The sequence below is a fragment of the Mycolicibacterium hippocampi genome, from assembly GCF_010723735.1.
Lineage (GTDB): Bacteria > Actinomycetota > Actinomycetes > Mycobacteriales > Mycobacteriaceae > Mycobacterium > Mycobacterium hippocampi.
On record NZ_BLLB01000002.1, the window covers coordinates 1,931,257 to 1,988,927 of the forward strand.

Annotated in this window: 57 protein-coding genes (1 of these 57 running past the window's edge); 33 read left to right on the forward strand and 24 right to left on the reverse strand. The window is 68.1% G+C overall.

Translation table 11 applies throughout. The features are described from left to right. The 3 genes in view from G6N53_RS10425 to G6N53_RS10435 are tightly spaced (at most 8 nt apart) and all read right to left on the reverse strand, a layout consistent with a single transcriptional unit that may run on beyond the window. Positions 1-824, reverse strand: the 5' portion of a protein-coding gene (locus G6N53_RS10425; RefSeq protein WP_163888395.1) for a class I SAM-dependent methyltransferase. 91 nt of this gene lie to the left of the window's left edge; 824 of the gene's 915 nt are visible here — the first part of the coding sequence; it begins with the start codon at positions 822-824; its stop codon lies beyond the left edge, outside the window. 8 nt (positions 825-832) lie between these two features. Continuing rightward, a complete protein-coding gene (locus G6N53_RS10430; protein ID WP_163888396.1) occupies positions 833-1,732 on the reverse strand; it encodes a class I SAM-dependent methyltransferase in 900 nt (299 codons plus the stop codon). A gap of 8 nt (positions 1,733-1,740) precedes the next feature. Continuing rightward, positions 1,741-2,658 (reverse strand): SAM-dependent methyltransferase, encoded by a 918-nt coding sequence (locus tag G6N53_RS10435; protein ID WP_163888397.1) that lies wholly within the window; start codon positions 2,656-2,658, stop codon positions 1,741-1,743. Between the two features lie 232 nt (positions 2,659-2,890). Here G6N53_RS10435 and secY point away from each other — a divergent pair, with 232 nt between their 5' ends. Genes secY through G6N53_RS10455 form a run of 4 tightly spaced genes read left to right on the forward strand, consistent with a single transcriptional unit; the run spans position 2,891 to position 6,107 of the window. Continuing rightward, positions 2,891-4,228 (forward strand): preprotein translocase subunit SecY, encoded by a 1,338-nt coding sequence (secY, locus tag G6N53_RS10440; protein ID WP_163895723.1) that lies wholly within the window; start codon positions 2,891-2,893, stop codon positions 4,226-4,228. 15 nt (positions 4,229-4,243) lie between these two features. Next, positions 4,244-4,789 (forward strand): adenylate kinase, encoded by a 546-nt coding sequence (locus tag G6N53_RS10445; protein ID WP_163888398.1) that lies wholly within the window; start codon positions 4,244-4,246, stop codon positions 4,787-4,789. A 5-nt stretch (positions 4,790-4,794) separates the two neighbouring features. After that, complete coding sequence (gene map, locus G6N53_RS10450; protein WP_163888399.1) at positions 4,795-5,595, forward strand: type I methionyl aminopeptidase; 801 nt, start codon at positions 4,795-4,797, stop codon at positions 5,593-5,595. Between the two features lie 2 nt (positions 5,596-5,597). Then, positions 5,598-6,107 (forward strand): MarR family transcriptional regulator, encoded by a 510-nt coding sequence (locus G6N53_RS10455; RefSeq protein ID WP_163895725.1) that lies wholly within the window; start codon positions 5,598-5,600, stop codon positions 6,105-6,107. Here the strand turns inward: G6N53_RS10455 and G6N53_RS10460 are convergent, their stop codons facing one another. Both G6N53_RS10460 and G6N53_RS10465 read right to left on the reverse strand, forming a co-directional pair. Next, entirely contained in the window at positions 6,108-7,319 is a 1,212-nt protein-coding gene (locus tag G6N53_RS10460) for a GAF domain-containing sensor histidine kinase (protein WP_163888400.1), read from the reverse strand. Then, positions 7,316-7,972, reverse strand: coding sequence for a response regulator (locus G6N53_RS10465; RefSeq protein ID WP_163888401.1), 657 nt, complete (start codon positions 7,970-7,972; stop codon positions 7,316-7,318). Before G6N53_RS10465 ends, G6N53_RS10460 begins: the two co-directional genes overlap by 4 nt. Positions 7,973-8,076: 104 nt before the next feature. Between G6N53_RS10465 and G6N53_RS10470 the strand changes: the two genes are divergently transcribed. After that, positions 8,077-8,838: an HAD family hydrolase gene (locus G6N53_RS10470; protein WP_163888402.1), complete on the forward strand. Its 762-nt coding sequence runs from the start codon at positions 8,077-8,079 to the stop codon at positions 8,836-8,838. On the opposite strand, the gene mmsB is transcribed toward G6N53_RS10470, so the two are convergent. The 4 genes from mmsB to G6N53_RS10490 all read right to left on the reverse strand — a co-directional run bounded on the left by mmsB (position 8,827) and on the right by G6N53_RS10490 (position 13,311). Then, complete coding sequence (gene mmsB, locus G6N53_RS10475; RefSeq protein ID WP_163888403.1) at positions 8,827-9,711, reverse strand: 3-hydroxyisobutyrate dehydrogenase; 885 nt, start codon at positions 9,709-9,711, stop codon at positions 8,827-8,829. The genes G6N53_RS10470 and mmsB overlap by 12 nt on opposite strands. A 22-nt stretch (positions 9,712-9,733) precedes the next feature. Then, positions 9,734-10,897: an acyl-CoA dehydrogenase family protein gene (locus G6N53_RS10480; protein ID WP_163888404.1), complete on the reverse strand. Its 1,164-nt coding sequence runs from the start codon at positions 10,895-10,897 to the stop codon at positions 9,734-9,736. A 14-nt stretch (positions 10,898-10,911) separates the two neighbouring features. Then, the gene (locus G6N53_RS10485; protein WP_163888405.1) at positions 10,912-12,447 is read right to left on the reverse strand and encodes a CoA-acylating methylmalonate-semialdehyde dehydrogenase; all 1,536 of its coding nucleotides are present in this window, start codon (positions 12,445-12,447) and stop codon (positions 10,912-10,914) included. A 90-nt stretch (positions 12,448-12,537) separates the two neighbouring features. Next, positions 12,538-13,311: an IclR family transcriptional regulator gene (locus G6N53_RS10490; RefSeq protein ID WP_163888406.1), complete on the reverse strand. Its 774-nt coding sequence runs from the start codon at positions 13,309-13,311 to the stop codon at positions 12,538-12,540. A gap of 154 nt (positions 13,312-13,465) precedes the next feature. Here G6N53_RS10490 and G6N53_RS10495 point away from each other — a divergent pair, with 154 nt between their 5' ends. The 9 genes from G6N53_RS10495 (at position 13,466) to G6N53_RS10535 (ending at position 23,990) form a co-directional block, all read left to right on the forward strand. Then, positions 13,466-14,428, forward strand: coding sequence for a hypothetical protein (locus G6N53_RS10495; RefSeq protein WP_163888407.1), 963 nt, complete (start codon positions 13,466-13,468; stop codon positions 14,426-14,428). A gap of 6 nt (positions 14,429-14,434) precedes the next feature. Further along, entirely contained in the window at positions 14,435-15,367 is a 933-nt protein-coding gene (locus G6N53_RS10500; protein ID WP_163888408.1) for an acetaldehyde dehydrogenase (acetylating), read from the forward strand. Then, entirely contained in the window at positions 15,364-16,368 is a 1,005-nt protein-coding gene (dmpG, locus tag G6N53_RS10505; protein WP_163888409.1) for a 4-hydroxy-2-oxovalerate aldolase, read from the forward strand. The genes G6N53_RS10500 and dmpG overlap by 4 nt, the downstream gene beginning before the upstream one ends. A 95-nt stretch (positions 16,369-16,463) precedes the next feature. After that, a complete protein-coding gene (locus tag G6N53_RS10510) occupies positions 16,464-18,014 on the forward strand; it encodes an APC family permease (protein ID WP_163888410.1) in 1,551 nt (516 codons plus the stop codon). Positions 18,015-18,165: 151 nt separating this feature from the next. Further along, positions 18,166-18,681, forward strand: a complete 516-nt coding sequence (locus tag G6N53_RS10515; RefSeq protein WP_163888411.1) for a TetR/AcrR family transcriptional regulator — start codon at positions 18,166-18,168, stop codon at positions 18,679-18,681. Positions 18,682-18,713: 32 nt separating this feature from the next. Further along, on the forward strand, positions 18,714-20,150 hold the full coding sequence (locus G6N53_RS10520) for an aminobutyraldehyde dehydrogenase (RefSeq protein WP_163888412.1): 1,437 nt from the start codon (positions 18,714-18,716) through the stop codon (positions 20,148-20,150). Position 20,151: 1 nt separating this feature from the next. Then, complete coding sequence (locus tag G6N53_RS10525; protein ID WP_163888413.1) at positions 20,152-20,478, forward strand: RedY/HapK family protein; 327 nt, start codon at positions 20,152-20,154, stop codon at positions 20,476-20,478. Then, positions 20,479-22,221 (forward strand): phytoene desaturase family protein, encoded by a 1,743-nt coding sequence (locus G6N53_RS10530; RefSeq protein WP_163888414.1) that lies wholly within the window; start codon positions 20,479-20,481, stop codon positions 22,219-22,221. It abuts the gene before it with no gap. Beyond that, the gene (locus tag G6N53_RS10535) at positions 22,218-23,990 is read left to right on the forward strand and encodes a dihydroxy-acid dehydratase (RefSeq protein ID WP_237166479.1); all 1,773 of its coding nucleotides are present in this window, start codon (positions 22,218-22,220) and stop codon (positions 23,988-23,990) included. Before G6N53_RS10530 ends, G6N53_RS10535 begins: the two co-directional genes overlap by 4 nt. 12 nt (positions 23,991-24,002) lie before the next feature. Here G6N53_RS10535 and rfbC read toward each other — a convergent pair whose 3' ends face one another. Then, on the reverse strand, positions 24,003-24,578 hold the full coding sequence (gene rfbC / locus G6N53_RS10540) for a dTDP-4-dehydrorhamnose 3,5-epimerase (protein ID WP_163888415.1): 576 nt from the start codon (positions 24,576-24,578) through the stop codon (positions 24,003-24,005). After that, positions 24,575-25,570 carry a dTDP-glucose 4,6-dehydratase gene (gene rfbB / locus G6N53_RS10545; protein ID WP_163888416.1) on the reverse strand — a complete coding sequence of 332 codons (996 nt, stop codon included), beginning with the start codon at positions 25,568-25,570 and terminating at the stop codon, positions 24,575-24,577. The genes rfbC and rfbB overlap by 4 nt, the downstream gene beginning before the upstream one ends. Before the next feature lie 72 nt (positions 25,571-25,642). On the opposite strand from rfbB, the gene G6N53_RS10550 reads away from it, so the two are divergent. After that, positions 25,643-26,347 (forward strand): SDR family oxidoreductase, encoded by a 705-nt coding sequence (locus G6N53_RS10550; RefSeq protein ID WP_163888417.1) that lies wholly within the window; start codon positions 25,643-25,645, stop codon positions 26,345-26,347. A 28-nt stretch (positions 26,348-26,375) separates the two neighbouring features. Here the strand turns inward: G6N53_RS10550 and G6N53_RS10555 are convergent, their stop codons facing one another. From G6N53_RS10555 to G6N53_RS10565, 3 genes are all read right to left on the reverse strand, one after another. Continuing rightward, on the reverse strand, positions 26,376-27,233 hold the full coding sequence (locus tag G6N53_RS10555; protein ID WP_163888418.1) for an LLM class F420-dependent oxidoreductase: 858 nt from the start codon (positions 27,231-27,233) through the stop codon (positions 26,376-26,378). 60 nt (positions 27,234-27,293) lie between these two features. Then, entirely contained in the window at positions 27,294-28,769 is a 1,476-nt protein-coding gene (locus tag G6N53_RS10560) for an ATP-binding protein (protein ID WP_163888419.1), read from the reverse strand. A gap of 94 nt (positions 28,770-28,863) precedes the next feature. Next, positions 28,864-30,528, reverse strand: a complete 1,665-nt coding sequence (locus G6N53_RS10565) for an NAD(P)/FAD-dependent oxidoreductase (RefSeq protein WP_163888420.1) — start codon at positions 30,526-30,528, stop codon at positions 28,864-28,866. A gap of 151 nt (positions 30,529-30,679) precedes the next feature. On the opposite strand from G6N53_RS10565, the gene G6N53_RS10570 reads away from it, so the two are divergent. Together G6N53_RS10570 and G6N53_RS10575 are read left to right on the forward strand one after the other, a co-directional pair. Further along, positions 30,680-31,903: an alpha/beta hydrolase family protein gene (locus tag G6N53_RS10570; protein WP_237166480.1), complete on the forward strand. Its 1,224-nt coding sequence runs from the start codon at positions 30,680-30,682 to the stop codon at positions 31,901-31,903. A gap of 46 nt (positions 31,904-31,949) precedes the next feature. Beyond that, positions 31,950-33,563, forward strand: a complete 1,614-nt coding sequence (locus G6N53_RS10575) for an HAD hydrolase family protein (RefSeq protein ID WP_163888421.1) — start codon at positions 31,950-31,952, stop codon at positions 33,561-33,563. 21 nt (positions 33,564-33,584) lie between these two features. Here the strand turns inward: G6N53_RS10575 and G6N53_RS10580 are convergent, their stop codons facing one another. Genes G6N53_RS10580 through G6N53_RS10590 form a run of 3 tightly spaced genes read right to left on the reverse strand, consistent with a single transcriptional unit; the run spans position 33,585 to position 36,453 of the window. Next, a complete protein-coding gene (locus G6N53_RS10580) occupies positions 33,585-34,463 on the reverse strand; it encodes a universal stress protein (RefSeq protein WP_163888422.1) in 879 nt (292 codons plus the stop codon). Further along, positions 34,460-35,908, reverse strand: a complete 1,449-nt coding sequence (locus tag G6N53_RS10585; RefSeq protein ID WP_163888423.1) for a flotillin family protein — start codon at positions 35,906-35,908, stop codon at positions 34,460-34,462. The genes G6N53_RS10580 and G6N53_RS10585 overlap by 4 nt, the downstream gene beginning before the upstream one ends. 2 nt (positions 35,909-35,910) lie before the next feature. Next, positions 35,911-36,453, reverse strand: a complete 543-nt coding sequence (locus tag G6N53_RS10590) for an NfeD family membrane protein (protein WP_163888424.1) — start codon at positions 36,451-36,453, stop codon at positions 35,911-35,913. A gap of 223 nt (positions 36,454-36,676) precedes the next feature. Between G6N53_RS10590 and infA the strand changes: the two genes are divergently transcribed. The 8 genes from infA (at position 36,677) to truA (ending at position 41,333) form a co-directional block, all read left to right on the forward strand. Beyond that, complete coding sequence (infA, locus tag G6N53_RS10595) at positions 36,677-36,898, forward strand: translation initiation factor IF-1 (RefSeq protein ID WP_003418601.1); 222 nt, start codon at positions 36,677-36,679, stop codon at positions 36,896-36,898. A gap of 37 nt (positions 36,899-36,935) precedes the next feature. Then, positions 36,936-37,049 carry a 50S ribosomal protein L36 gene (rpmJ, locus tag G6N53_RS10600; protein WP_003879483.1) on the forward strand — a complete coding sequence of 38 codons (114 nt, stop codon included), beginning with the start codon at positions 36,936-36,938 and terminating at the stop codon, positions 37,047-37,049. 155 nt (positions 37,050-37,204) lie between these two features. Further along, positions 37,205-37,579 carry a 30S ribosomal protein S13 gene (gene rpsM / locus G6N53_RS10605; RefSeq protein ID WP_159230635.1) on the forward strand — a complete coding sequence of 125 codons (375 nt, stop codon included), beginning with the start codon at positions 37,205-37,207 and terminating at the stop codon, positions 37,577-37,579. Between the two features lie 6 nt (positions 37,580-37,585). Continuing rightward, complete coding sequence (rpsK, locus tag G6N53_RS10610; RefSeq protein WP_159230636.1) at positions 37,586-38,002, forward strand: 30S ribosomal protein S11; 417 nt, start codon at positions 37,586-37,588, stop codon at positions 38,000-38,002. 19 nt (positions 38,003-38,021) lie between these two features. Beyond that, positions 38,022-38,627, forward strand: coding sequence for a 30S ribosomal protein S4 (gene rpsD / locus G6N53_RS10615; RefSeq protein WP_163888425.1), 606 nt, complete (start codon positions 38,022-38,024; stop codon positions 38,625-38,627). 77 nt (positions 38,628-38,704) lie between these two features. Further along, a complete protein-coding gene (locus tag G6N53_RS10620) occupies positions 38,705-39,757 on the forward strand; it encodes a DNA-directed RNA polymerase subunit alpha (RefSeq protein ID WP_163888426.1) in 1,053 nt (350 codons plus the stop codon). 78 nt (positions 39,758-39,835) lie between these two features. Beyond that, the gene (gene rplQ, locus G6N53_RS10625) at positions 39,836-40,411 is read left to right on the forward strand and encodes a 50S ribosomal protein L17 (RefSeq protein ID WP_163888427.1); all 576 of its coding nucleotides are present in this window, start codon (positions 39,836-39,838) and stop codon (positions 40,409-40,411) included. Between the two features lie 10 nt (positions 40,412-40,421). After that, complete coding sequence (gene truA / locus G6N53_RS10630; protein ID WP_371870884.1) at positions 40,422-41,333, forward strand: tRNA pseudouridine(38-40) synthase TruA; 912 nt, start codon at positions 40,422-40,424, stop codon at positions 41,331-41,333. Here truA and G6N53_RS10635 read toward each other — a convergent pair. The 4 genes from G6N53_RS10635 to G6N53_RS10650 form a co-directional block, all read right to left on the reverse strand. Beyond that, entirely contained in the window at positions 41,330-41,998 is a 669-nt protein-coding gene (locus G6N53_RS10635; protein ID WP_371870813.1) for a cutinase family protein, read from the reverse strand. The two genes, truA and G6N53_RS10635, sit on opposite strands and share 4 nt — an antisense overlap. Before the next feature lie 74 nt (positions 41,999-42,072). Further along, positions 42,073-42,678: a cutinase family protein gene (locus G6N53_RS10640; RefSeq protein ID WP_163895735.1), complete on the reverse strand. Its 606-nt coding sequence runs from the start codon at positions 42,676-42,678 to the stop codon at positions 42,073-42,075. An 85-nt stretch (positions 42,679-42,763) separates the two neighbouring features. Further along, a complete protein-coding gene (locus G6N53_RS10645; RefSeq protein WP_163888428.1) occupies positions 42,764-43,426 on the reverse strand; it encodes a cutinase family protein in 663 nt (220 codons plus the stop codon). Next, positions 43,410-44,441, reverse strand: a complete 1,032-nt coding sequence (locus tag G6N53_RS10650; RefSeq protein WP_163888429.1) for an EamA family transporter — start codon at positions 44,439-44,441, stop codon at positions 43,410-43,412. The genes G6N53_RS10645 and G6N53_RS10650 overlap by 17 nt, the downstream gene beginning before the upstream one ends. A gap of 86 nt (positions 44,442-44,527) precedes the next feature. Here G6N53_RS10650 and G6N53_RS10655 point away from each other — a divergent pair, with 86 nt between their 5' ends. After that, on the forward strand, positions 44,528-45,079 hold the full coding sequence (locus G6N53_RS10655) for a CGNR zinc finger domain-containing protein (RefSeq protein WP_163895737.1): 552 nt from the start codon (positions 44,528-44,530) through the stop codon (positions 45,077-45,079). A gap of 103 nt (positions 45,080-45,182) precedes the next feature. Continuing rightward, positions 45,183-46,541 carry a type VII secretion protein EccB gene (gene eccB, locus G6N53_RS10660; protein WP_237166481.1) on the forward strand — a complete coding sequence of 453 codons (1,359 nt, stop codon included), beginning with the start codon at positions 45,183-45,185 and terminating at the stop codon, positions 46,539-46,541. On the opposite strand, the gene mycP is transcribed toward eccB, so the two are convergent. Both mycP and eccD read right to left on the reverse strand, forming a co-directional pair. Next, the gene (mycP, locus tag G6N53_RS10665) at positions 46,494-47,855 is read right to left on the reverse strand and encodes a type VII secretion-associated serine protease mycosin (RefSeq protein ID WP_163888431.1); all 1,362 of its coding nucleotides are present in this window, start codon (positions 47,853-47,855) and stop codon (positions 46,494-46,496) included. The two genes, eccB and mycP, sit on opposite strands and share 48 nt — an antisense overlap. Continuing rightward, on the reverse strand, positions 47,852-49,003 hold the full coding sequence (gene eccD / locus G6N53_RS10670; protein WP_264064881.1) for a type VII secretion integral membrane protein EccD: 1,152 nt from the start codon (positions 49,001-49,003) through the stop codon (positions 47,852-47,854). Before eccD ends, mycP begins: the two co-directional genes overlap by 4 nt. A gap of 122 nt (positions 49,004-49,125) precedes the next feature. On the opposite strand from eccD, the gene eccCa reads away from it, so the two are divergent. The 6 genes from eccCa to G6N53_RS10700 all read left to right on the forward strand — a co-directional run bounded on the left by eccCa (position 49,126) and on the right by G6N53_RS10700 (position 57,077). Further along, positions 49,126-52,761, forward strand: coding sequence for a type VII secretion protein EccCa (eccCa, locus tag G6N53_RS10675; RefSeq protein ID WP_237166482.1), 3,636 nt, complete (start codon positions 49,126-49,128; stop codon positions 52,759-52,761). Further along, the gene (locus tag G6N53_RS10680; protein ID WP_163888434.1) at positions 52,758-53,903 is read left to right on the forward strand and encodes a type VII secretion-associated protein; all 1,146 of its coding nucleotides are present in this window, start codon (positions 52,758-52,760) and stop codon (positions 53,901-53,903) included. Before eccCa ends, G6N53_RS10680 begins: the two co-directional genes overlap by 4 nt. A 72-nt stretch (positions 53,904-53,975) precedes the next feature. Further along, positions 53,976-54,317 carry a WXG100 family type VII secretion target gene (locus G6N53_RS10685; protein ID WP_163888435.1) on the forward strand — a complete coding sequence of 114 codons (342 nt, stop codon included), beginning with the start codon at positions 53,976-53,978 and terminating at the stop codon, positions 54,315-54,317. A 10-nt stretch (positions 54,318-54,327) separates the two neighbouring features. After that, entirely contained in the window at positions 54,328-54,624 is a 297-nt protein-coding gene (locus G6N53_RS10690) for a WXG100 family type VII secretion target (RefSeq protein WP_163888436.1), read from the forward strand. Positions 54,625-54,750: 126 nt separating this feature from the next. Next, positions 54,751-56,070 (forward strand): helix-turn-helix domain-containing protein, encoded by a 1,320-nt coding sequence (locus G6N53_RS10695; RefSeq protein WP_163888437.1) that lies wholly within the window; start codon positions 54,751-54,753, stop codon positions 56,068-56,070. 89 nt (positions 56,071-56,159) lie between these two features. Further along, positions 56,160-57,077: an alpha/beta hydrolase gene (locus G6N53_RS10700; protein ID WP_163888438.1), complete on the forward strand. Its 918-nt coding sequence runs from the start codon at positions 56,160-56,162 to the stop codon at positions 57,075-57,077. On the opposite strand, the gene G6N53_RS10705 is transcribed toward G6N53_RS10700, so the two are convergent. Further along, complete coding sequence (locus G6N53_RS10705; RefSeq protein WP_205390353.1) at positions 57,049-57,591, reverse strand: TetR/AcrR family transcriptional regulator; 543 nt, start codon at positions 57,589-57,591, stop codon at positions 57,049-57,051. The genes G6N53_RS10700 and G6N53_RS10705 overlap by 29 nt on opposite strands. Between the last annotated feature and the right edge of the window lie 80 nt (positions 57,592-57,671).

Genomic DNA, 57,671 nt, shown 5'->3' on the forward strand with positions numbered 1-57,671 from the left:
AACTCGTCGCGTGGTGAACCCGCCACCTGCCAACCGTTTTGGCGCAGGTACTCCATCACGTGGCTGCGCCTGCCGGCGTACACCAGTGACGCCATGTCGATCTCGAGGCCGTGTTCGGCCAGCGGCGCCGTCATCTCGCGAGCCTTCTCGGCGTCGAAGTCCAGGATGCCCGGCGCGTACTCGGTGCCGACCGTGCTGCCCGGTGCGGACAGGCCGGTGATGAGGTCGAACAGCCGGTCCTGGGCCTCGGGTGGCAGGTAGATGAGCAACCCCTCGGCGAGCCAGGCGGTCGGCTGTGACGCGTCGAATCCCGCATCCTGCAATGCTGTCGGCCAGTCTTCACGCAGATCGATCGACACCGTCCGCCGGGTCGCGGTCGGTTCGGCGCCGAGGTCGGCCAAGGTCTGCGACTTGAAGGCGATCACGTCGGGCTGGTCGATCTCGTAGACCACGGTGCCGTCAGGCCATGGCAGCCGGTAGGCCCGGGCGTCGAGTCCGGATGCCAGGATGACCACCTGCCGCACTCCGTCGGCGGTTGCCGCCGTCAGGTGGTCGTCGAAGAACCTGGTGCGCACCGCCATCGCGTCGATCATCGACTGCATGCGTTCGGGGGAGCTGCCCGGAATCTGCGACAGGTCCAGCTGGCCGTCGAGCATGCTGGTGAAGAAGTCCAGGCCCACCGCCCGGACCAGGGGAGCGGCGAACGGGTCATCGATCAGCCCCCGCGGATCGGCGGACGCGATCGCCCGGCCGGCGGCGACCATCGTCGCCGTGGCGCCGACGCTGGATGCGAGGTCCCACGAGTCGTCACCGGTGCGTGCCATGGAGTCTCCTAACCCAACTCGGCCGACAGATAACCGGAATCGCCGACCATGGCCATGACGTGGTCGGCCGGCGGCTCGAAGCCGTTGGCGCGGTAGGCATCGGTGTTCGGGGTGACCGTCACCTGCCACCCCTGGGCGCGCAACCGGTCGGCCGCGGAGGTGCGGGGACCGGTGTAGAAGAGCTCGGTCAGGTCGATGTCGCTGCCGTGCCTGCGCCCGCGTTCGGTCATCGCCTTGGCCCAGTCGCCGGTCAGCGCCTTGGCATCCATGTGCTCGGTGGCCAGCCGGCTGCCGGCTGCGCTGAGAGCGGTGATGCCGTCCAGCAGCCGGTCCTGGGCGTGCGGAGGCAGGTAGATCAGTAGTCCCTCCGCTATCCACGCGGTCCGGACGGTCGGATCGAACCCGCCGTCCGACAGTGCTTTCGGCCAGTCCTCGCGCAGGTCGACACCGACGGCCCTGCGGTCGGCCGCAGGGTTGGCACCGACTTCGGCAAGCACCCGGGTCTTGAACTCGATGACCCGGGGCTGGTCGATCTCGAAGACCACGGCGCCGTCGGGCCAGGACAACCGGTATGCCCGGGTGTCGAGTCCGGAGGCCAGGATCACCGCCTGGCTGATGCCCGCGCCGGCCGCGGCGGTGAAGAAGTCGTCGAAGAACCTGGTGCGCACCGCGATGTGCTCGCGCATCTGGCTCGCTCCGAAGAGCGGATCGTCACCGAAGTCGACCTCGCCGTTGGCCACCCGGATGAAGTGGGGCAGTCCCACCGCCTCGACCAGTGCGGCGGCGTACGGGTCGTCGATCAGGGGGTCGGGCCCGCGGGCGGCGAACGCCCGCGAGGCGGCCACCGAGGTGGCGGTGGCGCCGACGCTGGAGGCCAGGTCCCAGGTGTCACTCTCGCTGCGTGCCATCGATCGTCCTACCTGACGGCGGTGACGTAGCGGACCTCGGCGAAGCCCTCGTCGTCATCGAGGGGGGCCATCCCGTATTTGACGAGCAGGTCGTTGGTGGGCGTCGCGGTGGTGCGCCACCCCTGCCCCTGCAGGTAGTCGGCGACCTCGGCGCGGTCGCCGAGGAACACCAACTCGGAGAAGTCGATGTCGAAACCGTGCTCGCGCCACTGGCCGGAGGCGCTCTGCATCCGGGTGCGGACCGCCTCGTCGTCCTCGGCGCGGTGCGGGGGCACGCCCTCGGCGCCGAGTCGGCTCCCCGCGGCACTGAGTTCGGTGATCTGGTCGAGCAGTCGGTCCTGGGCCTCGGGGGGCAGGTATCCGAACAGCCCCTCGGCGATCCACGCCGTCGGCTCGGCGGTGTCGAATCCGGCCTCGGCGAGCGCAGCCGGCCAGTCGTGGCGCAGATCGACCCCGACCGTCCGCAGTTCCGCGCTCGGGGTCACGCCCAGACCTGCCAGGGTCGTGGTCTTGAACTCGATCACCTCGGCCTGGTCGATCTCGAACACCACCATGTCCTGCGGCCAGGACAGGCGGTACCCGCGGGCGTCCAGGCCCGCGGCCAGGATGACGGCCTGGCGGATGCCCGCGGCGATGGCGTCGGCGAAGAAGTCGTCGAAGAACCGGGTGCGGGCGGCCATCCCGTCGGCGAACCGGCGGATGCCGACCGGGGAGTCATTGCTGTCGAGATCCTCGGGCGACAGTTCCCCGGTGGCCAGCCTGGTGAAGAACTCGACGCCGACCGCCTGCACCAGTGGCGCGGCGTACGGGTCGTCGATCACCGGGTTCTGGGCCCGACTCGCGACGGCGCGGGCGGCTGCGACCAGCGTCGCGGTGGCTCCGACGCTGGAGGCGAGGTTCCAGGTGTCGTCGTCGGTGCGTGGCATCGGCTGCTCCCCAACTAATTAGGTGTAGTAATGAACCACCGCCGACTGTACGCCGACCCGCGATCAGATTCGGGTGGGGGAACATGCTCCTGTTAGTCTCGTAGACTGTTTGAACGCGTGACTTGCGCAGGCCGTATGCCTGCTCGTGCCGTCGCGCGCACGACTTAACCGAACGCTGGTCACGCCAGCCACATGAGCACGCCGCGATCGTCAGGCCGTGCAGGAGGAAAGAGTGCTCTCGGCTTTCATCTCTTCGCTCAGAACACCCGACCTGAGGCGAAAGATCCTGTTCACCCTCGGCATCGTCGTTCTCTACCGCGTGGGTGCCTCGATACCGTCCCCCGGGGTCAACTACCCCAACGTCCAGCAGTGCATCGCCCAGGTCAGCGGCGGTGAGTCGGGGCAGATCTACTCGCTGATCAACCTCTTCTCCGGCGGAGCCTTGCTGCAGCTGTCGGTGTTTGCGGTGGGCATCATGCCCTACATCACCGCCAGCATCATCGTGCAGCTGCTGACCGTCGTCATCCCGCGCTTCGAGCAGTTGCGCAAGGAAGGCCAGGCCGGCCAGACCAAGATGACGCAGTACACCCGGTACCTGGCGATCGCCCTGGCGATCCTGCAGGCCACCAGCATCGTGGCGCTGGCCGCCAACGGCGGGCTGCTGCAGGGCTGCTCGCTCGAGATCATCCAGGGCCAGGGCGACGGCCTGAACATCACCACGCTGGCCGTGATGGTCATCGTGATGACCGCAGGCGCGGCGCTGGTGATGTGGATGGGCGAGCTGGCCACCGAGCGCGGCGTCGGCAACGGCATGTCGCTGCTGATCTTCGCCAGCATCGCCTCCGCCATCCCCGGCGAGGGCAAGAGCATCCTGGACAGCCGTGGCGGCATGGTCTTCACCTTCGTCTGCCTGGCGGCACTGCTGATCATCATCGGCGTGGTCTTCGTCGAGCAGGGCCAGCGGCGCATCCCCGTCCAGTACGCCAAGCGGATGGTCGGCCGGAGGATGTACGGCGGCACCTCCACCTACCTGCCGCTGAAGGTCAACCAGGCGGGCGTCATCCCGGTCATCTTCGCCTCGTCGCTGATCTACATCCCGCACCTGATCACCCAGTTGATCGACAGCGGCAGCGCCAACCCGAACACCGGCTGGTGGCAGACGTTCGTCGCCGAGTACCTGACCGACCCGAGCAGCCCGGTCTACATCGCGATCTACTTCGGCCTGATCATCTTCTTCACGTACTTCTATGTGTCGATCACGTTCAACCCCGACGAACGCGCCGACGAGATGAAGAAGTACGGCGGCTTCATCCCGGGCATCCGGCCGGGTAAACCGACCGCCGACTACCTGCGGTTCGTCCTGTCCAGGATCACGCTGCCGGGCTCGGTCTATCTCGGTGTCATCGCCGTGCTGCCGAACATGTTCCTGCAGATCGGCAACACCGGTGCAGTGCAGAACCTGCCGTTCGGTGGCACCGCGGTGCTGATCATGGTGGGCGTCGGCCTGGACACCGTGAAACAGATCGAAAGCCAGCTGATGCAGCGCAACTACGAGGGTTTCTTGAAGTGAGAGAGGGTTCTTAAGTTGAGAATCGTTTTGCTGGGACCGCCCGGCGCGGGCAAGGGTACGCAGGCACAGAAGCTGGCCGACAAGCTCGGCGTCCCGCAGATCTCCACCGGGGACCTCTTCCGGTTCAACATCAGCAACGGCACCGAACTCGGGCTGGAAGCCAAGAAGTATCTCGACGCCGGCGACCTGGTCCCGGCCACGCTGACCAACGCGCTGGTCGACGACCGGCTCAACGACGAGGACGCGGCGGGCGGATTCATCCTGGACGGTTTCCCGCGGTCGGTCGAGCAGGCCAAGGCCCTCGACGGGATGCTGTCCAAGCGCAACCTGTCGCTGGACGCGGTGCTGGAGTTCCGGGTGCCGGAGGACGAGCTCGTCTCCCGGCTCAAGGGCCGCGGCCGCGCCGACGACACCGAGGACGTCATCCGCAACCGCTTCAAGGTGTACCGCGACGAGACCGCGCCGCTGCTGGACTACTACAGCGACAACCTGGTCACCGTCGACGCCGTCGGTGAACTCGACGAGGTCTTCACCCGTGCGCTGAAGGCTCTCGGCCGCTAGAACCCATGGTTTCTCTGCCTGGCCTGCGCGGCCGCAAAGTGGTCGCCCAGCGCACCGCCGCCGAACTCGATGCGATGGCCGCCGCCGGCGCGCTCGTCGCCGCGGCGCTGCGGGCGGTGCACCGGGCCGCCGTGCCCGGGGTGTCCACCCTCGAGCTGAATGCCGTCGCCGAGTCGGTGATCCGGGACGGCGGCGGTGTCCCGTCCTTCCTCGGCTACCACGGTTTCCCCGCCAGTATCTGCTCGTCGGTCAACGACCGCGTTGTGCACGGCATCCCGTCGGCCACCGAGAAGCTCGCCACCGGCGACCTGGTGTCGATCGACTGCGGCGCCATCCTCGACGGCTGGCACGGTGACTCGGCCTTCACCTTCGGCGTGGGTCAGGTGATCCCCGCCGACGACATGTTGTCCCGAGCGACCAGGGAGTCCATGGAGGCCGGCATCGCGGCCATGGTGCCGGGGAACCGCCTGACCGACGTCTCCCACGCCATCGAGTTCGGAACCCGGGCCGCCGAGGCGCGCTACGACCGCAAGTTCGGAATCGTGGCCGGCTACGGCGGGCACGGTATCGGTCGCAGCATGCACATGGACCCGTTCCTGCCCAACGAAGGCGCACCGGGACGCGGTCCGTACCTGGCGGCGGGCTCGGTGCTGGCCATCGAACCCATGCTGACGCTGGGCACGACCAAAACCGTCGTGCTCGCCGACGAGTGGACCGTCGTCACTGCCGACGGCACCCGCGCCGCGCACTGGGAGCACACCGTTGCCGTCACCGACGACGGACCCCGGATCCTGACCGCTGGGTGAGCGTGGCCTCCGACCCGCCCCCGGCCAAGCGCGACCCGATCGCGGTGGCGCGCGCCAACTGGGAGCGCTCCGGCTGGGGTGACGTCGCCGACGGCATGGTCGCGGTGACCTCGGTGATGCGCGCCCACCAGATACTGCTGGCCCGCGTCGAGACCGCGCTGCGCCCCTACGATCTGAGCTTCTCCCGTTTCGAGCTGCTCCGGCTGCTGGCGTTCAGCCGCACCGGCGCGCTGCCGATCACCAAGGCGTCGGACCGGCTGCAGGTGCACGTCACCAGCGTCACGCACGCGATCCGCCGGCTGGAATCGGACGGGCTGGTGCAGCGGCTGCCGCACCCGACCGACGGCCGTACCACGCTGGTGCAGATCACCGGGTTGGGACGCTCGACCGTCGAAGATGCGACCGTGACGCTGAACAACGACGTGTTCGCCGACATCGGCATGTCCGCTGCCGAGTCGACGGCTCTGGCGCAGTCGATCCAGACGCTGCGCCGCAGCGCGGGCGACTTCTAGTCAGCGGGTGGCTGCCGGTACCGGGATGGTCGCGGTGACGGTGGTTCCCGATCCGGGCCGCGACCGGATGTTGAGCCTGCCGCCGACGATCTCGGCACGTTCCGCCATCGACAGCAGGCCGTATCCGCCCATCTCGTCGCTGCCCAGCGGATGCTCCAGGGTGTCGAAACCGACCCCGTCGTCGACGATCTCGAGCCTGGCGGTCTCGCCCTGGTCGCCCCGGGTCATCGTGAAGGTGAGCCGGGCCCGGGTGGCCCTGGCATGTTTGACGACGTTCTGCAGGCATTCCTGGGCGATGCGGTACAGCGCGAGCTCGATGTGGTCGGGTAGCCGCTCGTCGGCCAGGTCGACCTCTATCCCGACCTGCGGGATCGAGCGCGCCAGGCTCGCGAGCCCGCCGGACAACCCGAGATCGTCCAGCACCGGGGGCCGCAGCCCGCTGATCGCGGCGCGGGCCTCCTGCAGCGTCAGGTCGGCCAACTCCCGCGCGCGGTCGAGTTGCTCGGTCAGCGCCACCCGGTCGTCGACTGCCTGGGCGGCCGCGTCGAGGCGGTAGGACAGCGTGACCAGACGCTGCGAGATGCCGTCGTGGATGTCGCTGGCCAGCCGTCGGCGCTCGAGCTCCTGGGCCTCGATGACCTGCTCGACGAAGTTCTCGTGGGCGCGTTCGCGAGACACCAGCTGCCGGTGCAGACGCGCCTGATGCATGGACCCGGCGATCAGCCGGCCGATGACCAGCAGCAGCTGGACGTCGCGGTCCTCGAACTCGCGCTCGGCTACCGTGTGCACGTTGAGCACCCCGACCAACCCACCGGGGTCCGTCTCCATCGGCACCGACACCATCGACGTGAAGTCGCGGCCGCGTAGTGACTGGAACGGCAGGTACCGCGGGTCGGACTCCTTGTCGGAGCGGATCACCACCGGTTCCCGGTTGCTGGCGACCCACCCCGAGATGCCCTGCCCCAGCGGCAGCCGGATCTTGCCGACCTCGGCGTCGAACGGCGGCGTCGCCCCGGCCAGCGTCAGCGACCGCTCGGTGTCGTCGAGGACGTGCACAAAGCACACGTCGCTGTCGGTGGCGGCGGTGATGATCCGCGCCGCCGCCGCGGCCAGCGGTTCGACGCCGGGGCCGCTGGAGGCGGCCTGGATCAACTCCCGGAGCAGGGCGAGCTCGCGGTCGGCCGCCAGCACCGGCCGCGACGCCGAGGTCACTGGTAGATCCCCTCGCGCAGCGCAGTCGCCACCGCACCGGTGCGGTCACTGACGCCGAGCTTGCGGTAGATCGAGCTCAGATGGGTTTTGACGGTTTCGTCGCCGATCACCAGCTTGGTGGCGATGGCGCGGTTGGACAGGCCGTTGACGACAAACGACAGGATCTCGCTCTCGCGCTGGGTGAGGCCCTGACGGGCGCCGGGCCAGAACTCGTCGCGCTGCAGCCGGGCCGCGGTGTCGACCGCCCGGGCGGCCATGCCGGGGTCGATCGCCGTCTCGCCGCTGTGCACGAACTCCAGCTGGCGCACCAGTTCCTCGCTGCTGATGCTCTTGAGCAGATAGCCGGCGGCCCCGACCCGGAACGCCTGGAACAGGTACTGCTCGTCGTCGTAGACCGACAGCATCACGACCTTGCGGTCAGGATCGCGCTCCCGCAGCTGGCGGCACACATCCAGCCCGCTCGACCCCTGCATCCGTACGTCACACAGCACGATGTCGGGGTCGAGGTCGCTGACAACGCTGACCACGTGGTCAGGCCCGACTGCCTGGCCGACCACCGTGACGCGGCTGTCGAAAGCGGCCAACATCGCCTTGAGTCCCTCGATGACCATTTCGTGGTCGTCGACCAGGACGATGCGCACCGGCGAGGACATTGCCCCACCTTAGGGCCGGTGGCCGCCGGGTCTGCCCAACTTGGCGCGCAGAATCCCCCAAGTGGGGGAGGCGCCCGGGGTGTGACCTGGGACACCATTCATTCGTGCACCCGACATCGCAGAAAGCATGGAGAGCCGGTCGATTCTGGTGGGATTGGCCCCAGCCGAGTGATTCCACCGTGCAGCCGCTGCGCGCGGTGGTTTTCGATCTCGAGGCCATCGCCGACATCGACAGCGCAGGGCACCGCCCCGCGTTCAACGCCGCCTTCGCCCAGCTCGGGCTGGACATCGAGTGGTCGGTCGCGCGGTACCGCCAGCTGCAGGCGCTGCCGGACGAGCGTCGCCGCGTCGCCGCCGAGCTGCGCAAGCGGGGCGTGCGCACCGAGTGCGACGTGCTGACCGAGCTGCTGGTCGACGAGATCTGTGCGGCCAAGGAGATGATCCTGGACGAGACGATCCTCGACGCCGACCTCGTGCCGAGGGCCAGTCTGGTCGACCTGATCGCCGAGGCGTTCGGGGCGGGCATCGGGATCGGGATCGTCAGCCCGGGCCGGCACGCGTGGGTCGAGCCGCTGGTCCGCCAGCTTGTCGGCGAAGGGCTGGTGGGCACCGTCGTGACCGCCGCCGATGTTGCCGACGCGCCGGGCGCGAATCTCTATTCGGCCGCCCTCGCCGATCTCGGGGCCTCGGCGCAGGATTCGCTCGCGTTCGCGGGGTCGCCGGCGAATCAGCGCATGGCGATGGTCGCCGGCCTGGCCACGGTGCTCATCGACGGCGACAACGCGGCGAACGCACCGCTGCGGGTGGCCGACTGCCAACGGGTGCACGACACGTGGCAGGAGTCGCCGCGACCGTCAGCTGCGTAACGCCTCGATGACGGCGCTGAAGTCCAGTGTGGCGTTGTGCTTGTCGGACTCCATGAACGTCGCGTAGATCTCGGCGGCGTGGCTGCCCAGCGGCGCCGAGGATCCCGTCGACGCGACCGCGGCCATCGCCAGGCCGAGATCCTTGTTCATCAACGCCGTCGCGAAACCGGGCTTGAAGTCGTTGTTCGCCGGCGACGTCGGAACCGGGCCCGGCACCGGGCAATTCGTGTGCACCGCCCAGCAGTTTCCGGTGGCCCCGGTGATCACGTCGAACAGTGACTGGGCGGGCAGCCCGAGCTTCTCGGCCAGCACGAAAGCCTCGCCGATCGCGATCTGCTGAACCGCCAACACCATGTTGTTGCACAGTTTTGCGGCCTGCCCGGCGCCGGAGGCGCCGCAGTGGATGACCTTGCCCGCCATCGGGTCCAGCGTCGGCCGCGCCCTTTCGACGTCGGCGGGCTCACCGCCGACCATGAACGCCAGCGTCCCTGCGGTCGCGCCCTTGATGCCGCCCGAGACGGGGGCGTCGATCTGGTTCAACCCGGCCGCCACCGCCTGTTGGTGGATATCGCGGGCGTCGTCGACGGAGATCGTCGACGTGTCGATCAGCAGCGCGCCCGTGCGGGCCGCCGGCAGTATCTCGGCATAACAGGACTTCACCACCGCTCCGTTGGGCAGCGAGGTGATCACCACGTCGGCGTCGGCCACTGCCTCGGCGCCGCTGCCGTAGACGGCCGCGCCCTTCTCGGCGGCGGCGTCACGCAACGTGTTCACCGGGTCGAAGGCCCGCACGGTGTGCCCAGCGGCGACAAGATTGGCGGCCATCGGGCCGCCCATGTTGCCCAGCCCGAGAAATGCGATTGTCGTCGTCATCCCTGTCATCATTGACATCCCCTCATGATGCGCGGGCACGAGCAGTGACCGCCCGTCCGATCACCACACGCATGATTTCGTTGGTACCTTCCAGGATTCGGTGCACCCGCAGATCCCGGACGATCTTCTCCAGCCCGTACTCGGTGAGGTAGCCGTAGCCGCCATGTAACTGCAGCGCCTGGTCGGCCACCTCGTAACAGGCGTCGGTGACGTAGCGCTTGGCCATCGCGCACAGCTCGACTTTGTCAGCGGTATCGGAGTCGAGCGCGGATGCCGCCCGCCACAACATGATCCGCGAAGTCTCCAACGACGTCGCCATATCGGCGAGGGTGAACCGGATGGTGGGTTCGTCGATCAGCGGCCCGCCGAAAGCCTCCCGGTCACACAGGTACCGGGTGGCTTTCTGGTAGGCGGCCCGCGCACCGCCGAGCGAGCACGCGGCGATGTTGATGCGGCCGCCGTTGAGCCCGTTCATCGCGATCCCGAAACCGGTGCCCTCACCCTCCGGGCCGCCGAGCAACGCATCGGCGGGCACCCGGACCTTGTCGAAGACGACCTGTGCGGTGGGTTGCGCGTTCCAGCCCATCTTTGCTTCGTTGGCGCCGAAACCGAGCCCGGGAGTGTCTTTTTCGACAATGAACGCGGAGATACCGCGTGGGCCTTCTGCACCGGTGCGGGCCATCACCACATAGATGTCGGAGACCCCCGCTCCGGAGATGAACTGCTTGACCCCGTCGAGAACCCAGTCGGATCCGTCGCGAACCGCGCGCGTGCGCAGCGCCGAGGCGTCCGAACCCGCACCGGGCTCGGTGAGGCAATAGCTGGCGATCGACTCCATGGTGGCCAGCTGGGGCACCCAGGTCTTTCGCTGCTCCGGTGTGCCGTAGCTGTCGATCATCCAGGCGCACATGTTGTGGATCGAGATGAACGACGCGACCGTCGGGTCGGCGGCGGCGAGTTCCTCGAAGATCCGCGCCGCGTCGAGCCGACGCAGCCCGCTGCCGCCGACCTCCTCCGAGCAGTAGATCGCGGCGATCCCGAGCTCGGCGGACGCACGCAGTACGTCGACGGGGAAGTGTTTGTCCGCATCCCAGTCAAGGGCATGCGGCGCAAGGCGTTTGGCGGCGAACGCAGCCGCCGTGTCGACGATGACGCGCTCGTCGTCATCCAACTCGAACAGGGACATCGGACTACTTCAGCTCAGTTCATTGTCGGGATGACGAACTCGGCGCCATCCTTGATGCCCGACGGCCAGCGCTCGGTGACGGTCTTGACCTTGGTGTAGAACTGGATCGACGCGGGGCCGTGCTGGTTGAGATCGCCGAAGCCGGAACGCTTCCAGCCGCCGAAGGTGTGGTAAGCCACCGGCACCGGGATCGGGACGTTGACGCCCACCATGCCGACCTGGACGCGGGACACGAAGTCACGGGCGGCGTCGCCGTCACGGGTGAAGATCGCCACGCCGTTGCCGTACTCGTGCTTCGACGGCAACGCCAGTGCTTCCTCGTAATCGGCAGCGCGCACGATGCACAGCACCGGACCGAAGATCTCGTCGGTGTAGATCGACATGTCGGCGGTGACGTGGTCGAACAGGGTGGGGCCGATGAAGTAGCCCTTCGACAGGTCTTGGTCATCGAAGGTGAGTTCGTCGGTGCTGCGCTCGCGGCCGTCCACCACGAGTTCGGCACCTGCCTCGACGCCCTGACCGATGTAGTCGCGCACGCGTTCCAGTGCCGCGCCCGTGACCAGCGGCCCGTAGTCGGCCTTGGGGTCGAGGCTGTGCCCGACCCGCAGTTGGTTGACCCGCTCGACGAGTCTGTTGCGCAGCCGCTGCGCTGTTTCTTCACCCACCGGGACCGCGACGCTGATCGCCATGCAACGCTCGCCGGCACTGCCGTAGCCGGCGCCGATCAACGCGTCGACGGCCTGGTCGAGGTCCGCGTCGGGCATCACGATCATGTGGTTCTTGGCGCCACCGAAGCACTGGGAGCGTTTCCCGTGGGCGGCGGCGGTGGAGTAGATGTACTGCGCGATATCGGAGGAGCCGACGAAGCCGACGGCTTGGATGTCGGGATGGGTGAGGATGGCGTCGACCGCCTCCTTGTCGCCCTGGACGACCTGGAAGACCCCGGCGGGCAGTCCGGCCTCTCCGAAGAGTTCGGCCAGGCGCACCGGCACCGAGGGGTCGCGCTCGGAAGGCTTGAGGATGAACGCGTTTCCGCATGCCAGTGCTGGACCGGCCTTCCACAGCGGGATCATCGCGGGGAAGTTGAACGGCGTGATGCCGGCGACGACGCCGAGCGGTTGGCGGATGGAGTAGACGTCGATGCCGCCGCCGGCGCCCTCGGTGAACTCACCTTTGAGCAGGTGTGGGATGCCGATGGCAAATTCGATGACCTCGATGCCGCGCTGGATGTCGCCCTTGGAGTCGGGGACGGTCTTGCCGTGTTCGAGACTGAGCAGTTCGGCCAACTCGTCGACGTGCTGGTTGACCAGGTCGATGAACTTCATCATCACCCGGGCCCGCCGCTGGGGATTCCAGGCGGCCCACTCCTTCTGCGCTTCCACGGCCGTGGCCACTGCGGTGTCGACGTCGGCCGCGCTCGCCAGGACGACCTGCGCCTGCACTTCGCCGGTGCTGGGGTTCAACACGTCGGCGGTGCGGCTGGACTGCAGTTCGGTGCGCTTGCCTTCGATGAAGTGGGGGATCCGGGTGGCCGCCGTCGTTGAAGTCATTGGTGCGTTCCTCTCGCCTAGATACTTGGATATCCTAGTAATGCGGGGAGGGCGTTGGCAAGGGTTGCCCGTTTCTCGGAACCCGGTTTTTCAGGGCAGCTTGCGCGCGATCTCGTTGGCGCCCGCAACAACTTGTGCACCAGCGTGTTCGAGGTTCTCGGCGGTCAACCGGTGGGTGAGGAAGCTGATGCTCAGCGCGTACCGCGAGGGACCGCCGCCGGCGGTGGGTACGGCGGCGGCCACGCAGGTCAGTTCTTCGGCGGCCTCTTCCCGGTCGACTGCGAAACCCCTCTCCCGGATGTCCTCGATCTCGGCGGCCAGCTGTTTCGTCGACGTGATCGTGTGAGGGGTCAGCGCCGGCAGGCCCGTGGACGCAACGATGTCGCGCCAGACGCTGTCGGGCATGCTCGCCATGAGCGACTTGCCCAGGGCCGACGCATGCCAAGGGTCGGTCTGTCCGACGTCGCTGACCTTCTTCACCGCCCGGCGGCTCTCGACGACTTCGAGAATGACCACGCGGCGTTCCTTGTGCATGGCGAAGTTCACCGTCTCGTTGAACTCGAGCATGAGTCGTTCCATGGTGGCCAGTACTGCGTCGGAGGGCACCTGTCCGGCGAACGCGCGTTGTCCCAGTCGGAAGATCTCCCAGCCGAGACGGTACTGGGCTGCGTTGTAGCGCTCCACATATCCCAGCGCCGCCAGGCTGGTCAGGTAGCGCGACACAGTGGCCTCGTTCAGCTCTGTGCGCCTTGCGATTTCGGTGAGATTGCCGCCTTCGGCTTCTGCAACTGCGCTGAGAATCCGGGCGGTGCGTTCGACGCCGATCAGGTTCGTGCTCTTCTCCGGGCGCGCGTCGGTTTTCACCCAGTGAAGGTTACCAGTACGCAGTGAGGGGCTTCGGCGACGGCGCTGAAATCGGCTTCCTGTTGACACGGCCCGCAACGTCTCCTAGATTTTCATTCAGCGCAGCCAAATATCACTGAATGAAAAATAGGGGACGATCCCCGAAGGAGATGCCATGCCCACCGCCGCCGGCAGCCGTTCATCACAGGTCGACGGAGCCAGCATTCTGGCTTCGCAAGGTCTGCTGTCGGCCGACGACCACACCCTCGCCCCGTCCACGAAGGCATTCGACGACGGCGGGGCATACCGGCTGGAAATCTCAGGTGTGGAACGTCTTTCGACCCTCGAGGTGCTGCTGGACGAGGCGCACAAGCAGGACGTGTTCATCCACCGCATCATCGCGTTCGGTGGCGGGGCGACATTGTTGACCACCGGCGAGCTCGGCGACGTCGCCGAACTGGCCGCAGAGAACGACATCGAGCTGATAGCCGTCCCCGGTCCCCGGACCGGATGGGATCTCGGGCGCCAGGCGCTGAGCACCGAGGGGCAGGCAGGCGGTCGTCGGGTGCGCGGCCTGGACAACGTCCGGTACCTGCTCGACGACTACCTGCGCGTGTTCTCGACCGGCATCCGCGGCGTACTCGTCTGGGACGAGGGAGTTCTCGACATCCTGAACAAGGCGCGCGACGCCGGACACATCCCCGCCGATGCGAAGTTCAAGATCTCGGTGTACGCGGGTCACGCCAACCCGGCATCCATCCAAATCCTGCAGGATCTCGGCGCCGACAGCGTCAACCCCGTGGGCGATCTGAGCCGGCCGATGCTCGCCGCCATCCGTCGTTCGGTGGACATCCCACTCGATGTCTGGGCGGAGACGTTCGAGTCCTTCGGCGGGATGAACCGGTTGTGGGAAGCCGGGGACATCGCGCGGGTGGCAGGGCCGGTGTACTTCAAGATCGAGCCGGGTGAATCCGAGGCGGTCATGTACAACGGCTGGGTCCGGCCGGAATTCCACGAGGAACTCATCCGGCACAAGGTCCGCCACGCCGCGATCCTCAACGAACTGGCCCGCACCAGTGCCCCGGACGTGGCGGTGTCGCCCCGTCCTCGCACGGTCGCCCCCGTCCTCACCAACTGATCACCGATGACCGACCCCGTGACACCGCCTCGGCGCACGGCCATCATCGGCTCGGGGAACATCGGTACCGACCTGATGCACAAGCTACGGCGGTCGGCGCTGCTGGACGTGGCCGTCATGGTCGGAATCGACCCCGAGAGCGACGGTCTCGCCAGAGCCGCCGCGCTGGATGTCGCGGTGACGGCTGCAGGGGTGGACGGTCTCGTCGAGATGCGCGAGTTCGACGACATCGACGTGATCTTCGACGCGACCAGCGCTGCCGCGCATCGCATGAACCACGCCAGGCTCGCACCCACCGACCGGCTGGTCATCGACCTCACTCCCGCTGCCCTCGGGCCCTTTGTCGTGCCTGCGGTCAACCTGGCCGGCCTGGCCGGCGAGCGCAATCTGAACATGGTGACATGTGGCGGTCAGGCCACCATCCCGATCGTCGGGGCGCTCTCGGCGACCGCCCAGGTGTACTACGCCGAGATCGTCGCATCGATCTCCTCGCGTTCGGCGGGTCCCGGGACCCGGGCCAGCATCGACGAGTTCACCAGGACCACGGCACGGGCCATCGAGACAGTAGGAGGCGCGCAACGCGGCAAGGCGATCATCGTGCTCAACCCGGCAGAACCGCCGATGATCATGCGCGACACCGTGGCCGCCCTGGTGTCGGCCGTGGACGAGTCCGTGATCACCGACGCCGTGGTCGCCATGGTCGCCGAGGTCGCACGGTACGTTCCCGGCTACCGACTCAGGCAACAGGTGATGATCTCCCCGGTGCCCCAACAGGATCCGCGACGCAGGCTGGTCGCAGAGATCGGGCGGGACGCCGACCTCTCACAGGTGACGGTCCTCCTCGAGGTGGAAGGAGCCGGTGACTACCTGCCCGCCTACGCCGGCAACCTCGACATCATGACCGCCGCCGCTGTCCGGGTCGCGGAGGTAGCGCAGTGACCGTCGAGATCTACGTCCAGGACGTCACGCTCCGAGACGGCATGCACGCGGTCGGTCACTCGTTCTCCCTGTCCGACACCAAACGCATCGCGCGGGCCCTCGATCTGGCGGGGGTCTCGGCCATCGAGGTCGCCCACGGAGACGGCCTCGCGGGGGGCGGACTCACTTACGGAGCAGGCGCCCACAGCGACACCGAGTGGATCGCCGCAGCCGCGGACGTCATCCGGAATGCCCGTCTGACAACGCTGTTGATCCCCGGCATCGGCACCGTGGACGATCTGCGTGCGGCCGTCGACGTCGGCGTCACCTCGGTGCGGATCGCGACACACTGCACCGAGGCCGATATCGCCCGCCAGCACATCTCCACCGCGCGGGCGCTGGGGCTCGATGTGGCCGGGTTCCTGATGATGGCTCATCTCGCCGGGCCGGACCAGTTGGCAGCACAGGCCAAGATCATGGAAGACGCCGGCGCGCAGTGCGTCTACGTGACCGACTCAGGTGGCCGCCTCACGATGTCCGACATGCGGGACCGGGTGCGGGCATACCGTGCGAACCTTGATCCCGCCACCACGATCGGGGTCCACGCCCATCACAACCTCGCACTCGGAGTGGCCAATTCGATCACCGCGGTGGAAGAGGGGGCCCACCGGGTCGATGCGTCCCTCACCGGTCTCGGTGCGGGGGCAGGGAACTGTCCTCTGGAGGTTTTTGTCGCGATAGCCGAACTCAACGGCTGGGCGCACGGCTGCGATCTGTTCGGTTTGATGGACGCCGCCGACGATCTCGTCCGACCCCTGCAGCAGCGACCCGTGCGAGTGGACCGGGAGACGCTGACCCTGGGCTACGCCGGCGTGTACTCCAGCTTTCTGCTCCACGCCGAGCGTATCGCCACCGAAGTGGGCATCGGTGCCCGCGAACTGCTGGTCGAAGCCGGCCGCAGGTCGATGGTCGGCGGTCAAGAGGACCTGCTCATCGATCTCGCGCTCGATATGAGGAGGTGAATATTCCTTTCGCCTATGTGCTCCCGGACGGTTGCCGAGCACGTGGACACGCAGTTCCCCCCGCGAACACCACAATCCATGAGAGATGAACGACTATGGAGAATGTCACTCAATCCTTACCACCACAACGGCCGGTAGCCACTGCGTCGTCGGCATCGCCGCCCGCCACCACGCCTGGCGGCGGGCGGCGAAACCACGGGCTCAAAGCCAACACCCTGGGCGTCCCCAGCATCTTCTTCTACATCATCGCCGCGGCATCCCCGCTGACGGTCGTTGTCGCGCTGTTCCCCATCATCATCGGCGCCGGCAACGGAATCGGGATGCCCGGCGCGTTCGTGATCGCCGCGGTGGTGTTGATGATCTTCGCAGTCGGCTACGTGGCGATGAGCCGTCACGTCACCAACGCCGGCGCGTTCTACGCCTATGTCACGCTCGGGCTCGGGCGGATCCCCGGGCTCGGGTCGGCCTCGCTGGCGATCTTCGCCTACAACGCCATCCAGGCCGGTCTGTACGGTGGTTTCGGTTACTACGCAGCTGAATTGCTCAATCCTGCTCTCGGGCTGAGCATTCCCTGGTGGGCCTACGCGTTCGTCGGGCTGATCCTCTGTCTGGGTGTCGGCGTGCAGGGGGTGCACTCCGGCGCCAAGGTGCTGGGCGTCTTCCTGACGCTGGAAGTCCTGATGATCACAGTCCTCAGCGTGTTCAGTGTCTTCGGCGACGCGGTGCCGGTATCTGAGTTCTCCTTGGAGCCGTTCAACCCCAGTGTCGTGCTCGGCGGCGCATTCGGAGTCGCGCTGATGTTCGCTCACGCATCGTTCATCGGTTTCGAAGGGTCGGCCATCTACGGCGAAGAAGCCCACGATCCGGCGCGGACCATTCCTCGCGCCACCTACCTCTCGATCGCCTTCATGGGGATCCTGTATGCGGTGTCAGGCTGGTTGATCATGAATGCGCTCGGGTTGGACAACGTGGTCGCGATCGCCACCGACACCGGCGGCAACTTCATCTTCGTCGCCAGCGACACGATCATCGGGCACAACATCTCCCTGCTGTTCCAACTCCTGATCGTCACAGCGACTTTCGCGGCCATCGTGACCTTCCACAACAACGTCTCGCGGTACCTGTTCTCGCTCGGCCGTCAGACATTGGTGTGGCAACCGCTGGGATGGACGTTGCCGGGGCGTCAGACGCCGTGGGTGGCCTCCATCGTCCAGAGCGGCACCGTCGGAATCGTCATCGCCGCGTTCGCGATCGCCGGCCAGGACCCCTTTGCGACGCTGTTCACCTGGGCGACCGGGATCGGGACCATCGCCGTGATCTTCTCGCAACTGGTGGCGGGGATCGCGATCTTCGTGTTCTTCCGCCGGTCCGAGGTCGACAAACGGCGGTGGAACACCGTCGTCGCGCCGATTCTGGCGATCATCGGACTGGGTTCCTTCTTCGTCCTGACGTTGACCAGCCTCGACGTTCTGCTGGGTGTGCAGGGCGCCACGGCGGTGCTCATGCTCTCGCTGGTCTTCCTGGCGTTGCTGGCGGGCATGGGGTACGGCCTGTACCTGCGGTTCTTCGCGCCGGCGAAGTACGCGCTCGTGGGCAAAGCGCTCAACGAGCGGGAATTGGAAGAGCCGGCGCCCGAAGCGGTGTGAGCCCGGCAACGCTGGAAGTCCTGCGCGCATGCCGACCGTTAGGTACGTTTGTACGTACCGATACGTACAAACGTTCCTAAACGGAAGGTGGCAGATGGCCTCCGCCCCCCGGCGCGCACGTCGTCATGACCCGAACAGAAAGGAGCTCATCGTGGAGTCGGCACTCACTGTCCTCGCGCGCGACGGCGTCGCCGGCATCACCCATCGTGCGATTGGACAAGCGGCCGACGTCCCTCTCGGTTCCATCACGTACCACTTCGCGACGCTGGACGACATCGTCAAGCTGGCGTTCCAGACCCACGTCGAGAAGCTCGCGACGCGCTTCGAGGAGCGGCTGGCCGCGTGCGATCCACAGCAGGACCTCATCGAGTGCATCGTGTTGGCGATCACCGAGGATCTCGCCGCCAACCCCAACGAACTGGCCGTGACCTACGAACTGTACGGCGACGCGGTACGCAGGGACGACAACAAGCGCATCACCCAGGCGTGGATGGAGCGCGCCGAAGATGCCCTGGCCCAGCATTTCGACCGCCAGACCGCACGTCTGCTCGACGTTGTGATCGAAGGCCTGATGGTGCACATGTCCATTGCTCAACAACCGATTTCGCACGACGCTGTGCGCGCACTCCTGACCACGGCTGCCAATGCCGGCACCGCGGCCACCTGAACACCCCTGTCACAACAACGAACGGAGTCGACATGACCTTTCACAGCAAGATGTTCATCGACGGCGGCTGGACCGATTCCTCCGACGGGGCCGTGGACCAAGTCCCCGCGCCTGCGAGCGGGGAGACGTTCGCCGAGATCGCACACGGCACCGTCGCCGACGTCGACAGGGCGGTGGCGGCCGCCGACGCAGCGTTCCCGGGCTGGGCGAGAACGCCTGTCGGCGAACGGGCGCGGGCGTTCCTGAAGCTCGCCGACCGCGTCGAGGACGACCAGCGCACGCTCGCCGAGATCGAATCCCGCAACGTCGGCAAGCCGATCGCCTTGGCGCTCGAAGAGATGGAGATGATCGCCGATCATCTGCGCTTCTTCGCCGGCGGGGCCCGAACGATGGAAGGCCGGGCGGCCACCGAGTTCGTCCGGGGCAAGACGAGCATCCTGCGTCGGGACCCGTTGGGCGTCGTCGGTTCGGTAGCCCCGTGGAACTATCCGCTGCTGATGGCGATCTGGAAGATCTCACCGGCGCTGCTCACCGGGAACACCCTGGTTCTCAAACCCTCCGAGCACACCCCGTTCTCGGTTCTGCGGCTGGCCGAGCTCGCGCAAGATCTGTTCCCCGCCGGGGTGTTCAACGTCGTCACCGGTGACGGCAGCGACGTCGGCGCCAGGCTCGTGTCCCATCCGACCGTGCGGATGTCCTCACTGACCGGTTCGGTGGACACCGGGCGGGCGTTGATGCGCGCCTCCGCCGACTCCAACCTCAAGAGGCTGCATCTGGAACTGGGCGGCAAGGCTCCCGTGGTGGTGTTCGACGACGCCGACGTCTCGCTGGCGGTGGCCAAGATCATGGAGGGCGCATTCTGCAACTCCGGCCAGGACTGTATGGCGGCTTCGCGGCTCTATGTCCATGACTCGGTACACGACGACCTGGTGTCCGGCCTCGAGAAGGCGGTCAAAGAACTTGACCTCGGAGACATCGCCGACGAGAACACCTCCATGGGACCGGTGATCACGGCCGCCCATCGAGACCGTGTCGAGGGCTTCGTGGCCCGCGCCAAGGCGACCGGACACACCGAGCTGATCCAGGGAGACAATCCCGGTACCGGCTTCTACACAGCGCCGACCGTAGTCGTCGGAGCGCGGCAGGGCGACGAGATCGTCCGTACCGAGGTATTCGGTCCGGTCACGTCCGTCACCAGGTTCGGCGACACCGACGACGTCATCGCACTCGCCAATGACACCGAATACGGGCTGGCCGCATCGGTTTTCACCAAGGACCTGACACGCGCCATGACGGCCTCCAGTGAACTCCAGTTCGGTACGGTGTGGATCAACGACCATCTGCCCGTGACCCCCGAGATGCCGCATGGCGGGTTCAAACAGTCAGGCAACGGCAAGGACATGTCGGTGTACGCGCTCGAGGAGTACAGCGAGATCAAGCACGTGATGATCAACCGCGAGAGCGCCTGACATGACGGTCAGCGCGATCAACATGTTCCGCCTGCGACCCGGGGTGAGCCCGGAAGAGTTCGAGAGATTCTCTGCTGAGCTCGACCGACCCACGTGCCTGGGTTTCGACGTCGTGGTCGGCTTCGAGGTCTTCCTGACCGAACGGACCGACAGCAGCAGCTTCGATGTCGTCGAGGTCATGACGGTGACATCCTGGCCGGAATGGGAGAAGGTGCGCGACGAGGCACCTGAACTCGAGGCCGTCGTCCGACGGTTCGACCAGTTGGTCGAACCGGGCAGCGTCTCGACCCTGTTTGCCCGCAAATCACCACTCTCCCAGGAGATCTAGATGCCATCTACTCCCGCCACGGTCACGGACTACGACGCCGTCGTGATCGGCGCAGGCCACAACGGCCTGGTGACCGCGAATTATCTGGCACGCGCCGGACGGCGGGTGCTGATCCTCGAGGCCAGACCCGTCGTCGGGGGCGCCTGCGTCACCGAGGAACTGATCCCGGGTTCGAAGTGGTCGTCGTGTGCCTTCATCGCCGGCTTGCTGCGGCCCGAGATCATCGAAGAACTGGAACTCCGCCGGTTCGGACTGGACCTCTACCAGGGTGATGCGTTGTCATTCAGCCTGTTCCGCGACGGCACGTCCTTCACGATGTGGAAGGAGACCGACCGCACGCTGCGCGAGATCGAGAAGATCAACAAGAAGGACGCGAGCGCGTTCCTCGACTTCGGGGTACGCCTCCAGCGATTCGCCGGTCTGGTAACACCGTATCTGCTCGCGTCGCCACCGGAGCGTTCCGAAGTCTTCGCCGCATTCGAAGCCGCCGGTGAACAGACGTTGTTCGACGAGTTCACGTTGCTCTCCGTCCGCGACCTCCTGGACCGCTATTTCGAGGACGAACGGCTCAAGAGCATGCTCACCTTCTTCGGCATGGTGTCCATCTTCGGCGGGCCCTCCACACCGGGAACGGCCTACACCTACGGCCACCACTCCTGGGGTGAGTTCAACGGCAATTTCGGACAGTTCGGCCTCGCCCGTGGCGGTATGGGGGCGATCAGCGAGGCCCTCGCTGCCGGTGCGCGGCACCACGGCGCCGTCATCCGTACGTCGGCACCCGTCGACAAGGTGATCGTCGAGCGGGGCACCGCCACCGGGGTGCGCCTGGAGGACGGCACGGTGGTCACCGCCCGGCAGGTGTTCTCCAATGCCGACCCCAAGCGGTCCATGCTGCGACTGGTCGAACCCGGGGTGCTGCCGGCGGGGCTGGTCCGCGACGTCGAGAACATCGACACCCGGGGATCGATGGCCAGGATCCACCTCCTTGTCGACGAACTGCCGCAGTATCTTCCGTTTTCCGATGCCACCCCCGGACCGCAGCACCACGGGCATCAACTCCTGGGGCCCAGCAGGGAGGCGTTCGAGGAGGCCGCCGAAGCGCAGCGGCGCGGCACCTTCCCCAGCACCTTCGTCATCGAAGCCGTCACCCAGTCGGTGACGGACGACTCGCTGGCCCCTGCGGGCCTGCACACGATGACGCTCGGCATCCAGCAGCTGCCCTCGGAACTGACCGGGACAACCTGGGCGGCCGAAAAGGAGAAGTGGGCCGACCTGGTTCTGGAGGACCTCTTCAGCTACGCCCCGAACCTTCGTGACCACATCCTCGCCCGGGTGATCATCACGCCCGACGACCTGGACAACGAGTACCTGATCACGGACGGCAACATCTTTCACGGCAGCATGATGCTCGATCAGCTGTTCGGGGCCCGGCCGATCCCCGAGCTCGCGAACTACCGTACCCCGGTGCGCAACTACTACCTGTGCGGCTCCGGTACGCACCCCGGTGGCGGGGTCATGGGGGCCAACGGACACAATGCCGCCAAGGTCGCGCTCGCCGATCTGGCGGGTCTCGCGACGTCGGTGCGCGCCGCCGGTGCGCCGGCGGTCCACCGCGCACGGCCGTGGCAGCAGCGGCTGGTGGGGGCTCTGATGTCCAGCAGATCGGGACGGTGGGTGAGCTACAAAGCCGCGCGCCAGCCCGCGCTGCGCAAGATCACCGCCTACGCCGCGCGCGTTCGGTGACGACCCACCAGCAACGGGCATCGGCGTCACCCGGTTTGAGAAGCGCCAAATGGTTTGCCGGTAACGATGTTCCCGGCTTCGTCCACCGCTCTGCCATGAGGGCTTCGGGATTCTCCCGCATGGCGTTCGAGGGACGGCCCATCGTCGGCATCTGCAATTCATGGTCCGAAGTCGTCAACTGCAACATGCATTTTCGCGGCCTGGCGGACTCGGTGCGCCGCGGGGTGCTGGCGGCAGGCGGATTCCCGCTGGAGTTTCCGACCATCTCCCTCGGTGAGCAGTTGATGAAACCCACCACCATGCTGTTCCGCAACCTGATGGCGATGGACGTCGAGGAGTCCATCCGCGCCTACCCCTTCGACTCGGTGGTCCTGCTGGGCGGGTGTGACAAGACGGTCCCCGCGCAGCTGATGGGAGCGGCCAGCGCCGACGTCCCGGCAATCGTGCTGACCGGGGGACCGGCGGCGCCCGCCGTATTCGACGGCAAGCAACTCGGGGTGGGCACGGACCTGTGGGAGTACATCGACGACGTCCGGGCCGGCCGGATGTCGATGGCCGACTACGAGCGACTTGAAGCGGCCGCAGGGCCGTCCCGCGGGCACTGTCCGGAGATGGGCACCGCCTCGACGATGGCCACCCTGGTCGAGGGGCTCGGCATGACTCTGCCCGGCACGGCGGCGATACCGGCGATGGACTCGCGCCGGATGCAGGCCGCAGAGGAATGTGGGGCACGGGCCGTGGGTCTGGCGCTCGAAGGGCTGCGTCCCTCACATGTGCTGACGGCGGAGGCCTTCGACAACGCCATCACCCTGATGCTCGCCGTCGGCGGATCCACCAACGCGGTCGTGCACCTGCTGGCGATCGCCGGCCGGGTGGGAGTTCCCCTGTCCCTGGACCGGTTTCACGAGATCTCAGCCCGTACCCCGCTTGTGGTGAACGTGCGGCCCGCCGGTCAGCACCTCGTCGAACAGGTCTTTCACGCCGGGGGTATCCCGGCGGTCATGAAAGCGATCGAACCGCTGCTGCACATCGACGCCCCGACCGTCACGGGAAAGACCGTCTCCGAGAACCTGCCCGCCGCAGCCGCCGCGGACACCTCGGTCATCGCCCCGCTGAGCGCGCCGTTCCAGCCCACACAGGGTCTTGCGGTGGTGCGCGGCAATCTCGCGCCCCTGGGCGCGGTGATCAAATGCAGTGCGGCCACCCCCGAACTCCTGGTGCACCGCGGTCCGGCAGTGGTGTTCGAGAACATGGACGATCTGCTGGCACGCTTCGATGACCCCGACCTCGAGGTGACACCGGACTCCGTCCTCGTGCTCCGTTCCGCCGGGCCCCAGGGGGCTCCCGGGATGCCCGAATGGGGTCAACTGCCGATTCCGACCAAACTGCTCAAGGCGGGGGTGACCGACATGGTCCGCATCTCCGACGCCCGGATGAGCGGAACCGCCTATGGCACCTGTGTTCTGCACGTCAGCCCGGAATCGGCTGCGGGAGGTCCGTTGGGGCTGGTTCGCGACGGTGACGTCGTCGCTCTCGACGCGTTGGCCGGCAAACTCGACGTCTTGGTGTCGGCAACCGAACTCGAGGCGCGGCGCGCAGTGCCGGACCGCCCATCACCGAAACGGCCCATCCGCGGTTACGCCGCGTTGTACGTCGATCGAGTCCTGCAGGCAGACCAGGGGTGCGACTTCGACTTTCTCACCGGACGGTCACAGAACCCGGCAGATGAACCCGACGCCGTCTTCGACGGCTGGGTCGGCGGTTGGTGAACCGTCGGCGTCCTAGGGCCGGGTCCAGGTGGGGAGCAGCCCGCCGGCCTGCACCTGCGCGAGAGTCGGTGCGGCGCGGTCACGTTCGGACATGATCAGCTGGGCATCGGTCAGCGGCCATGCGATGTCCAACGCCGGGTCCAGCGCGTTGACGGTGTGTTCGCGGGCGGGGTCGTAGCCTGCCGAGCACAGGTACATCACCGTCGAATCGTCCTCGAGCGCCACGAAGCCGTGTCCCAGTCCCTCGGCGAGATACACCGACCTCCGCGAGGTGTCGTCCAGCGTCACCGCATCCCACTGCCCGAACGTCGGTGACCCCGAACGGATGTCGACCGCAACGTCGAAGATGGCACCGCGGACGCACGTCACGTACTTGGCCTGGCCGGGCGGTACCTGCGCGAAGTGCAGACCGCGCAGGACGCCGGCACGCGACACCGAGCAGTTCGCCTGCCGCAGGTCGAACCGGTGCCCGGCGAACGCGGTGAAGCCGGCATCGGTGAACCACTCGAAGAAGTCACCCCGAGAATCCGAGTGGATCTCAGGTGTGATCTCCCAGGCGCCCGGGACGGCCAGCTCGCGTGCGGTCACGATTCACGCTCCTCGTATCTGGCCTCCGCCAGGTCCTTCATCGGAGCCCACCATGATCGGTGATCGCGATACCAGTCGATGGTCTCGCGCAGCCCGGCCTCGAAGTCGAGGTGTGCGGGTCGCCAGCCCAACTCGTCGCGCAGCGGTGACGGATCGATCGCGTATCTCAGGTCGTGTCCGGCCCGGTCGGCGACGTGGTCGAAGTCGTCGGCGGGGCGGTCCATCAGCCGCAGGATCGTGCGCAGCACCGTCAGGTTGTCCCGTTCACCGTCCGCGCCGATGAGGTAGGTGCGCCCGGGCTCGCCGTCAGCGAGGATGCGCCACACCGCGCTGTTGTGGTCGTCGACGTGAATCCAGTCGCGCACGTTGGCGCCACGGCCGTAGAGCCGTGGACGCCGACCGGTCAGCACGTTGGTGATCTGGCGGGGGATGAACTTCTCGACGTGCTGGTACGGCCCGTAGTTGTTCGAGCAGTTGGATATCGTCGCCGCCACCCGGTACGAGCGCACCCACGCCCGGACCAGCATGTCGGCGGCCGCCTTGGTCGCCGAGTACGGGCTGGAGGGGTTGTACGGGGTGGACTCGGTGAACCGCAAAGGGTCGTCGAGCGCCAAATCCCCGTACACCTCGTCCGTGGAGACGTGGTGCAGGCGAACGTCGTGGTGGCGCACCGCTTCCAGCACCGAGAACGTGCCGAGGACATTCGAGCGGACAAACGGCTCCGGGTCCGCCAGCGCATTGTCGACGTGGGTCTCGGCGGCGAAATGTACGACGGCATCGGACTCGGCGACGAGCTTGTCGACCAGGTCGGTGTCGGTGACATCACCCTGCACCAACCGGATGTCGCGCTCGACCGGGGCCAGCGACTCCCGGGAGCCGGCATAGGTCATGGCATCGACGACGGTCACCGCGACATCGGGGCGGTCGCGGAGCGTGGCGTGCACGAAGTTCGCGCCGATGAAGCCGGCGCCGCCGGTCACCAGCAGCCGCATGGGTCAGACCTTAGTCTCGATCCACCGATATTCGGACAGACCCCAAGCGAAGTGGACCAAGGGAGACGCGACATGCCAGAGCGCGTAGTTGTCATAACCGGCGCGTCATCCGGAATCGGAGCACGCACGGCACGCGAAGCCCACGACAGGGGATATCACGTCGTCCTCACCGCAAGATCTGCAGACAAGCTCGAATCACTCGCCGCCGACCTGCGCGGGCCCAACCCGGCGTGTGCGGTCCCAGGCGATACCTCCCGATGGGCCGACGTGGCGAGACTGCGCGACACGGCATTGAGCGCGTTCGGACGTATCGATGCAGTCTTCGCCAATGCGGGTCAGTGGATACCGACGTCCTTCCTCAACCCCACCACCGAGCCGGACGATTGGCGAAACATGGTGCTCGCGAACGTTCTCGGGCCGGCGCTGATCGCCCGGGCCTTCGTTCCCCACCTGGTGGTCACCAAGGGCCATCTGGTTTTCACCGGCTCGGTCGCCGGCCGGATAGTGGTACCTGGCCAGCTGTATCCGGCGACCAAGTGGGCGATCACCGGTATGGCCCAGTCGATTCGCGCCGAGATTGCACATACCGGTGTGAAGACGACCGTCATCCAGCCCGGCCTCGTCGACACAGGCACCGCGGCCGCAGACCGATCACACGAACCGATGCTCGACCCCGGCGCCATCGCGAATGCGTTCTTCTACGCGATCGACCAGCCCGGCGATGTCGACGTCAACGAGATCGTGATCAGACCTGCCGGCCAACGTCCCGACCGTTGAGTGCCGCAAGGCCAAGCGGGATTGAGGCTCAGCCCGGCAGCCCCAGCGGCCCCGCCAGCTCCTCGAGTGTCGACAGCAGTTCGTCGGATCCGCCCAGGACCTGGATGGCGACGTGGTCGGCGCCGGCGGCGTGGTGCTCGAGCAACCGGGCGGCGATGTCGTCGGGAGAACCGTGGGCGACGACCGCGTCGATGAACCGGTCGGTGCCGGGCTTGACCAGGTCCTCGTCGGTGAACCCCAGCCGCTTCCAGTTGTTCAGGTAGTTGGACAGATCGAGGTAGAAGCTCACGGTCTCCCGCCCGATCGTGCGGGCCGCCTCGGCGTCGTCGGTCAGCACCACCTTGTGTTCTGGTGCTAGAAGTACCGTGGGGCCGAGCAGTTCGCGTGACCGACCGGTGTGTACCGGTGTGGTCAGGTACGGGTGCGCACCTGCACTGCGCTGCGCCGCGAGCTGCAGGACCTTCGGCCCGAGCGCCGCGATCACCATCCGGCTTGTCGGCACCTTCGCGGCGTCCAGAGCATCCAGATAGGAGACCAGCGCCTCATAGGGCTTGCGGTACTCCTGGGTGTGCTCGGGGTGCCCGACGCCGACCCCGAGGACGAATCTGCCGGGGAAGGCCTTCTCGATGCGGTGGTAGGACTCGGCGACTTCGCTCGCTTTGGCGGTCCAGATGTTCACGATCCCGGTGGCCACCTGCAGGTGCTGTGTCTTTTCCAGGATCGGCTCCACGAATGCCAGGTCGGCGGCGGGAGACGCGCCCACCCAGACCGTCCCGTATCCGAGCTTCTCGATCTCGACGGCCTGCTCCGGGGTGACCGGTGCGCCGGTCCACACTCCGAAACGGCCCAGGGCCGGCTTGAGCGACACACCCTCTGTTGCGTTCATGTCTGCCCCCTTCGGTTCGGTTTGTCGGGTACCAGCTTGGCAGGTGGCGGCTGAAGGTGGTCAGGCACCGGTCGCAACGTCGTCGGCCGCGAGCGCGGGAGCCGGTGCGTGCAACGGAAGGCAGACGACGAATTTGGTGTTCCCGGGCCGGGATTCCACCGACAGGTTGCCGTGGTGCTTTTCGACCACGATGCGCCACGCCAGATCGAGGCCGAGGCCGGTGCCCTCGCCGAACGGTTTGGTGGTGAAGAACGGGGTGAAGATCCGCTCGATGATGTCCTCGGGGATGCCGGGGCCGTCGTCGGCGATCTCGACCCGGATGGTGCTCTCGCTCTCGCGCATGGTGCGGATCGTCAAGGTGCCGCGCCCGTCCATCGCCTGGATCGCGTTGTCGACGATGTTGGTCCACACCTGGTTGAGATCACCCGGGTAGCACCCCAGCTCGGGCAGCGACTTGTCGTACTCCTTGACGAGCTTGACGGGGGTGTCCTTGCCGATCTTGCCGCCGAACATCATCAACGTGCTGTGCAGCAGCTCGTGGATGTCGGCGGTCTGGTACTCGGCGCGGTCCATCTGCGAGTACTGCTTGGCGCCGGCCAGCAGCGCGGAGATCCGCTTGCTGGCCTCGGCGATCTGGTTCATCAACAACTCGTTGTCGATCGTGTACTTCAGCCAGCCGATCGCGCCCGGAAGCGTCGCCGAGCAATCGACGTCCGCGATCGACGCCTCGACGCGCTCCAGCCAGTCCACGTCCAGGCCTGCCTCGACGAACGTGGGTGCGTAGTCCCAGGCCGCGGCGATGCCGTGGTCGTCGAGCCAGTCTCCGATCTGGTCCTCCCGATCGGAGGTCTCCAGCGCCGTGAGCTCCTGCGACTTCGACTTGGCCACCTGTTCGGCGACCTCGTCCTGGATGCTGACCAGCACTTTCAGCGCGGCCGGGGTGAACTCCCCGTCGGCGAGCATCGCGAGCTTGTGGCGCATCTTTCCGACGCCCTCGCGTAGGTCGGCGACCGCGCGTGCGGTGGCGCCGGCGGGATTGTTGAGCTGGTGGGTCAGGCCTGCCGACAGCTGACCCAGAGCCAGCAGCTTCTCCCGCTGGCCGAGGATCTGGCGCTGCCGCAACCCGCCGACCATGTGGCCTTCCAGCAGATGCACCGCCATCGGGAACTCACGGTGCATGAACTCGGCGAATGCGTGCGCGTCCAGAACGAAGAACCGCGACGGCCGGGTCACCCGCACCGTCGCCTGGTAGACGTGTTCCTCACCGGGGATGTAGGCCGACCAGGCCCCGCAGTACACCCCGCGCTGGGAGGTCCGGTTGGTCTCGATGTCGACCCCGCCCGAGCGTTTCGACATCACCAGTTCGCCGTCGATCAGCACGTAGAAACAGGTCGCCGGCTCTCCCTCGATGTGAATCGGACCAGGCTGGAAGGTCGCGATGTGGCCGTTGTCGCACAACGTCTGTAGCTGTTCGTAGGTCAGCGCCTCGAACAGGAACAACGTGCGCAGCTCGTCGGGTAGACACTTCTCGCCCATGGTGGTTCCTTCCAGCCTTAGCTTTGTGAAACGCGTATCGCCGGGTGCGGATTCCACCCACAGGGTGTCGCAGTCGGCCATCGGGTCGGTCCCGCTACGTCTCGGCGAGATAGCGGTGCACCAGCATGACCGCCATCGACCCTTCGCCGACCGCAGCGGCGACGCGCTTGGCCGACTCGGCGCGCACATCGCCTGCCACGAACACCCCGGGCACGCTGGATTCGAGGTGGTGCGGCGGCCTCTCCAGCGTCCAGCCGCTGATGTCACGCAGATCGGGGCCGGACAGGATGAACCCGTGGTCGTCGCGCACCACCACGCCGTCGAGCCACTCGGTGCGGGGTTCGGCGCCGATGAAGATGAACATCCGCCCGCAGCGGAATTCCTCGCGGACCCCGGTCCGGGTGTTCTCCAGGCAGATGCCCTCCAGGTGGCCGTCGCCCTTGGCTGCGTGCACCACGGTGTGCGGCAGCTCCTTGATGTTGTCCCGCGCCCTGATCTGCTGGATCAGGTAGTGCGACATCGAGTCCTCGAGGGTGCGCCTGCTGACGATCGTCACCGATTTCGCGGTACGCGACAGATACATCGCGGCCTGCCCTGCTGAGTTGGCACCGCCGATGACGTAGACCTCGTCGCCGTCGCAGTCGGCTGCCACCGACGTCGTCGCGCCGTAGTAGACGCCGGCCCCCGTCAGGCCGGCACAGCCGTCGGCGGCCAGCTGCCGGTATTCCACGCCCATCGCCAGGATCACCGCTCGGGTGCCGATCGACCGGCCGTCGGACAGGTGCACGGTGCGGGCGACTCCGTCGATCTCCAGACCCGTGACCTCGGCCGCGGTGATCAGCTCGGCCTCGAACTTCTCGGCCTGCCTGCGGGCGCGTTCGGCGAGCTGTGAGCCGGACAGGCCGTCCGGGAAGCCGAGGTAGTTCTCGATGCGGGAGCTCTGCCCGGCCTGACCGCCGGTGGCGGTGCGTTCGATGAGCACGGTCTTGAGGCCCTCCGAGGCGCCGTAGACCGCCGCCGCCAGGCCTGCCGGCCCGCCGCCGATCACCACCAGGTCGTAGAAGTCGCCGGCCGGGGTGGTGGTCAGACCCAGTGTCGCCGCCAGCTCCGAGTCGGTGGGATCGATGAGCGTCTCACCCTGTTCGGTGATCACCACCGGAAGCGTCATGCCGTCCTGGCCGGCCGCCTCCAGCAACCGGGCGCCCTTCGGTTCGTCCGAGCGGAACCATGTGTAGAACAACCGGTTTCGGGCCAGGAACTCGCGCACCTCGGAGGAACGCGCATTCCACGGGTGACCGATGATCTTGGTGTGCGGGATCGCCCGGTCGCCGCTGGCCCGCCACGCCTCGATCAGCGCGTCGATCACCGGGTACAGCTTCTCCTGCGGGGGGTCCCAGGGCTTAAGCAGGTAGTGGTCGAGATCGACGACGTTGATGGCGTCGATCGCAGCGTGGGTGTCGGCGTAGGCGGTGAGCAGCACCCGCCTGGCGGCCGGGAAGATGTCCATCGCCGCTTCGAGGAACTCGATGCCGCTCATCTGCGGCATCCGGTAGTCGGCGACGAAGACCGCCACCGTCTCCCCGCGCAGCTTCAGCTCGTTGAGTGTCTCCAGCGCGTCGGGACCCGATTCGGCGCGCACGATGCGGTAGTTCTCGCCGTAGTGACGGCGAAGGTCGCGGGCGACGGCACGCGACACCGCGGGGTCGTCGTCGACGGTCAAGATCACGGGTTTTCTTGGGGCACTGCCGGGGCCGGTCATCGCGCTCAATTATGCGCCCGGTGTCCAGTCGATAACCGTGTCAAGGGTCGTCGGACCTCCCGCAGGGCGACGTTGGGCCCGAAGATCAGAGGTGACTCGCTGTGACAAAGGCCTCCTGCGGGCGAAGTGGCCCGTCGCTACCGTCGAAAGCGTGATCAACCGCCTTCCCGGCTCGGCAGCGCTGCGCAACGCCATTCGGCCGCTGACCCGGACCGGCAGCTACTACGCCAGGTCGTGGAGCGACTACCTCGGCGACGAGCCGCAACAGGTTCCGATCGCCCGGCCCACCATCGCGCTCACCGCAGAGGCGCTGCGCGACGAGGTGGTGTTGCTCGGCCTGCGCGCGCGCCGGCCGGTGAGCGATCCGCAGGCCTTCGAGCGGATTCACGACGAGGTGCGCCGGGCCCTGGACTTCTACGGCAGTCGGGGGTGGCTGAGCGAGCCCGCGGGATTCTTCGCCGCGCCGGGGCCGCTGACCGATGTGACGGTCCGGCCGGTGCGGCGCCGCAACCGGTTGTACTCCCGGTTGCGCTGGGACAGCGACTACCGGCCGAGGTCCGGCGAGCCCGGCGCGAGCCGCTGGCTCGGGTACCAGGCGACCTCCCACGGCTACGGCCTGATGTTGCGTCACAGTGAGCCGCGACCGTGGCTGGTGTGCATCCACGGTACTGAAATGGGCCGGGCCGCAATCGATTTGGCTGTGTTCCGAGCGTGGCATCTGCATCAGGAGCTGGGACTCAACGTCGTGCTTCCGGTGCTGCCCATGCACGGTCCGCGGGCGAAAGGCCTGCCGAAGGGTGCTGTGTTCCCCGGCGAGGATGTGCTGGACGACATCCACGCGACCGCACACGCTGTGTGGGACATCCGAAGTCTGCTGTCGTGGATCCGGCAGCAGCAGCCCGAGGCCCCCATCGGCTTGTACGGCCTGTCGCTGGGTGGGTTCATCACCGCGTTGGTCGCCAGCCTCGACGAAGACCTGGTCTGCGCGATCCTCGGAGTGCCCGTTGCCGATCTGATCGCCCTGCTCAGTCGCCACTCCGGTCTCGGTGATGACGACCCACGGCGGGAGACGATGGCACTCGCCGAGCCGCTGGGCCGGATGATCTCGCCGCTGTCGCTGACCCCACTGGTGCCGCCCGCCGGACGGTTCATCTACGCAGGGCTCGCCGATCAGGTGGTCCATCCGCGCGAACAGGTCAACCGACTGTGGGAACACTGGGGCCAGCCCGACATCGAGTGGTATCGGGGCGGCCACGCCGGATTCTTCCAAGCTCGGCCGGTGCAGCGCTTCGTCACCGACGCCCTGTTGCAGTCCGGTCTGGTGTCGGGACTGGGCGGGCGAGATACCCGTGGAACTGGCAGCATGACGGGATGACGGGATGACCATGCGGTTGTGACAACCTGATCGGAAGCGAGTGGCAGTGGCCTTCTTTCAGATCGTCGCAGCTGACATCGACGGCACGCTGACGTCGAGAGGTGAGTTGTCCGACCAGGTGTTGGACGCGATGGACCGGGCCCGAAGCAACGGGATCCTGATCGTGCTGGTGACCGGCCGGATCGGCAGCGAGCTGATGTCGGAGTTCCCGCGGATCGTCGACCACGCCGACGCCCTGGTGCTCGAGAACGGCGCCGTGGCGGTGCTCAACGGTGAGGTGCTCAGGCTGGCACCACCGGTCGACGTGGTGCTCGACGGCGCGTTGGCGGCCCGCGGCGTCGCCTTCCGGCGCGGCGAGGTGTTGATCGCCACCGACGGTGAGCACGCCACCGCCGTGGTCGAGGCGATCGGGCAGCTGGGTCTGGACTGCCAGATCATCCGCAACCGCGACGCGGTGATGGTGCTGCCCGCCGAGGTGACCAAGGGCAGCGGTCTGCGCCGGTTGTTGTCGCGGATGAACCGCTCACCGCACAACGTCATCGCGGTCGGCGATGCCGAGAACGACGTGTCGATGCTGCTTGTCGCCGAGCTCGGGGTCGCGGTGGCGAATGCGATCCCGTCGGTCGTCGCCCACGCCGACGAGGTTCTGCAACTGTCCGACGGGGCGGGAGTCGCCGGTCTGCTGACCGGCCCGCTGCTCAGTGGGGCACGACGTTACTGTCCGATCCGTCGGTGGATCGACATCGGTAGCTTCGGCGACAAGACACCGACCAAAGTGCCGGGAAGTCAGGGCCGAATCGTGGTGACCGGGCCGTCGGGTTCCGGCAAGAGCCACGTGATCGGTCTCATGGCCGAGCGCTGGATCCTCGCCGGATACAGCGTGCTCGTCGTCGATCCCGAGGGAGACCACTCTCAGCTCAAGGAACTCGACAACGTCGTGCTGGTCGACAGCAGGCACTACCTGCCCGAGCCCGGCGAACTGGTGGAAATGCTCCATCCGAGCACCAGCATGATCGTCGACCTGTCCGCGCTCGAGGCCACGGACAAGGGCGACTACGTCCATCGGCTCCGGTTCGCGGCCGAGGCGCACCGGGAAGCGCACGGTTTCCCGCACTGGGTGATCTACGACGAAGCCCACCTCCTCGGCCCGCAGGAAGAAGCGAGATGGGTGCGCCGTGGCGGATATGTGCTGTCGTCGTACGTGCACGCGGAACTGCCGGCCGACGAAGTGAGTGACAGCGATGTGATCCTCGAGATGGGGCCTGACCGGTGGGCGTCGATCCGGGTGGCAGGCGGTGAACCCAAACCGTTCACCCCGGATCGGCGGCGCACGCTGCACATCCGTCACCGGCACAAGTACGCCCAGGTCGCGCTGCCGAAAGAACGCCGGTTCTACTTCCGCTCGGCAGGCGGTCAGTCGCTCCCGCCGGCCGCCACCATGCCCGAATTCCGCGCCGCCGTCAGTCGGCTGGATCCCGAAGCCCTGGAGTTCCACCTCGAACGGGGGGACTTCGCTCGCTGGCTCGACCGCATCGTCTCCGACAAGGATCTGGCCGCGGAGGTGGCGTCGTGGGAGGACGAACTCGCTGCCCACCGGGCCGCCGAGGTCGAACGCATCCGCCACCGGATTGTCAGGGCAGTCGACGAGCGCTATTCGTGAGGTGCCGGTGGCCGACTCCGGTCACTGCCGGGCGACGATGACCGGCACGCGGGCCGCCTGCACCACGGCGGAACTGACCGAACCCAGCAGGGCGCTTGCGACGGCGCCGTAGCCGTGACTGCCGACCACCACCAACTGGGCCGATTCGGAGCGCTCGACCAGTCGCCGTGCCGGCTGATCCTGGACGACCTCGGCGCGCACGGTCACGTCCGGGAAGCGCTGCCGCCATTCGCCCAGCTGGCCGGTGAATTCGCGTTCGACGTCCGGACGCACGTCGTCCCAGTCGATGCCCGGCAGCTCGAAAGCGCCCGGCGACCACCACGCACGCAGCGCAACGAGTTCCACGCCACGCAGGGCGGCCTCCTCGAAGGCGATCGTGGTGGCCGATTCGGCGGCGGGCGACCCGTCGGTCCCCAGCAGGACCGGCGACTGCGCGCCGAGGGCCGGGTTCTCGTCATGGATCACCGCCACCGGGCAATGCCCGCGGTGCACCAGGCCGGTGCTGACCGATCCGAGCACGGTTCGCGCCAGTGCTCCCCGGCCGCGGCTGCCCACCACGACCATCCGCGCTTGTTGTGATCTCTCGACCAGTGCCGTCGTCGCTGACGCCACCGCGAACTCGGTCGAGATCGGCACCCGCCCGCCGGTGACGACGCGGGCAGTGCGTTCGGCGTCCTCGAGGACCTGCCGTCCCATCTGCTGCTGCAGATCCAGCAGTCCGGCGGGCGCCGGCACGGCCGACCAGCTGCCGACGCTCGGGGTCAGCGCATACAGGATGGTCAGCGGACAGTCCCGCAACACCGCTTCGGCTGCCGCCCATTCGAGTGCCGGACCCGACGCCGCCGACTCGTCGACCCCGACGACGATGTCCGAAGATTCCGGCGATGTCGCATCTGTCACGAAAGATCCTCCTGCTCGTTGTCGGGGCCCGCCGCGGGTGACCGGTTGAGCATCGTCGCCAGGTCGATGCCGGAGGCTTTGAGCGCCTCGACGATCTTGGCCACCGCCACCGGGCTGACGCCGAGCAGACCACCGATTGCGTCCTGGGCGTCGGACGCACCGCCGATGATCGACAGTCGTTCGATCTCCGCCAGCGGCATCGCCGCGGCCTCGGTGGCTTTGACCATCGAGGCAAGCACGTCGGGCAGCATCAGCAGTTGTGCGGCCTCCGGGGAGTAGCTGTTGAGCGCCACGGCGATCTCGGTCTTGCCAGCCGCCTCGGCCACCAACTGGGCTTTCATGCCGTCGGCCTCGGCCTGACGCTCGACGCGCAGCGCGTCGGCGGCCGCCTTGCGGGCGTCGGCCTCGGCTTGGCCGGCCTGGCGGGCTGCCTCCGCCTTGGCCTCGGCGGCCAGGATCGCCGATTGCCGCTCGCCCTCGGCGCGGGCGATGTCGGCTTGACGCTGCGCTTCGGCAGGCGCGATGACGTCGGCCTCCAGTGCGGCAGTGGCCTGTTCGCTGCGGCGCTGCTCGACCTCGATGCGGGCCTGCACCCGAGCGGCCTCGGCCTGCTCGGTGGCGATACCGACGTCCTTCTGGGCGCGGGCGTTCGCCAGCGGACCAGCCTGGTCGGCCTCGGCGTTCTCGGCTTCGGTCTGGGCGCGCAGCCGGGCAAGTTCGACGTCGCGGCGCTGGTTCGCCGTCGCGATCGCAGTGTCGGCCTCGGCCTGCGCAACCGAACCCGCTTGGCGGGCCTTGGCCGACTGGATCTGGGCGTCGCGTTCGGCCTCGGCCGTGCCGACGGCCGCGTCGCGTTTCACCTCGGCGATCCGACGCTGGCCCAGCGACTTGAGGTAGTCGTTGGCGTCGGAGATCCCGGCGATCTTGAGGACGTCGACCTCCATGCCGATGCGGGCCAGGTCGGCTCCGGCCTCTTCCACGACGCTGCGGGCCAGGGTGTCGCGGTTGGAGTTGAGGTCCTCGACGGTCATGGTGGCGGTGATGCCGCGCAGGCTGCCGGCCAGGATCTCGTTGATCTGGCGCGCCAACTCGTTGAGGTCGGAGGTGAGGAAGCGCTGCACGGCCGTCTGCACGGCCTCCTCCGATGAACCGATGCGCACCAGTCCCACTGCCTCGACATTGACCGGGACGCCGTTGTTGGACAACGCGTTCTGCAGGTTGATGCTGACGTTGAACGGCTCCAGGCTCATGATGTCGACCCGCTCGATGCCGGGCACCCGGAACCTGGCCCCGCCACGGACCACCTTCGGGGTGCCGCGGCCCGTGAACACTGCGACCTCGTTGGGCGGCACCTTGATGTAGTTCTTGACGTAGACGATCGGCAACGCGACGAACAGCAGAAATGCCGCGATTGCCGCGACGATGATGATCATCAGAACGGACACGTTCAGTTCCTCTCGAGGATGGGCGGGTCGGTTCCCGCCCCGGGGATGGTCACGACGTGGACGTAGTCGTCGTCGACATCGGCGATGTACACCGGCGTGGACTTGGGCAGCGCCTCCGGTTCGGCGGTGACGGCCCGCGCGCGGACCCGGTTGCCCTCGCCGTCGACGAACGCCACCTCGCCCCAGCCGTCGGTCGGGACGTCGAGCGTGACGGTGCCGAGCAGGCCGATGTAGGACACCCGGCCGCGCTGCGAGTTCGACTGCTGACGGCGCAGGTAGGGAAGTAGCAGTCCCTGCAGTGCGGTGATCAGAGCCACCCCGCTGACGACCGCCACGGTGGCCGCGCCGAGCGAGCCCAACCCGGACCAGGTGCTGATCAACCCGCCGGTGCCCGCACCGAGCAGGCCGGCGGCCAGGCTCGTGAGGCTGAGGAACGGCAGGCCGTCGGGGCCGGACCCGCCGCCCACCTCGACGTCGGTCAACAGCAGGGCGGTCAGCACCGCCACGCCTCCGACGCCGAACGCTGCGAGATAGACCCCGGTCACGAGATGATCTTTGCACTTCTTGCGCACCGGATCCGCGCAGATTTTGGGCCGGGCCGCTCTGCGAGTAACATGGATCAACGGTGCGGCTTCCGCGCCGACTTCTTGCGTGCCCTGTCCTGGAGCTTTTCGGGAATTAGCCAGATCCGGCTCACGTTCTCAAGTCGGACGAAGGCTGCGTCGAGCAGGCCGGGATACGAAACGAAAGCAAGGATCGCTACACAGTATGGCCAAGAAAGACGGTGCCATCGAGGTCGAGGGTCGCGTGGTCGAGCCCCTGCCCAATGCGATGTTCCGCATTGAGCTGGAGAACGGACACAAGGTGCTCGCCCACATCAGCGGAAAGATGCGGCAGCACTACATCCGCATCCTCCCGGAGGACCGGGTCGTGGTGGAGCTCTCTCCCTACGACCTGTCCCGCGGCCGCATCGTGTACCGCTACAAGTAAGCCCCCATCCGAGAAGCACAGAAGGATCGAACGAGCCGTGAAGGTGAACCCGAGCGTCAAGCCCATCTGCGACAAGTGCAGGGTGATCCGCCGGCATGGGCGGGTCATGGTGATCTGCTCCGATCCCCGCCACAAGCAGCGGCAGGGTTAGCAGCCCGAGCAGTCCATACAACTGAATGATGACCTCCCAGCACCACTGAACGGCATACGGCTGTTCGCGACGTCCGGCACGGAGGCCGGACCCCGGCAAGCGTTCCGGGAACGGACTGGGATCAGACCTCCGCAGAACACTGAGGAATGGCACACATGGCTCGACTAATGGGCGTCGATCTCCCGCGCGACAAGCGCATGGAGATCGCCCTGACCTACATCTACGGCGTCGGCCGTACCCGCTCCCAGGAGATCCTGGACGCCACCGGGATCAGCCGGGAGCTGCGCACCAAGGACCTGACCGACGATCAGGTGACCCAGCTGCGCGACTACATCGAGGGCAACCTCAAGGTGGAAGGTGATCTGCGCCGCGAGGTGCAGGCCGACATCCGCCGCAAGATCGAGATCGGCTGCTACCAGGGTCTGCGGCACCGCCGTGGCCTGCCGGTGCGTGGCCAGCGGACCAAGACCAATGCGCGCACCCGCAAGGGCCCGAAGCGCACCATCGCCGGCAAGAAGAAGGCCAGGTAACCCCGGATGGCACAGGCAAAGAAGGGCGGCACCGCCGCCAAGAAGGGTCAGAAGACCCGTCGTAGGGAAAAGAAGAACGTCCCGCACGGCGCTGCGCACATCAAGAGCACGTTCAACAACACCATCGTGACGATCACCGATCCTGCGGGCAACGTGATCGCCTGGGCATCGTCGGGTCACGTCGGCTTCAAGGGGTCGCGTAAGTCCACCCCGTTCGCCGCGCAGTTGGCCGCCGAGAACGCCGCCCGCAAGGCCCAGGAGCACGGTGTCAAGAAGGTCGATGTGTTCGTCAAGGGTCCGGGCTCGGGCCGCGAGACCGCGATCCGTTCGTTGCAGGCCGCCGGGCTCGAGGTCGGCGCCATTTCCGATGTCACCCCGCAGCCGCACAACGGTTGCCGTCCGCCCAAGCGGCGCCGGGTCTAGGGAATAGGGAGAAACACTCATGGCTCGTTACACCGGACCCGTCACCCGCAAGTCGCGCCGTCTCGGCGTCGACCTCGTCGGTGGAGATCAGTCCTTCGAGAAGCGCCCCTACCCGCCCGGCCAGCACGGCCGTGCGCGGATCAAGGAGAGCGAGTACCGCCAGCAGCTGCAGGAGAAGCAGAAGGCCCGCTTCAGCTACGGCGTGATGGAAAAGCAGTTCCGTCGCTACTACGAAGAGGCCAACCGTCAGCCCGGCAAGACCGGTGACAACCTGCTGCGCATCCTGGAGAGCCGGCTGGACAACGTCGTCTACCGCGCCGGCCTGGCCCGCACGCGGCGGATGGCACGTCAGCTGGTCAGCCACGGCCACTTCAGCGTCAACGGTGTGAAGGTCGACATCCCCAGCTACCGCGTCTCGCAGTACGACATCATCGACATCAAGGAAAAGTCGATCAACACGCTGCCGTTCGAGCTCGCTCGGGCCAACGCCGGCGACCGGCCGATCCCCGGCTGGTTGCAGGTCGTCGGCGAGCGTCAGCGCATCCTCGTGCATCAGCTGCCCGAGCGCGCACAGATCGACATCCCGCTCTCCGAGCAGCTCATCGTCGAGCTCTACTCGAAGTAAACGTCCACGACCCGGACGGGTCGTGGATCACCTAACGGCATCAAATAGCGGTTGCCGAGAAGGAGAAGAAGAAAAACATGCTGATTTCTCAGCGCCCCACACTCAGCGAAGAGGTCATCGCCGAGAACCGGTCCCAGTTCGTCATCGAGCCGCTGGAGCCCGGATTCGGTTACACCCTTGGCAATTCGCTGCGTCGCACGCTGCTGTCGTCGATTCCCGGCGCGGCGGTCACCAGCATCCGCATCGACGGTGTGCTGCACGAGTTCACCACCGTCCCCGGGGTGAAGGAAGACGTCACCGACATCATCCTGAACCTCAAGGGCCTGGTCGTGTCCTCCGAGGAGGACGAGCCGGTCACGATGTACCTGCGTAAGCAGGGCCCGGGCGAGGTCACCGCCGGCGACATCGTCCCACCGGCCGGTGTCACCGTGCACAACCCCGAGATGCGCATCGCCACCCTCAACGACAAGGGCAAGCTCGAGGTCGAGCTGGTCGTCGAGCGCGGTCGCGGGTACGTCCCGGCCGTGCAGAACAAAGCCTCCGGCGCCGAGATCGGCCGTATCCCGGTCGATTCCATCTACTCGCCGGTCCTCAAGGTCACCTACAAGGTGGAGGCCACCCGCGTCGAGCAGCGCACCGACTTCGACAAGCTGATCCTCGACGTCGAGACCAAGAGCTCGATCGGCGCCCGCGACGCGCTGGCGTCGGCCGGCAAGACGCTGGTCGAGTTGTTCGGTCTGGCACGGGAACTCAATGTGGAGGCCGAGGGCATCGAGATCGGCCCGTCGCCCGCCGAGGCCGACCACATCGCGTCGTTCGCGCTGCCCATCGACGACCTCGATCTGACGGTTCGTTCGTACAACTGCCTCAAGCGCGAAGGTGTGCACACGGTGGGCGAGCTCGTCGCCCGCACGGAGTCCGACCTGTTGGACATCCGTAACTTCGGCCAGAAGTCGATCGACGAGGTGAAGATCAAGCTGCATCAGCTGGGCCTGTCGCTCAAGGACAGCCCGGCCAGCTTCGATCCGTCCGAGGTCGCCGGCTACGACGTCGCCACCGGCACCTGGAACAGCGATGCGGGTTACGACCTGGACGCCGACCAGGACTTTGCCGAAACCGAACAGCTCTAACCGATTCGTCCGTCCCGGTCCTACCTGATACGGGGGCCGGCCCCATTTAGGAGATAGTCGCAATGCCTGTGGTTTCAAATGCCTAAGCCCACCAAGGGTCCTCGCCTCGGCGGGTCGTCCTCGCACCAGAAGGCGCTGCTGGCCAACCTGGCCACGTCGCTGTTCGAGCACGGCCGCATCAAGACGACCGAGCCGAAGGCGCGGGCATTGCGTCCGTACGCGGAGAAGCTCATCACCCACGCCAAGAAGGGCACGCTGCACAACCGGCGTGAGGTGATGAAGAAGATCCGCGACAAGGACGTCGTGCACATCCTGTTCGCCGAGATCGGCCCGTTCTTCTCCGATCGTGCCGGCGGCTACACCCGGATCATCAAGGTGGAGAACCGCAAGGGCGACAACGCCCCGATGGCGGTCATCGAGCTGGTGCGGGAGAAGACCGTGACGTCCGAGGCCGACCGGGCCCGCCGCGTTGCCTCGACGAAGGCCGAGCAGCCGGTCGCCGCCGCGGCGGCGCCGCAGGCCGCGGTCGAGCCGGAGGCGGCCGAGGGGCCGACGGAGGTCGAAGCGGTCGAGGAGACGCCGATTGCCGAGGAGGCCGAGGTCGAGACCCCGGGCACCGAGGAGACTCCGGCAGAGGATGACAAGAAGTCCTAGCGACGACATCGTGAACATGCCCGCCACCGGAACCGGTGGCGGGCATGATTCGTTATCCCGTCGCTCCGCTCGCCCGGTGACTCGTCTGCGGCTCGATATCGCCTACGACGGAACCGAATTCGCCGGCTGGGCCGCGCAGACCGGGCAGCGCACGGTGGCCGGCGTCATCGAGGATGCGCTGTCGACTGTGTTCCGGGTGCCGGTACAGGTGCGTGCGGCGGGCAGGACTGACTCCGGGGTCCACGCCAGCGGTCAAGTGGCACACGTGGACGTGCCCACCGAGGTGTTGCCCCAGGCCTACCCGCGGACTCGCCGCGGGAGCGACAGCGAGTTCGGTCCACTGGTGCGTCGGCTCGCCAAGTTGTTGACCGAGGACGTTCGGGTTCTCGAGATAGCCCGTGCCGCACCAGGTTTCGACGCGAGGTTCTCCGCGCTGCGCCGCCATTACCTCTACCGGCTGTCGACGGCTCCGTACGGCGTCGAGCCGCATGAAGCACGGTTCGTGACGGCGTGGCCGCGCGCTCTGGATCTCGACGCGATGGCCGAGGCCGCGCGGGGGCTGCTGGGACTGCACGACTTCGCCGCGTTCTGCCGGCACCGGGACGGCGCGACGACCATCCGGGAGTTGCAGCGGCTGGACTTTGCCCGCGACGGGCACCGAATCACGGTGGCGGTCAGCGCGGACGCGTTCTGCTGGAACATGGTGCGATCACTGGTCGGGGCGCTGCTGGCGGTGGGCGAGCACCGTCGGGATCCGGCGTGGTGCGTGGAACTGCTCACCGCGACGCGGCGATCCAGCGACTTCGCTGCGGCACCGGCGCGGGGGTTGACACTGGTCGGCGTGGACTATCCGCCCGACAGTGAACTTGTGGCACGCAACCTGGTCACCCGGGATCTGCGCACCGCGGACGAGATCGGCTAGAGCCTGCCCGCCACGAAGTCGGCTGCCTGGTTGACCATGCCCGCTTGGATGTAGGCCGGCGCCAGGTGGTCAGCCCAGTAGTCCTGCCAGTTCTCCGGGTCGGTCGGGTTGCAGATCGGGTCGTCGCCGTGGCACAGCTCGATGGTGCGGTCGGCGTAGAGCGGGTTGAAGTTCGTGATCGGCCCCACCCAGGCGATGCCGTTGCCGAACAGCGCGACCGCCGCGATGTGCCGATCGGTACCGGCAGGCAGCGGGCTCTTGAAGCCGAACGCGGCGATCGGAACGGCCAGCACCACGTCGGTGACGGCGGCGCCCAGCGAGTAGCCGCCGAGCACCAGGCGGGTGTCGGGGCAGTTGGCCGACATGTACTGGATGCGCTGGCTCATGTCGTTGGCGCCGATGTCGATCTCGGTGTCGGCGGGGTACTTCACGGCGTACAGATCGATGTCCTTGCCGGTCTTCTGCCGCAGCGCGCTGGCCAGAGCGTTGCCGATCTGGCCGGCGCCGACAGACTCGACGCGGCCGCGGGCGAAGATGAGCTCGGCGGCGGGGCAGGATTGGGCAGAGGCGACGGGCAGCGCCGACGTCGCGCCACCGGGAATCGCCGCCGGAGCGATCAGTCCTGAAACGGCGAGAACGACCGCAAGCGTCAATTTCCGAATCACCCCGCCGATCATAGCCACAGCCAGCAACACCCGTCACACGGTTTGTGCTGCTGCAAGCAAAGCGGGATCGACCGTCAGATCCGTCCGGCTGCGAAACCGGCGGCCTGGGCGATGAGCGGTGAGGATTCGTAGCTCGTGTGGGCGAACGGGTTTCGGCCGTCCGAGCAAATGGGGTCGCCGTTGGCGCACAGATCGAGGGCCTTGCCCGCGAACGAGCCGGCAGCCGAGACCGGATTGCCGAACTTCGTCGCCGGGTTACCGAAGACCGCGACCGCCGCGACGTTGCCGTTGAGGCCACCGGGCAGTGGCGGCGCCGAGCCGATGTTGCCCACCCGGTTGCCGAGCGGCGGCACCCCGGCCAGCATGTCGATGACGGCCGCACCCTGCGAATAACCGCCGAGCACGATCCGCGTGCCGGGGCACTGCTGGGCCATGAACGCAATCCGGTTGGTGGCGTCGGTGGCGCCGACGGCGGTGTTGAGGAAGTCGTAGCTGGCGGGGTAGTTCACGCCGTACGTGCCGACCGTGCGGCCCCCGAGCTGTGGTCGCAGTGCGTCCGCGAGCGCCTGGCCCACCCGGCCGACGCCGGCGGGCTCACTCGTCCCGCGGGCGAACACCACCTCGACGTCGGGACACGGTTGCGCGGCTGCCGTCGGGACCGGCAACACGAGGGCGGCCATCGGCACGGCCGCGACAGCGGAGACGGCCGCCAGGATCCGGCGGCTCGAGCGGTCGAAAGTCACAAGACACCGTATCTCACCGGGACTACAGCAGTCCCGCCACGAAGCCGGCAGCCTGGTCGGTGAAGCCCGCGGAGACGTAGTTGCTGTGGGCAGGGATGTCGTCGCCCGGCCCGCACACCGGATCACCGGCGTTGCACAGGTCGATGGAACGCGGGCCCCAGACCGGGCTGGTGGTCAGGGGGAGGCCCACCTTGGCCGACGGGTTGCCGAACACTGCGATGGCCGCGACGAAGTCCGGGGTGTTGGGGGGTAGCGGGTTGGTGAACCCGGCACCGGGGACCGGAATGGCGGCGATGACGTCGATCACCGCCGCGCCCTGCGAGTACCCGCCGAGCACCAGCCGGGTGTTCGGGCAGTTGGCGATCATGTACTGGATGTGGCCGCTGGCGTCATTGGCGCCCGCGGCGACCTGGAGGAAGTCGAAGGTGGCCGGGTAGTTGACCGCGTAGGCACCCACCGACCGGCCGCCGACGCGACCGCGCAGCGAGTCCACGAACGCCTGGCCGACCCGGCCCAGGCCCGCCGTATCGTCGGTGCCGCGCGCGAACACGACCTCGATGTCGGGGCAGTTCTGCGCTCGGGCCACGGGCGCGGTCGCCGGGGCTGCAACGGATGGTCCTAAGAGCAGCGCAGCCGCGGCCACGACGGCTGCCGCCAGCGGACGCACATCAAGATCGAAAGTCACCAGTTGATGTTAGCGGGACATCACCCGCGGGAGCGTCGGGCCAGGTCACTGCCGCGAGTTCCTCGCTGCGGTCTCCCTGACGGGCCAGTGCCAGACCGGCGAGCACGATCGCACCGCCGATGGCCTGCGTCGCGGTGATGGCCTCACCGAGCAACAGCCACGCGGCCAGCACCGCGAACAACACCTCGGACAGACCGACCAGCGACGCGAACCGGGGCCGTAGTCGGGCGATGCCGACGATCCCGAGCGTGTACGCGATCGCCGTCGGGATCAGCGCCAGCGCGATGACCGGCACGAGCCACGAGGTGGTCCAACCCGCGATCACGACATCGGCCGCGGTGAACGTCAGCGGCATCACCCCGGTGAGCCCGATCAGGCCGACCGTGACGGCGCCGATGACGAGTCCGCCGGCGGCCAGGGTGATCGGGTGCAGTCCGGGTCGGCCATCCGGGTCCTGCCCGCCGACCTTGTCCGACATCAGGAAGTAGCAGGCCGCGCAGACGGCGGCGGCCAGGCCCCATCCGACGCCGACGAGGTTGACGTCGGCGCCCTCGAGTCCGTCGGTGCCCAGGACCCCGAGCACCAGCATGATCCCCACCACCGCGACGACCACACCCCCCAGCGTCATGTTGGTGGGCCTGCGTCGGGTGACGGCCCACAGCCACGCCACGACCAGCAGGGGAGCGGTGTATTCGAGGAGCAGCGCGACGCCGACCGACAGATGGTTGACGGCGTTGTAGTAGAAGAACTGCGCGCCGGCGATCGGCACGATCCCGTACCACACCACGGTGCGGGCGTACCTGCGCGCTTCGCGCAGCCATCCGGGTCGCATCAGCGAGGCGAACACTCCCATCGCCAGCGCGCCACCGGCCAGCCTGGCCGTGACGGCGGCGGTTGGGCTCCAACCGGCCTCCATCAGCGATTTTGCAAAGGGGCCGGAGGAACCGAATGCGAGTGCCGAGCCGATCGCGAAGAGTAAGCCCGTCCGAAAGCGGTGGGAGTCGTTCGCAGCCACGGGCCACCTCCGAAATGTCGATAGGGGTGTAATGAGTAAACTCAACTTCGGTCATGACGCTAGCCCGGAAAGGAGTCATGAGTCAAATGCTTTTCAATCATGACACCGACCTCACGTTGCGGGCGGTGTGTGTGCTGATCAACACCGACCGGGTCGACGGCGAGCGCCTCGCCGACCTCGCCGCGCTCGATGAGTATCTGGCCACGTTCGGGTGGACCGGCCGACGTGACCACGACGCCGCCGAGCTGGCGGCGGTTCAGCGGCTGCGGACCCGTCTCGGCCGCATCTGGGAGAGCGCCGACGACGAGGAGCGAGTGGTCGGCCAGGTCAACGCGCTGCTCAGCGACACCCGTGCGGCCCCATGGTTGACGCGGCATGCCGAGATGCCGGAATGGCATCTGCACCTCGCCTCGATCCACGACCCCCTGTGGCAGCGGATGGGTGCCGAGATGGCGATGGCACTTGCCGACCTGATCCGCTCGGGTGAGCTGCGGCGGCTCAAGATCTGCGCCGCCCCCGACTGCGACGCTGTGCTGGTCGACCTGTCCCGCAACCGGTCCGGGAAGTTCTGCGACACCGGCAACTGCGGCAACCGCCAGCACGTCGCCGCCTATCGGGAGCGCCGCTCCAACAAGTGATCAGACCCCTCCGGGGCCGCGGTTAGGCTGGACGGAGGGGGTCCAGCAGTTGCAACCGACTACACGCCTACACGTCAGTGGACACCGATTCCTGGTGCACCGGATGGAGCACGCGTTGCTGCGGGGTGACGCCCGGATGCTCGACGATCCGCCTCGGGGACAGTCGATTTCGTTGGTGGCCGGCGCCGTGTTGGCGGCGGTGGCAGTGGCGGTCTGTGCGGTGCTGGCGCTGGTGCGACCGGCGGGCGAACTCGGCGACGCACCCATCGTGGTGGTGCGTGAGACCGGTGCGATGTACGTCCAAGTCGACGGCACCGTGCACCCCGTCCCGAACCTGGCCTCCGCGCGGTTGATCGCGCGCACTCCGGCCGACCCGCGCCTCGTCGGTCAGGCGGCCGTCGACACAGCGCGTCGCGGTCCGTCGATCGGCATCCCCGGTGCGCCGGAGACGATCTCGGCACCGCTCACCGCCGAGGAATCGAGCTGGACGGTGTGTGACGACCCGCGCGGAGTGACCACCGTCATCGCCGGACCGATACCCGAGGACGCAGTGTCCGCGGGGCCCGGCGTGCTGGTGACACCGCGCGGCGCGGGCGCCGCGACCACCTACCTGCTCTACGAGGGAAGGCGCGCTCGCGTGGACCTCCGCCACCACGCCGTGGTCCGTGCGCTGCGTCTCGACGGCATGGTGCCGCGGCCGATCTCCGCCACGGTGTTGGCGGCGATACCCGAGGCCCCGCAGATCGTGCCGCCACACCTACCCGCAGCCGGCGAGCCCGGCCCGCGGACGCTGCGGGACCACTCGGTGGGCACCGTGGTCAGAGTCCCCCGCATCGCCGGCGTACCCGACTCCGGAGCGGATCTCTTCGTCGTCCTCGCCGACGGTGTGCAACGCATCGGCGAGGTGGCCGCAGACCTGCTCCGCTACACCGATCACCGGGTCGGCGAACAGATCCCGACGGTGTCACCCGCCGACGTCGGCACCGTGCCCGTCGTCGACACCCTGCCCGTCACGACGTACCCCGAACGGGGCGGAGTGGTCCAGGCTCCCGTGGTGTGCGCGCACTGGCAGGTGGGGCCGGACGGCAACGCATCGGAGACGGCGGTGCGCACCGGGCATGCGGTGCCGGCGGCAGGTTCACCGGTCTCGCTGGCGCAGGCCGATGTGGACGGCCCAGCGGTTGATGCCGTGTTCCTGCCGCCAGGCCGCAGCGTGTTCGTCCACTCCGTCGGGCTCAACGGCAGCGGGGGCAGCACCGGATCACTGTTCCTGGTGACGGATTCGGGTGTGCTGTACGGAGTTCGCGATGGCGCAGCGGCCGCCAGCCTGGGGCTCACCGACCCGGCACAGCCGGCTCCCTGGGCGGTGCTGGCTGCGCTGCCAAGGGGGCCCGAACTCAGTCAGACCGGCGCGTCAGTCCTGCGGGACGGCATCCGCGAAGGCAGTGTCGCGTCGCCGTGACCGGCCCACGGCCACCGAGACCGCGATGATCCCCGTCAGCGCCACACAGAACGCGGCTGCCCGCACGGCCGTGACGCCCGCAGACCGGTCGACCGCCGGGGCAGGCATCGCTCGTGTCAACGGTGTCGAGGACTGCGGCCTCGGCCCCGCGGGCGCGGGGACGCTCACCGCGGCGAGCGCATCGACGACACCGTGGCCGACGGTTGGATTCCACCCGGCTGCCGGGCGCCGCGCGGTCTCCTCGATGCGCTGCACCACCTGGCGGGCGGTGAGCTCGGGGGAGCGTGCGCGCACCAGGGCGGCGACCGCGCTCACCACCGGCGCGGCGTAGCTGGTTCCCGAGATCGGGGACCCGTCGGAAACGGTGTGCACCAAACCCTCCCCGGCGGGGGCGAGCGAGACGACATTTTCACCGGGTGCCGCGACGTCCACCCACGGCCCGGCAAGGCTGAACTGCGACGGCGTGCCGTGGCCGTCAACCGAGCCGACCGTGAGCACGTAGTCGTCGTACCAGGCGGGGCTGACCACGACGGAGACCTCGTCCCAGCCGGCGCCGTCGCGGGGGTTGGCGCGGGGACACTGGCCGGGACCGCCGACATTGCCTGCCGCGGTCACGACTACGACGTTCTTGACATCGACGGCGTAGGCCAACGCTGCACCCAGCGCCCGGTCGTCGAGGGCGCTGTCGGCGGGCAGGCACGCCACCGAGGAGATGTTGATGACGGTGGCGCCCAGGTCCGCGGCCGTGCGCACCGCCGCGGCCAGCGTCTCCACATCGCCGGATCCCGAACCGCCCGGGTCGTCGGCAGCGCGGAACTTGTTGCTGGACTGCCGGATGGCGAGAATCGTGACATCGGGAGCGATGCCGGTGAACGCCGTGGGCTGCTCGGAATCAGCTGTTGCGCCGATGATCCCGGCGACAATTGTGCCGTGACCGTCGCAGTCTGCCGTGCCGTCAGCCGTCGCCACGTAGTCACCACCGGCAACCAGATGTGGGAGCCGCCGGTGGCGGGCCACGCCGGTGTCGATCACCGCGACGGTCTGGCCGGCACCGCGGGTAAGCGCCCAGACGGCGCTGAGATCTGAACCCGCGAGCTGGCCCGGGGCGCCCGAAGCAGGGGACACCGGCGCAGCGGTGGCGCAGTCGTCGTGCTGGGTGGTGGGTCTCGGAGGCGCGGGTGGGGCCGACGCAGGCAACCGCGAATCGTCCAGCGGCGGTGGGGCCACCGCGGCTGCGGTGGGTGCTGCGTGCACGGTTGTGAACGTCAGTGTCACCACGGCCAGCAGGCGGCACACCCGGGTGGCGACGTTCATGACAAGCTCAGTTCCCGCACCATGCCGTACACGCCGGTCAGCCAGGCCGCCAGGGGCACCACCGCCGCCAGGGCCAGGTACTCCACGGCCTGCACGCTCTGACGGACCACGGGATTCGACAGCAGGAGACCCGCCCGGCAGCGCAGCACGCCGACACCGGCGATCACCGCGGCCGCACCGAGCCAGGCGGCGTGTTCGGGGGCGATGCGCACCGCGACGGTGTGGGCGGCGAGAAGCGCGCAGAGTCCTGCGGCGCAAGATACCAACCGCCGCCGGGTGTCGACGTGGGAGCGTTGACGCAGCAGCAGCAGGAGTCCGACGTCGGCGGCGAACAGGACGGCGACAGCGGGCGAGGTCTGCGGCTGGGCTGCGACTGCCGCGACCCCGATCGTGGCGGCGCAGGACCATCCGGCGACCAGGCCGGTCAGGATGCGGTGCGCGAATGCTGCCCGTGCGTCGTCGATGTCCGAGCGGGCCGGACCCAAGCCGGCCGCCACCACCGTCACCTTCGGCGCGAGGGACAGGCCGGCCAGCGACAGCACCGTCAACACCGCGCCGCTCACCGCCAACGTCGCCGAGGTGGCCACCGCGACCGCCCCCGCCGTGGCGACGGCCGCCGTCGCCGCCGCAAGGCCGGTCAACACCGCGGTGTCACCACATGACAGACGCAGCAACAGGATCGAGACGGCCAGCCCACAGGACGCGGTGAGCAGCACTGCGGCCGGCCATGGCGCGTCGGGCACCGCGAGAAACCCGGAGGCGAGCGCCACGACAACCACACCGGGACTCAACACCGCGGCACGCGCGGACTCGCCGCCGGTTTCGGTGGCCACCCGGGCCACGACGTCACCGGGGTCACCGTAGGTTCTGTATGGCGTGGGGGGTGGGGCGGTGTCGAGCAGGATCAGATCACCGTCCTCAACGGCATTCTCCCGCAACGACAGCGACGTATCGATGCGGTCACCCCCCACCCGGGTCAGATACCAGTGCTGCGGGTGAAGCGTTGTGACCGATTCGCCGACGGCGGCGTCTACCACCGACGGGATCAGCTCGCCGACCGGGCAGTCGGCGGGCAGCACAAGGTCGACCGCCGCCGGCTGCTGTCGCCCCGTCACGTGGATGACCAACCTGCACAACGTATCCGGCACACCGTGAACGTAACCCGGTTCACCGCCGGGGCGACGCAGAAGTTTGTCCGGTTGTGGATGGAACGTTCTGGATGGGACCTTGTGGATGGAACGGAGTCGGGGGCCGCTGCGTCTATTCGTCAATGGACCCGCACGCCACGTCGCCTCCCCGGTCCCCGGTCATGCCGGGAGGCCAGATCGTCCTGGACGCACCGCCGGATCTGCCGAACCCGACCCCGGCGAGTCCGATGGCGCGGCTGATGCCCGTGGCGATGCTGGCGGCGATGGCGGGCATGAGTGCGCTGTATCTGACCTCGGGTAACGGCTCGACGCGCAATCCGATGTTTCTGTTCTTCCCGGCGATGATGCTCGTGTCGGTGATCGGAACCCTCGCTTACGGTGCCCGCGGCACGGGGCGCATCGCCGAGATCAACGTCCAACGCGCCGAGTACCTGCGCTACCTGGACACTCTCGACGACGCCCTGGCGGACTGCGGGTACCACCAGCATTCGGCGATGCACCGAATGCATCCCGACCCCAGGGCGTTGTGGACGCTGGCCGGCGCCGAGCGGATGTGGGAACGCACCGCAGAGCATCCGCAGTTCGGTTCGGTACGGGTCGGCGTGGGAGAGCAACCGGCCGCCACCACGGTGCTGGCACCCGACCTCGATACCGACGACACCGCAGACCCCGTCACCACCGGGGCGGCCCGCAGGTTGGTGGACCGCCGAGCGGTTGTCGGCGGGTTGCCGGTCGCGGTGCCGTTGCTGTCCGCCGCGGTAGTCGCCGTCACAGGCCAGACTGAAGCAGCCCGCGCGGTGGTGCGCGCCCTGGTGTGCCAGGTCGCGATGCTGCACCACCCGTGCCTGGTGGGCATCGCCGCGCTGTCCGGGCCGGATGCGCGGGGCGCCTGGGACTGGCTGAAATGGCTTCCGCACCACAGCGCTTCCGACACCAGCCGGCATCAAGTGGTGATCGTCGACGGCTGCGGCGGGCCGGCGCCCGCCGAAGGACTGACCCTCATCGAGATCCGCGCCGATGACCATCGGCCCGCTGTGAGCGTGTTCGTGGACGCGGACGAACTCGCCGTCACGTGTGACGCGATGCCTCTGGCGGACGCGCTGGCGTGTGCCAGACGGCTGGCACGGCACCGGCCGTCGGTGGCCACCGCCCACCACGATCAGGGGGCGGCGGACTGGCTGGGGTTGCTGGGGATCGACGATGCCGAGCGGATCGACGCGGACCGGATGTGGTCTGCCGGCACCGGCAGGACACCGTTGCGCGTCCCCATCGGCACGGCCGAGGACGGAACCGTCGTCGACCTGGACATCAAGGAGGCCGCCGCGGGTGGAATGGGTCCCCACGGGTTGTGTGTGGGCGCCACCGGGTCCGGCAAGTCGGAGTTCCTGCGCACGCTGGCCCTGGGGATGATCGCCACACACTCTCCCGAGGTGCTCAACCTCGTGCTTGTCGACTTCAAGGGTGGCGCCACCTTCCTCGGCATGGAGAACGCCCGGCACGTCTCGGCGGTGATCACCAACCTCGCCGACGAGGCGGCACTGGTATCCCGGATGCGGGAAGCGCTGTCCGGCGAGATCCATCGCCGGCAGGAGTTACTCAGAGCTGCAGGCAATTTCACCAACGTCGCCGAGTACGACAACGCGCGTGCCCGCGGCCGGGGGCTGCCCGCGCTGCCGGCCTTGTTCATCATCGTCGACGAGTTCTCCGAACTGCTCAGCCAGCACCCGGACTTCGCAGAATTGTTCGTGGCGATCGGCCGGTTGGGCCGATCGCTGGGCATGCACCTGTTGCTGGCCAGCCAGCGCCTCGACGAGGGCAGGCTGCGTGGCCTGGAATCCCACCTGTCCTACCGGGTGTGCCTGAAGACGTTCTCGGCGAGTGAATCACGCGCGGTCCTCGGTGTGGCCGACGCCTACCATCTACCGACGCAGCCGGGAGCGGCGTACCTGAAAACCGCCTCCGGCGACGTGGCGCGGTTCCAGACCGCGTTCGTGTCGGGCGGGTACACACCTCGGCGACCGGCGCCGACGCGCGCCGACCGTCCGGCGGCCGTGCTGTTCACGCCGTCGCTCCCGGCGCCACCGGCGCGGCCGGACCCGCAGGCGGACAACACGATCCCGCGACGGTCGGTGCTGGACACGGTGCTGTGCAGGCTGGCCGGCCACGGACCCGCCGCGCATCGGGTGTGGCTGCCGCCGCTCGGTGGGCCACCCCGCCTCGGGGAACTGCTGCAGACCGCGGCGACCGCCCACCTGCGGGTACCGATCGGCCTGGTCGATCGCCCGTACGAACAGCGGCACGAGCACCTGTCCGTCGACCTGTCCGGTGCGGCAGGCAACATCGCGGTCGTCGGCGCGCCACGGTCGGGAAAGTCGACGGCGCTGCGGACCGTGCTCTGCGCACTGGCCGCCACCCACGACGCCGGGAGCGTCCAGTTCTACTGCCTGGACTTCGGTGGCGGCTCCTTGGCCGCGCTCGCCGACCTACCCCATGTCGGCTCGGTCGCCGGCCGTAGCGAGGGTGATCGGTGCCGGCGCACGGTCGCCGCGCTGGAGACGGTGCTGCGGCGGCGGGAGACGGCGTTCCAGCGGCTGGGTCTCGAGTCGTTCGCCGAGTACCGCAGCAGCCCCGAGTCGGCCGACGACCCCTACGGTGAGGTGTTCCTGGTGATCGACGGCTGGGGCACCGTGCGCCAGGAGTTCGAGGCACTGGAGGCGCCGATCACCGCCCTTGCCGCGCAGGGGTTGTCGTACGGCCTGCACGTGATCATCGCCGCGGGCCGGTGGGCGGAGCTGCGTCCGGCGCTCAAGGACCAGATCGCGACGCGGATCGAGCTGCGGCTCGGTGACCCCGCCGAGTCCGAGATGGATCGCCGGCGCGCGCGGGACCTTGCCGAGCGCCCGCCGGGGCGGGGGATCACCCGGGAGGGACGCGAGTTCGCGATCGCGCTGCCCCACCTCGACCTGGCCGGTCGCCGGGCGGGTAGGGCGGCCCCGCCGGTCGAACTGCTGCCCACCCGCGTGGATCACGTCGGGCTGGTCGCCGCCGCCGCCCTGCTCCGGCCGCAGCAAGTGGCCCTGGGAGTCGGCGAACGCGACCTGACACCGGTGCTGCTGGACTTCGCCGAGCACCCCCATCTGCTTGTGCTCGGCGAGGGGGAATGCGGCAAGACGGAGGTGCTGCGCCTGCTCTGCACCGAGCTTGCCCGGATCCACACCCCCGCTGAGGTGCAGCTCGAGATCGTCGACTTCCGTCGCACCATGCTCGGTGTCATCGAGTCGGAGCACCTGGGCGGCTATTCGGTGTCGGGCACGGCCCTGACGTCGCGGATGGCGGCGTTGACGGACCGACTCGACCAGCGGATGCCGGACGAGCACGTCACCCAGCAGCAGCTGCGCAACCGGTCCTGGTGGGCTGGGCCGGAGATCTACGTCGTCGTCGACGACTACGACCTGGTGGCCGGTGCCACCGGCAACCCACTACTGCCGCTCGCCGACTTCCTGCCGCATGCAAAGGATCTCGGACTGCACGTGATCGTGGCCCGCCGCTCCGGCGGGGCCGCTCGGGCGATGTTCGATCCCGTCCTCGCCCGACTGCGCGACATGGGATGCTCCGGGCTGATGATGAGCGCCACCCCCGACGAGGGAGTGTTGCTCGGAACCTCCCGGCCCGCTCCGCTGCCCCCCGGACGCGGCACTCTCACTACGCGCGGTAAGCCGGACGAACTGCTCCAGGTGGGCTGGGTGGCACCACCGTGACCGTGACCGTGATCGAGGTCGGCCCGCAGACCGTGCGAGGGCCCGGCGCCGCCGCACCGCAGGAAGTGGTCGCTGCGGCGATCGAGTGCATCGACGACCGGTTCGCACTGCTCGGCGATCGCCTCGTCGAGGTTCGGTCGCTGTGGGGTGAGGTGCTCGACGTCGTCGCCGCCGAGCACACCGGGACGCTGGCGCTGGTCTTCCCGACCTGGTGGTCCGCGGCGCGCATCGAGCTCGTCACCGATTCGGCGCGCAGTCGTGCAACCGAAGTCGTTGTTCTACGACGCGCTTCGATCCTCGCGGGGCACGGATCAGCCACGGCGGTCGAGTTCTCGGACGACCTGGTGGTGGTCACCTCTCCCGGTGCGAGCGTCACGGTGTTGTCCCGCGCCGAAGGCGATGTCGCGCAGTATCTTCGCGGAGCGAGCGCCGTTGTGGTCGATGTGCCCGCGGGGGTGACGCCGCCGGCTCCGGCGCTCACCGTCTGTCTGTATGCCACCGCGGTCACGCTGGCGCACAGCGACCGGCATCGCCTGCTGGCCGCGGCGAACCACGCGATGCCACATCACGGCCCGGATGGGTCGGTCGGCGTCGCGGCCCACCGCCGGAGGCGAACCGTTGCCGTGATGGCAGGGGTTTTTCTGTCGGTGGCCGCGGCCGGCGGGGGATGGGCCGCGCAGGCGCTCTCGGGCCAACGGCCCTCCGAATCCGCCGGCACGCTGCTGGTCGAGGGGCGGGTCGCCGTTCGGGTGCCCGCACAGTGGACGGTCGAACGCATCACCTCCGGACCCGGGTCGGCCCGGGTGAGGGTTTCTGCACCCACCGGCGACCCGACCGCCCTGCACATCACCCAGTCATCCGGCCAGATGTCGCAGACACTTCAGGAGGTGGCGGAATCGTTGCGTCGCGCAGTGCAGTCCGAGCCTTCCGGGGTGTTCGTCGACTTCGATCCGGACGGCAACGTCGGCAACAGGCCGGCGGTGACGTATCGCGAACGACGAGCGGACGGTGACACCGGCTGGGCCGTGGTGATCGACGGCGCGACCCGCATCGCCATCGGCTGCCAGGGGCCTGCGGCGCGCCGCGACGTCATCGACGCCGTGTGCATCCAAGCCGTCGAGTCCGCACAGGTGTTGCCCTGAAATTGCGGGAACCGAACCGTCAGCCGCCGCGTCCTACTTACATACCGCTCGCCACACCACGAAAGGATCGCGATGACCAGCCCCTCAGGCCCCACCAGCAGTTCGGGTTCCGCTCTCACCACCGACTTCGACCTGATGGTCTCGGTCGCCGGCAAGACCGACGCCCGCAATGAGGAGATCCGGGCCATGCTGCAGTCTTTCGTCGGCAGAATGAACAGTGTGCCGCCGTCGGTGTGGGGTGGTGTCGCCGCCACCCGCTTCCGTGACGTGATGGAACGCTGGGACACCGAGTCGCTTCGGCTGCACACGGCGCTGCAGCGGATCTCGGAGACCATCCGGGACAACGAGCGGCTACTGCGGGAGGCCACCGACAGTCACTCGCAGCGTATCGGCGCCGTCGCCGGAAACCTCTGAGGAGCACCCCGTGAACCCGATGCTGTCCTATGACTTCGGCGAGATCGAATACACCGTCCGCCAGGAGATCCACTCCACTTCGGCCCGGCTGAACGCCGCGCTCGACGATCTGCGTGCCCAGATCGCGCCGCTGCAGGCGACCTGGACGCGAGAGGCGGCCGACGCCTACCGCATCGAGCAGGCGCGCTGGGAGCAGGCCGCGGCGGCGCTCAACGACATCCTGTTCAGCCTCGGAAATGCGGTACGCGACGGCGCCGACGACGTGGCCGCCGTCGATCGCAGTGCCGCAGGCGCCTGGGGCGTCTGACGACACCAACGGATTTCTGTGCGGCCCCCGGGCGGAGGAGAGCCGATCCGGGGGCCGCACAGTACTGCCGGTGCGCAGTTTGGACTAGGGTGACGGCACAGCCGACGATGAGGAGCGTGGACGCCGGTGGCAACTCCGGACGCGGCGCACGGACAGGCGGGCGTGAGGTCGACACCTTCGCCGTCACGGCTGCGTGCGGTCCACGAGTTGTTCGTCGCCGGCGAGGTGGACACCAGTTACCTGAACTCGAACTCGGTGCGGCCGATCGTCGCCCAGAGCTGGCAACGCAGCCTGGCCGTGGGAGTCGATCCCGACCTCGGGGGAGCGCGCCCGTCGCCCGCCGTCACCGCGGTGGACCGGTTGCGCCAGACGCACCCGCTGGCACCGGCACTGCCCGTCATCCGGCGGCTGCTCGTCGACGAGGCCGTCGACTCCGGTGTGGTCGTCGCCGTCAGCGCCGCCGACGGGACGTTGTTGTGGGTCGAGGGGGACCCGACCGCGTGCCGCAAGGCCGAGGCGATGAACTTCGTGCCCGGTGCCGACTGGAGTGAACGCGGCGCCGGGACCAATGCGCCCGGCACGGCGCTGGCGCTGGACACCGAACTCCAGATCCATGGGTCGGAGCACTTCTCGCGCGTCGTACAGCCCTGGAGTTGCACCGCAGCGCCGGTGCACGACCCCACGACCGGCGCACTTCTCGGCGCCATCGACCTGACCGGAGGCCCAACGGTGGCGACCTCGCAGGCGCTGGCGCTGGTGCGGGCCACGGCGGTGGCCGTCGAGAATCACCTGGCGCTGCTGCGACTGACCGGTGCCGGGGCCCAAACCCCCACCCGGAGGCCACATCTCGTCGTCCTCGGTGGCGACCGGCCGCGCTGGGTGACCACCGACAGCCACGGACACCTGCGGACCAGCCCGCTCACCGGCCGCCACGCCGACATCCTGGTCCTGCTCAGCAGGCATCCGGAAGGCCTGTCCGCCGATCACCTGGCCGTGCTGCTCGACGACAAAGACCTCGACGTCGTCACGGTGCGCGCCGAGATGTCCCGGTTGCGCAAGGTCATCGGAGCCGAGAATCTCGGTTCCCGCCCGTACCGGCTGCTGGCGCCCATCACCAGCGACGTCGCCGAGGTCTTCGACGCACTCGACGGTGGCGACGTGGAGGCGGCGCTGGCGCGCTACCCCGGTCCGCTGCTGGCGCACTCGGTGTCCCCGGCGATCGCTCGACTGCGCACCCAGTTGTCGGCGACACTGCGCGGCGCGGTGCTCGCCGAGAGTGCCCGGGGGCGTGCGGACCTGCTGCGGCGCTGGCTCGACCTTCCCGAAGGCCGCGACGACCGGGACGGGTGGCAGGCGCTGTGCGACACCGCAGGACTCGACGCGTTGGCCCGCGCCCAGGCGGGCGGGCATCTTGCCGGACTGGACTTCGAGCTCGGCGGAACCTGAGCAATGGCGCCCACGATGCGCCTGAGCTGCACGTACGCCGGTTGCGAACGCGAGTTGTCAACAGCAACAAGCTGTTCGAGGATCTAGGCATGGACTTCCAGACCTATGCCGCGTTCCTCCCGTCGGCCTACACCGCCGACATGGCGGCGCCGACCAGCACCTGGTGGCAGTCGGGGGAGACGCGGGTGCACATCGCCCGCGCGGCTGTCCCGAACGCCGCGGTGCGCATGATGGTGATCCACGGGGGCGGCGGCTACAGCGGTGCGCTCTGGCCCGCGGCGGCCGCCGCGGCCGGCGCCGGGGTCGACGTCCTCGCCCCAGACCTGCCGCTATACGGCGACACCGACGTACCGCACCCGTCTCGGGTCCGCTACGACGACTGGATCGACCTGTTGTGCGATCTCGTGCGCGCCGAACGCGCCTCAGACCCGCGCCCGTTGATCCTGTTCGGGGCCAGCATGGGCGGCATGCTCGCCTACGAGGTGGCGTCGCGAACCCGGGACGTGGCCGCGGTCGTGGCGACCTGCCTGCTCGACATGTCCGACCCGCGGGCACGTGCCGCCGCGACGCGCATCGCGTGGACGGGACGACCGGCGCCGGCGCTGCTGCGGGTGATCGACCCAGCACTCGGCAGGGTCCGGGTGCCCATCCGCTGGCTGGCCGACATGGCTGCCATGAGTTCAGACCCCGGGCTGTCGCAGCTGTGCGCGTCCGATCCTCGCGGCGGCGGGGTCAGCGTCCCGCTGGGCTTCGTGTCCAGTTGGATGAACTACCACCACACCGCACCGGAGTCGTTCGACGCGGCGCCGGTCACGCTGGTGGCGCCGGCCGCCGATACCTGGACCCCGCCGGCACTGAGCATCCGCTTCCTGCGCCGCGTCTGCGCACCGACCCGCCTGGTCATGCTGGAGAACTGCGGACACTTCCCGATCGAAGAGCCGGGTCTTGCTCAGCTGCGCGACGCGATGTCGGAGACGTTCACCGCGGTGGCGGCGCAAGCCGGTTGACCGTGAGCATCAGCGACTCGACGTCGAATCCGTGGCGGGTCATCACCCGGTGCAGTTGGGCGTCGATCGTGTGAACCAGCATCTGGGCGGTGTACTCCACGTCGTCGCCGCCGCGGTCACAGCGCTTGAGATGGAATGCGACCTCGTCACCGATCCGGTCCTCGAACGCCTGTAGTTGCTCGAGTCGGCCGGCGGTCGGCGGCACCATCCGGTGCATCAGTGCGTGCAGTCGGGGCCGGTCGCTGTGCAGGCAGACCAGCGTCTCGAGCAGCGTGCGCATGGTGGCGTCGAACGGGGCGGCGTCGTCGCGCAGCTGTGCGAACACCTCGGTCAGCTGTCGGTCGGCGTCCCGCACATGGCGCTCGGCCACCGCGTGCAACAGCGAGAGCTTGTCGGGGAAGTACTGGTAGAGCGTGCCGATCGACATTCCGGCGCGCTCGGCGATCCGGTTGGTGGTGGCCGTCAGACCTTCCCGCGAGAACACCTGCGCGGCCGCCTCCACCAGCGTGTTCACGGTTTCCCGGGAGCGCTGCTGGCGGGGCTTGCGGCGTGGGTCGGTGATACCTCGAATTCTGCTCGACGATGCAACCGTGG

Coding starts and splice junctions, on each gene's coding strand:
- G6N53_RS10620 (WP_163888426.1), top strand. CDS start 38,705: ATGCTGATTTCTCAGCGCCCCACACTCAGCGAAGAGGTCATCGCCGAG.
- G6N53_RS10530 (WP_163888414.1), top strand. CDS start 20,479: ATGCCATCTACTCCCGCCACGGTCACGGACTACGACGCCGTCGTGATC.
- mycP (WP_163888431.1), bottom strand. CDS start 47,855: ATGAACGTCGCCACCCGGGTGTGCCGCCTGCTGGCCGTGGTGACACTG.
- G6N53_RS10480 (WP_163888404.1), bottom strand. CDS start 10,897: ATGTCCCTGTTCGAGTTGGATGACGACGAGCGCGTCATCGTCGACACG.
- G6N53_RS10555 (WP_163888418.1), bottom strand. CDS start 27,233: ATGAACGCAACAGAGGGTGTGTCGCTCAAGCCGGCCCTGGGCCGTTTC.
- rpsD (WP_163888425.1), top strand. CDS start 38,022: ATGGCTCGTTACACCGGACCCGTCACCCGCAAGTCGCGCCGTCTCGGC.
- rpsM (WP_159230635.1), top strand. CDS start 37,205: ATGGCTCGACTAATGGGCGTCGATCTCCCGCGCGACAAGCGCATGGAG.
- G6N53_RS10560 (WP_163888419.1), bottom strand. CDS start 28,769: ATGGGCGAGAAGTGTCTACCCGACGAGCTGCGCACGTTGTTCCTGTTC.
- G6N53_RS10685 (WP_163888435.1), top strand. CDS start 53,976: ATGACCAGCCCCTCAGGCCCCACCAGCAGTTCGGGTTCCGCTCTCACC.
- rplQ (WP_163888427.1), top strand. CDS start 39,836: ATGCCTAAGCCCACCAAGGGTCCTCGCCTCGGCGGGTCGTCCTCGCAC.
- G6N53_RS10700 (WP_163888438.1), top strand. CDS start 56,160: ATGGACTTCCAGACCTATGCCGCGTTCCTCCCGTCGGCCTACACCGCC.
- G6N53_RS10485 (WP_163888405.1), bottom strand. CDS start 12,447: ATGACTTCAACGACGGCGGCCACCCGGATCCCCCACTTCATCGAAGGC.
- G6N53_RS10435 (WP_163888397.1), bottom strand. CDS start 2,658: ATGCCACGCACCGACGACGACACCTGGAACCTCGCCTCCAGCGTCGGA.
- G6N53_RS10495 (WP_163888407.1), top strand. CDS start 13,466: ATGCCCACCGCCGCCGGCAGCCGTTCATCACAGGTCGACGGAGCCAGC.
- rpsK (WP_159230636.1), top strand. CDS start 37,586: ATGGCACAGGCAAAGAAGGGCGGCACCGCCGCCAAGAAGGGTCAGAAG.
- G6N53_RS10550 (WP_163888417.1), top strand. CDS start 25,643: ATGCCAGAGCGCGTAGTTGTCATAACCGGCGCGTCATCCGGAATCGGA.
- G6N53_RS10640 (WP_163895735.1), bottom strand. CDS start 42,678: ATGGCCGCCCTCGTGTTGCCGGTCCCGACGGCAGCCGCGCAACCGTGT.
- eccB (WP_237166481.1), top strand. CDS start 45,183: ATGGAGCACGCGTTGCTGCGGGGTGACGCCCGGATGCTCGACGATCCG.
- G6N53_RS10500 (WP_163888408.1), top strand. CDS start 14,435: ATGACCGACCCCGTGACACCGCCTCGGCGCACGGCCATCATCGGCTCG.
- mmsB (WP_163888403.1), bottom strand. CDS start 9,711: ATGACGACGACAATCGCATTTCTCGGGCTGGGCAACATGGGCGGCCCG.
- G6N53_RS10525 (WP_163888413.1), top strand. CDS start 20,152: ATGACGGTCAGCGCGATCAACATGTTCCGCCTGCGACCCGGGGTGAGC.
- eccCa (WP_237166482.1), top strand. CDS start 49,126: ATGGACCCGCACGCCACGTCGCCTCCCCGGTCCCCGGTCATGCCGGGA.
- infA (WP_003418601.1), top strand. CDS start 36,677: ATGGCCAAGAAAGACGGTGCCATCGAGGTCGAGGGTCGCGTGGTCGAG.
- G6N53_RS10565 (WP_163888420.1), bottom strand. CDS start 30,528: ATGACCGGCCCCGGCAGTGCCCCAAGAAAACCCGTGATCTTGACCGTC.
- rfbB (WP_163888416.1), bottom strand. CDS start 25,570: ATGCGGCTGCTGGTGACCGGCGGCGCCGGCTTCATCGGCGCGAACTTC.
- G6N53_RS10510 (WP_163888410.1), top strand. CDS start 16,464: ATGGAGAATGTCACTCAATCCTTACCACCACAACGGCCGGTAGCCACT.
- G6N53_RS10465 (WP_163888401.1), bottom strand. CDS start 7,972: ATGTCCTCGCCGGTGCGCATCGTCCTGGTCGACGACCACGAAATGGTC.
- G6N53_RS10655 (WP_163895737.1), top strand. CDS start 44,528: ATGCTTTTCAATCATGACACCGACCTCACGTTGCGGGCGGTGTGTGTG.
- map (WP_163888399.1), top strand. CDS start 4,795: ATGGTTTCTCTGCCTGGCCTGCGCGGCCGCAAAGTGGTCGCCCAGCGC.
- G6N53_RS10430 (WP_163888396.1), bottom strand. CDS start 1,732: ATGGCACGCAGCGAGAGTGACACCTGGGACCTGGCCTCCAGCGTCGGC.
- G6N53_RS10520 (WP_163888412.1), top strand. CDS start 18,714: ATGACCTTTCACAGCAAGATGTTCATCGACGGCGGCTGGACCGATTCC.